The sequence below is a fragment of the Geotoga petraea genome (assembly GCF_900102615.1).
Taxonomy (GTDB): domain Bacteria; phylum Thermotogota; class Thermotogae; order Petrotogales; family Petrotogaceae; genus Geotoga; species Geotoga petraea.
Genome location: NZ_FMYV01000009.1, coordinates 1 through 57671, shown reverse-complemented (window position 1 = coordinate 57671; position 57671 = coordinate 1). Strand labels below are relative to the sequence as shown.

General features: G+C 30.0%; 59 protein-coding genes, 2 tRNA genes and 1 pseudogene. 33 read left to right on the top strand and 29 right to left on the bottom strand.

What is annotated here, in order from left to right:
* The first annotated feature begins 11 nt into the window (after positions 1–11).
* Complete coding sequence (locus tag BLS00_RS09450; RefSeq protein WP_091405337.1) at positions 12–1952, top strand: copper-translocating P-type ATPase; 1941 nt, start codon at positions 12–14, stop codon at positions 1950–1952.
* 50 nt (positions 1953–2002) lie between these two features.
* Here BLS00_RS09450 and BLS00_RS09445 read toward each other — a convergent pair whose 3' ends face one another.
* Both BLS00_RS09445 and BLS00_RS09440 read right to left on the bottom strand, forming a co-directional pair.
* Positions 2003–2587 carry a DUF2179 domain-containing protein gene (locus BLS00_RS09445; RefSeq protein WP_091405334.1) on the bottom strand — a complete coding sequence of 195 codons (585 nt, stop codon included), beginning with the start codon at positions 2585–2587 and terminating at the stop codon, positions 2003–2005.
* Positions 2588–2601: 14 nt separating this feature from the next.
* Entirely contained in the window at positions 2602–3033 is a 432-nt protein-coding gene (locus BLS00_RS09440) for a hypothetical protein (RefSeq protein ID WP_091405332.1), read from the bottom strand.
* Between the two features lie 202 nt (positions 3034–3235).
* On the opposite strand from BLS00_RS09440, the gene BLS00_RS09435 reads away from it, so the two are divergent.
* From BLS00_RS09435 to BLS00_RS09405, 8 genes are all read left to right on the top strand, one after another.
* Positions 3236–4285: a M24 family metallopeptidase gene (locus tag BLS00_RS09435; protein WP_135403168.1), complete on the top strand. Its 1050-nt coding sequence runs from the start codon at positions 3236–3238 to the stop codon at positions 4283–4285.
* Between the two features lie 229 nt (positions 4286–4514).
* Positions 4515–5462, top strand: coding sequence for a calcium/sodium antiporter (locus tag BLS00_RS09430; RefSeq protein WP_091405327.1), 948 nt, complete (start codon positions 4515–4517; stop codon positions 5460–5462).
* A 131-nt stretch (positions 5463–5593) separates the two neighbouring features.
* On the top strand, positions 5594–5710 hold the full coding sequence (locus BLS00_RS10650; RefSeq protein WP_176759896.1) for a FeoB-associated Cys-rich membrane protein: 117 nt from the start codon (positions 5594–5596) through the stop codon (positions 5708–5710).
* A 308-nt stretch (positions 5711–6018) separates the two neighbouring features.
* Entirely contained in the window at positions 6019–6708 is a 690-nt protein-coding gene (locus BLS00_RS09425) for a response regulator transcription factor (RefSeq protein WP_091405324.1), read from the top strand.
* Positions 6698–8047, top strand: a complete 1350-nt coding sequence (locus tag BLS00_RS09420) for a sensor histidine kinase (protein WP_091405322.1) — start codon at positions 6698–6700, stop codon at positions 8045–8047. The genes BLS00_RS09425 and BLS00_RS09420 overlap by 11 nt, the downstream gene beginning before the upstream one ends.
* 87 nt (positions 8048–8134) lie before the next feature.
* A complete protein-coding gene (locus BLS00_RS09415) occupies positions 8135–8389 on the top strand; it encodes an SHOCT domain-containing protein (RefSeq protein ID WP_091405321.1) in 255 nt (84 codons plus the stop codon).
* Positions 8390–8402: 13 nt separating this feature from the next.
* Positions 8403–8879 carry a hypothetical protein gene (locus tag BLS00_RS09410; RefSeq protein WP_091405318.1) on the top strand — a complete coding sequence of 159 codons (477 nt, stop codon included), beginning with the start codon at positions 8403–8405 and terminating at the stop codon, positions 8877–8879.
* Between the two features lie 112 nt (positions 8880–8991).
* A complete protein-coding gene (locus BLS00_RS09405) occupies positions 8992–10209 on the top strand; it encodes a M48 family metallopeptidase (RefSeq protein ID WP_091405315.1) in 1218 nt (405 codons plus the stop codon).
* Positions 10210–10501: 292 nt separating this feature from the next.
* Here the strand turns inward: BLS00_RS09405 and BLS00_RS09400 are convergent, their stop codons facing one another.
* From BLS00_RS09400 to BLS00_RS09375, 6 genes are read right to left on the bottom strand one after another with little or no spacing between them, the layout of a single operon-like run.
* Positions 10502–11842 (bottom strand): glycerate kinase type-2 family protein, encoded by a 1341-nt coding sequence (locus BLS00_RS09400; protein WP_091405312.1) that lies wholly within the window; start codon positions 11840–11842, stop codon positions 10502–10504.
* A complete protein-coding gene (locus tag BLS00_RS09395; protein WP_091405309.1) occupies positions 11839–13524 on the bottom strand; it encodes an alpha-amylase family glycosyl hydrolase in 1686 nt (561 codons plus the stop codon). Before BLS00_RS09395 ends, BLS00_RS09400 begins: the two co-directional genes overlap by 4 nt.
* Before the next feature lie 10 nt (positions 13525–13534).
* A complete protein-coding gene (locus BLS00_RS09390) occupies positions 13535–14341 on the bottom strand; it encodes a MurR/RpiR family transcriptional regulator (protein ID WP_091405308.1) in 807 nt (268 codons plus the stop codon).
* A gap of 23 nt (positions 14342–14364) precedes the next feature.
* The gene (locus BLS00_RS09385) at positions 14365–15336 is read right to left on the bottom strand and encodes a carbohydrate ABC transporter permease (protein WP_091405305.1); all 972 of its coding nucleotides are present in this window, start codon (positions 15334–15336) and stop codon (positions 14365–14367) included.
* Positions 15330–16211 (bottom strand): carbohydrate ABC transporter permease, encoded by an 882-nt coding sequence (locus tag BLS00_RS09380; RefSeq protein ID WP_091405302.1) that lies wholly within the window; start codon positions 16209–16211, stop codon positions 15330–15332. Before BLS00_RS09380 ends, BLS00_RS09385 begins: the two co-directional genes overlap by 7 nt.
* 60 nt (positions 16212–16271) lie before the next feature.
* The gene (locus BLS00_RS09375; protein ID WP_091405298.1) at positions 16272–17558 is read right to left on the bottom strand and encodes an ABC transporter substrate-binding protein; all 1287 of its coding nucleotides are present in this window, start codon (positions 17556–17558) and stop codon (positions 16272–16274) included.
* Positions 17559–17808: 250 nt separating this feature from the next.
* Between BLS00_RS09375 and BLS00_RS09370 the strand changes: the two genes are divergently transcribed.
* On the top strand, positions 17809–19125 hold the full coding sequence (locus BLS00_RS09370; RefSeq protein ID WP_091405295.1) for a glycosyltransferase family 4 protein: 1317 nt from the start codon (positions 17809–17811) through the stop codon (positions 19123–19125).
* Between the two features lie 63 nt (positions 19126–19188).
* Here the strand turns inward: BLS00_RS09370 and BLS00_RS09365 are convergent, their stop codons facing one another.
* Positions 19189–20325 carry a PAS domain-containing sensor histidine kinase gene (locus tag BLS00_RS09365; RefSeq protein WP_091405292.1) on the bottom strand — a complete coding sequence of 379 codons (1137 nt, stop codon included), beginning with the start codon at positions 20323–20325 and terminating at the stop codon, positions 19189–19191.
* A gap of 244 nt (positions 20326–20569) precedes the next feature.
* Between BLS00_RS09365 and BLS00_RS09360 the strand changes: the two genes are divergently transcribed.
* Entirely contained in the window at positions 20570–21025 is a 456-nt protein-coding gene (locus BLS00_RS09360; RefSeq protein ID WP_167849048.1) for a GNAT family N-acetyltransferase, read from the top strand.
* A 77-nt stretch (positions 21026–21102) separates the two neighbouring features.
* A complete protein-coding gene (locus tag BLS00_RS09355) occupies positions 21103–23847 on the top strand; it encodes a ligand-binding sensor domain-containing diguanylate cyclase (protein WP_091405287.1) in 2745 nt (914 codons plus the stop codon).
* A gap of 59 nt (positions 23848–23906) precedes the next feature.
* Here the strand turns inward: BLS00_RS09355 and BLS00_RS09350 are convergent, their stop codons facing one another.
* Positions 23907–25886 carry a methyl-accepting chemotaxis protein gene (locus tag BLS00_RS09350; protein WP_091405285.1) on the bottom strand — a complete coding sequence of 660 codons (1980 nt, stop codon included), beginning with the start codon at positions 25884–25886 and terminating at the stop codon, positions 23907–23909.
* A gap of 246 nt (positions 25887–26132) precedes the next feature.
* On the opposite strand from BLS00_RS09350, the gene BLS00_RS09345 reads away from it, so the two are divergent.
* On the top strand, positions 26133–27197 hold the full coding sequence (locus BLS00_RS09345) for a M24 family metallopeptidase (RefSeq protein ID WP_091405283.1): 1065 nt from the start codon (positions 26133–26135) through the stop codon (positions 27195–27197).
* Between the two features lie 11 nt (positions 27198–27208).
* Positions 27209–29230 (top strand): alpha/beta fold hydrolase, encoded by a 2022-nt coding sequence (locus BLS00_RS09340; protein WP_091405281.1) that lies wholly within the window; start codon positions 27209–27211, stop codon positions 29228–29230.
* 15 nt (positions 29231–29245) lie between these two features.
* Here BLS00_RS09340 and BLS00_RS09335 read toward each other — a convergent pair whose 3' ends face one another.
* Together BLS00_RS09335 and BLS00_RS09330 are read right to left on the bottom strand one after the other, a co-directional pair.
* Positions 29246–29578: a hypothetical protein gene (locus BLS00_RS09335; protein ID WP_091405278.1), complete on the bottom strand. Its 333-nt coding sequence runs from the start codon at positions 29576–29578 to the stop codon at positions 29246–29248.
* Positions 29579–29719: 141 nt separating this feature from the next.
* Positions 29720–30427, bottom strand: coding sequence for a tetratricopeptide repeat protein (locus tag BLS00_RS09330; protein WP_091405276.1), 708 nt, complete (start codon positions 30425–30427; stop codon positions 29720–29722).
* Positions 30428–30547: 120 nt separating this feature from the next.
* Here BLS00_RS09330 and iadA point away from each other — a divergent pair, with 120 nt between their 5' ends.
* The 5 genes from iadA (at position 30548) to BLS00_RS09305 (ending at position 36487) form a co-directional block, all read left to right on the top strand.
* Complete coding sequence (gene iadA / locus BLS00_RS09325) at positions 30548–31711, top strand: beta-aspartyl-peptidase (RefSeq protein ID WP_091405273.1); 1164 nt, start codon at positions 30548–30550, stop codon at positions 31709–31711.
* Positions 31712–32052: 341 nt separating this feature from the next.
* Positions 32053–32856 (top strand): mechanosensitive ion channel family protein, encoded by an 804-nt coding sequence (locus BLS00_RS09320; protein ID WP_091405271.1) that lies wholly within the window; start codon positions 32053–32055, stop codon positions 32854–32856.
* 115 nt (positions 32857–32971) lie between these two features.
* Positions 32972–33904, top strand: coding sequence for an AAA family ATPase (locus tag BLS00_RS09315; RefSeq protein WP_091405269.1), 933 nt, complete (start codon positions 32972–32974; stop codon positions 33902–33904).
* Positions 33904–35145 carry a DUF58 domain-containing protein gene (locus BLS00_RS09310; protein ID WP_091405265.1) on the top strand — a complete coding sequence of 414 codons (1242 nt, stop codon included), beginning with the start codon at positions 33904–33906 and terminating at the stop codon, positions 35143–35145. Before BLS00_RS09315 ends, BLS00_RS09310 begins: the two co-directional genes overlap by 1 nt.
* On the top strand, positions 35138–36487 hold the full coding sequence (locus BLS00_RS09305; protein ID WP_091405262.1) for a hypothetical protein: 1350 nt from the start codon (positions 35138–35140) through the stop codon (positions 36485–36487). Before BLS00_RS09310 ends, BLS00_RS09305 begins: the two co-directional genes overlap by 8 nt.
* An 11-nt stretch (positions 36488–36498) precedes the next feature.
* Here BLS00_RS09305 and BLS00_RS09300 read toward each other — a convergent pair whose 3' ends face one another.
* The gene (locus BLS00_RS09300) at positions 36499–37134 is read right to left on the bottom strand and encodes a class I SAM-dependent methyltransferase (RefSeq protein ID WP_091405258.1); all 636 of its coding nucleotides are present in this window, start codon (positions 37132–37134) and stop codon (positions 36499–36501) included.
* 136 nt (positions 37135–37270) lie between these two features.
* On the opposite strand from BLS00_RS09300, the gene BLS00_RS09295 reads away from it, so the two are divergent.
* Positions 37271–37345 (top strand) — tRNA-Asn (locus BLS00_RS09295).
* Positions 37346–37376: 31 nt separating this feature from the next.
* On the opposite strand, the gene BLS00_RS09290 is transcribed toward BLS00_RS09295, so the two are convergent.
* Both BLS00_RS09290 and BLS00_RS09285 read right to left on the bottom strand, forming a co-directional pair.
* A complete protein-coding gene (locus tag BLS00_RS09290; protein WP_091405255.1) occupies positions 37377–37607 on the bottom strand; it encodes a hypothetical protein in 231 nt (76 codons plus the stop codon).
* Between the two features lie 12 nt (positions 37608–37619).
* Positions 37620–38171, bottom strand: coding sequence for a rubrerythrin family protein (locus BLS00_RS09285; RefSeq protein ID WP_091405253.1), 552 nt, complete (start codon positions 38169–38171; stop codon positions 37620–37622).
* A gap of 187 nt (positions 38172–38358) precedes the next feature.
* Here BLS00_RS09285 and BLS00_RS09280 point away from each other — a divergent pair, with 187 nt between their 5' ends.
* Both BLS00_RS09280 and trhA read left to right on the top strand, forming a co-directional pair.
* Positions 38359–38874 carry a GNAT family N-acetyltransferase gene (locus BLS00_RS09280; RefSeq protein ID WP_091405250.1) on the top strand — a complete coding sequence of 172 codons (516 nt, stop codon included), beginning with the start codon at positions 38359–38361 and terminating at the stop codon, positions 38872–38874.
* Positions 38875–38906: 32 nt separating this feature from the next.
* Positions 38907–39566: a PAQR family membrane homeostasis protein TrhA gene (gene trhA, locus BLS00_RS09275; protein ID WP_091405246.1), complete on the top strand. Its 660-nt coding sequence runs from the start codon at positions 38907–38909 to the stop codon at positions 39564–39566.
* 23 nt (positions 39567–39589) lie between these two features.
* On the opposite strand, the gene BLS00_RS09270 is transcribed toward trhA, so the two are convergent.
* Positions 39590–39943, bottom strand: a complete 354-nt coding sequence (locus BLS00_RS09270; protein ID WP_091405245.1) for a YbaN family protein — start codon at positions 39941–39943, stop codon at positions 39590–39592.
* A 164-nt stretch (positions 39944–40107) separates the two neighbouring features.
* Here BLS00_RS09270 and BLS00_RS09265 point away from each other — a divergent pair, with 164 nt between their 5' ends.
* Positions 40108–41070 (top strand): calcium/sodium antiporter, encoded by a 963-nt coding sequence (locus tag BLS00_RS09265; RefSeq protein WP_091405242.1) that lies wholly within the window; start codon positions 40108–40110, stop codon positions 41068–41070.
* Between the two features lie 29 nt (positions 41071–41099).
* Here the strand turns inward: BLS00_RS09265 and BLS00_RS09260 are convergent, their stop codons facing one another.
* From BLS00_RS09260 to BLS00_RS09250, 3 genes are read right to left on the bottom strand one after another with little or no spacing between them, the layout of a single operon-like run.
* Complete coding sequence (locus tag BLS00_RS09260) at positions 41100–41450, bottom strand: DUF3147 family protein (protein WP_091405240.1); 351 nt, start codon at positions 41448–41450, stop codon at positions 41100–41102.
* A gap of 13 nt (positions 41451–41463) precedes the next feature.
* On the bottom strand, positions 41464–42975 hold the full coding sequence (locus BLS00_RS09255; RefSeq protein ID WP_091405237.1) for a sensor domain-containing diguanylate cyclase: 1512 nt from the start codon (positions 42973–42975) through the stop codon (positions 41464–41466).
* A gap of 46 nt (positions 42976–43021) precedes the next feature.
* Positions 43022–44302 (bottom strand): SLC13 family permease, encoded by a 1281-nt coding sequence (locus tag BLS00_RS09250; protein WP_091405234.1) that lies wholly within the window; start codon positions 44300–44302, stop codon positions 43022–43024.
* 452 nt (positions 44303–44754) lie between these two features.
* Here BLS00_RS09250 and ffh point away from each other — a divergent pair, with 452 nt between their 5' ends.
* From ffh to lepB, 8 genes are read left to right on the top strand one after another with little or no spacing between them, the layout of a single operon-like run.
* A complete protein-coding gene (ffh, locus tag BLS00_RS09245) occupies positions 44755–46080 on the top strand; it encodes a signal recognition particle protein (protein ID WP_091405232.1) in 1326 nt (441 codons plus the stop codon).
* Positions 46081–46118: 38 nt separating this feature from the next.
* Entirely contained in the window at positions 46119–46418 is a 300-nt protein-coding gene (rpsP, locus tag BLS00_RS09240; protein WP_091405229.1) for a 30S ribosomal protein S16, read from the top strand.
* Positions 46415–46645, top strand: coding sequence for a KH domain-containing protein (locus BLS00_RS09235; protein ID WP_091405226.1), 231 nt, complete (start codon positions 46415–46417; stop codon positions 46643–46645). The genes rpsP and BLS00_RS09235 overlap by 4 nt, the downstream gene beginning before the upstream one ends.
* 5 nt (positions 46646–46650) lie before the next feature.
* Positions 46651–47184, top strand: coding sequence for a ribosome maturation factor RimM (gene rimM, locus BLS00_RS09230; RefSeq protein ID WP_091405224.1), 534 nt, complete (start codon positions 46651–46653; stop codon positions 47182–47184).
* On the top strand, positions 47171–47920 hold the full coding sequence (gene trmD / locus BLS00_RS09225; protein ID WP_091405223.1) for a tRNA (guanosine(37)-N1)-methyltransferase TrmD: 750 nt from the start codon (positions 47171–47173) through the stop codon (positions 47918–47920). Before rimM ends, trmD begins: the two co-directional genes overlap by 14 nt.
* The gene (locus tag BLS00_RS09220) at positions 47910–48476 is read left to right on the top strand and encodes an RNA methyltransferase (RefSeq protein WP_091405221.1); all 567 of its coding nucleotides are present in this window, start codon (positions 47910–47912) and stop codon (positions 48474–48476) included. Before trmD ends, BLS00_RS09220 begins: the two co-directional genes overlap by 11 nt.
* Positions 48477–48501: 25 nt before the next feature.
* A complete protein-coding gene (rplS, locus tag BLS00_RS09215; RefSeq protein WP_091405220.1) occupies positions 48502–48849 on the top strand; it encodes a 50S ribosomal protein L19 in 348 nt (115 codons plus the stop codon).
* Between the two features lie 5 nt (positions 48850–48854).
* The gene (lepB, locus tag BLS00_RS09210; protein WP_091405185.1) at positions 48855–49826 is read left to right on the top strand and encodes a signal peptidase I; all 972 of its coding nucleotides are present in this window, start codon (positions 48855–48857) and stop codon (positions 49824–49826) included.
* Between the two features lie 29 nt (positions 49827–49855).
* Here lepB and BLS00_RS09205 read toward each other — a convergent pair.
* Positions 49856–49942 (bottom strand) — tRNA-Ser (locus BLS00_RS09205).
* Between the two features lie 45 nt (positions 49943–49987).
* Between BLS00_RS09205 and rsmG the strand changes: the two genes are divergently transcribed.
* Positions 49988–50710: a 16S rRNA (guanine(527)-N(7))-methyltransferase RsmG gene (gene rsmG, locus BLS00_RS09200; protein WP_167849049.1), complete on the top strand. Its 723-nt coding sequence runs from the start codon at positions 49988–49990 to the stop codon at positions 50708–50710.
* Position 50711: 1 nt separating this feature from the next.
* Positions 50712–51485, top strand: a complete 774-nt coding sequence (locus BLS00_RS09195; protein ID WP_091405180.1) for a lipoate--protein ligase family protein — start codon at positions 50712–50714, stop codon at positions 51483–51485.
* Between the two features lie 93 nt (positions 51486–51578).
* Here BLS00_RS09195 and BLS00_RS09190 read toward each other — a convergent pair whose 3' ends face one another.
* The 9 genes and pseudogenes from BLS00_RS09190 to BLS00_RS10920 form a co-directional block, all read right to left on the bottom strand.
* Positions 51579–52244 carry a DegV family protein gene (locus tag BLS00_RS09190; RefSeq protein WP_176759895.1) on the bottom strand — a complete coding sequence of 222 codons (666 nt, stop codon included), beginning with the start codon at positions 52242–52244 and terminating at the stop codon, positions 51579–51581.
* Positions 52228–52437 carry a DegV family protein gene (locus BLS00_RS10850; protein ID WP_176759894.1) on the bottom strand — a complete coding sequence of 70 codons (210 nt, stop codon included), beginning with the start codon at positions 52435–52437 and terminating at the stop codon, positions 52228–52230. The genes BLS00_RS09190 and BLS00_RS10850 overlap by 17 nt, the downstream gene beginning before the upstream one ends.
* A gap of 124 nt (positions 52438–52561) precedes the next feature.
* On the bottom strand, positions 52562–53128 hold the full coding sequence (pyrE, locus tag BLS00_RS09185) for an orotate phosphoribosyltransferase (protein WP_091405175.1): 567 nt from the start codon (positions 53126–53128) through the stop codon (positions 52562–52564).
* Positions 53129–53896, bottom strand: a complete 768-nt coding sequence (gene pyrF, locus BLS00_RS09180) for an orotidine-5'-phosphate decarboxylase (RefSeq protein WP_091405172.1) — start codon at positions 53894–53896, stop codon at positions 53129–53131.
* Positions 53886–54728, bottom strand: a complete 843-nt coding sequence (locus tag BLS00_RS09175) for a dihydroorotate dehydrogenase (RefSeq protein WP_091405169.1) — start codon at positions 54726–54728, stop codon at positions 53886–53888. Before BLS00_RS09175 ends, pyrF begins: the two co-directional genes overlap by 11 nt.
* Positions 54725–55414, bottom strand: a complete 690-nt coding sequence (locus BLS00_RS09170; protein WP_091405166.1) for an iron-sulfur cluster-binding protein — start codon at positions 55412–55414, stop codon at positions 54725–54727. Before BLS00_RS09170 ends, BLS00_RS09175 begins: the two co-directional genes overlap by 4 nt.
* Positions 55411–56691, bottom strand: a complete 1281-nt coding sequence (locus BLS00_RS09165) for a dihydroorotase (protein ID WP_091405164.1) — start codon at positions 56689–56691, stop codon at positions 55411–55413. Before BLS00_RS09165 ends, BLS00_RS09170 begins: the two co-directional genes overlap by 4 nt.
* Positions 56688–57320, bottom strand: a complete 633-nt coding sequence (locus BLS00_RS09160) for an aspartate/ornithine carbamoyltransferase family protein (protein WP_176759893.1) — start codon at positions 57318–57320, stop codon at positions 56688–56690. Before BLS00_RS09160 ends, BLS00_RS09165 begins: the two co-directional genes overlap by 4 nt.
* Positions 57321–57540: 220 nt before the next feature.
* Positions 57541–57671: pseudogene (locus BLS00_RS10920) on the bottom strand (IS256 family transposase); the annotation flags it as partial.

The window sequence follows — 57671 nt, the reverse complement described above, 5'->3', positions numbered from 1 at the left end:
GAGGTATGAATATGGATCACGAAAAGATGATTAGAGATTTTAAGATACGATTTTTCATTTCAACAATAATCACAATTCCAGTTGTGATATTAGCTCCATTTTTTCAAGACCTATTTGGTTACTCAATTAGCTTCAATTTTGATTATTTAGTTATATTTTCATTATCTGCTTTTATTTACTTTTATGGAGGATGGCCTTTTCTAAAAGGTTCTTTCTACGAATTGTCAGATAAAAAACCAGGTATGATGACTTTGATTGCAGTGGCTATTACGGTAGCATTTGTATATAGTTCAGCTGTGTCATTTGGACTCCCTGGAAAAACATTTTATTGGGAATTGGTAACACTAATAGATATAATGCTTGTAGGTCATTGGATAGAGATGAGATCAGTGCAAGGAGCTTCAAAAGCTCTCGAAAAACTGATGAAACTCATTCCATCTGATGCCCACTTAATTACGGAAGAAGGAACTAAAGAAGTAAAAACTACAGAATTAAAAAAAGATGATAAAATACTCGTTAAACCAGGAGAAAAAATACCTTCAGATGGAATTATCTATGAAGGAGAAACGAATATAAACGAATCTATGATTACTGGTGAATCAAAACCTGTTTATAAAAGCAAAGATGATGAGGTTATTGGTGGTTCAATAAATACTGATGGTTCATTAAAAGTAAAAATTTCTAAAACAGGGGAAGATACCTACCTCTCTCAAGTTATTGAGATGGTTAAAAAATCTCAAAACTCTAAATCAAAAGCCCAAAATTTTGCAGATAAAGCCGCCTTTTGGCTTACAATAATAGCTTTAACGACAGGTTTCATAACTTTAATTACCTGGCTTTTAATTGGAAAAGATTTTGTATTTTCTCTTGAGAGAATGGTTACCGTCATGATCATTACATGTCCGCATGCTCTTGGATTAGCAGTTCCTTTAGTAATAGCAAACTCAACGTCTCTTGCAGCAAAAAACGGTGTAATAATAAGGAAAAGAACACAATATGAAGAAGCAAGAAAAATCAATGCAATAGTTTTTGATAAAACAGGGACATTGACAGAAGGTGTTTTTGAAGTTAGCAAAATAATTCCTTTTGAAAATTTTTCTAATGAAGAAATAATTAAAATATCATCATCTATTGAAAGTGAATCTGAACATCCTATAGCACAAGCAGTGGTTAATTTCGCAAAAGAAAATAATATAGACTCTTATAAAATAAAAAATTTTAAAGCCATTCCTGGTAAAGGAACAAAAGCAAAAATAGATAACACAGATTACAAATTAGTAAGTCAAAAATATGTAGACGATAATAACATGAAATATGACGATAATAAATTAAAAGATATTTTTGAAAAAGGGATGACTTCTATATTCGTAATAAAAGATGAAAATGTAATAGGAGTTATAGGCCTTGAAGATAAAATAAGAGAAACCTCTAAAGAAACTATACTAAGTTTAAAAAACAAAGGTATTAAAACATACATGTTAACAGGAGATAATGAAAAAGTCGCTAAAAATGTGGCTGATCAGTTAGATTTAGATGGATACTTTTCAGAAGTTTTACCGGATCAAAAATCAGAGAAGATCAAAGAGTTGAAAAAAGATTACAAAGTAGCTATGGTCGGAGATGGAATAAACGATGCTCCAGCATTAACAGAAGCTGATTTAGGAATAGCTATTGGTGCAGGAACCGACGTTGCAATGGAAAGTGCCGATTTGATTTTATCTAAAAGTGATCCAAAATCAATTTTAAAAATATTTGATTTATCAAATTTAACCCATAAAAAGATGGTTCAAAACCTCTTCTGGGCTACTGGATATAATGCAATAGCGATCCCATTGGCAGCGGGGGTATTATATGGAGTAGGAGTTATTTTGAGCCCAGCTGTTGGGGCTGCATTAATGAGTCTTAGTACAGTTATAGTGGCTATAAATGCAAAAATGATGAAATTGAATTAATATGAACTATCACTAAAAAAGGACAAGAATAAAATTCTTGTCCTTTAAATTTATTTAGCCTTTCTTATCGGAAATACTGATCTTATCATAACTCTTCTCTCTTCTTTGTGAAAATAACCTTCTCTAACGTTTTTAACATCTTCATAGGATATAAAAGCTTTTGGTACATATTTGTTTGCTAATTCTTCATATAGTCTTATCTTCTTTCTGGATATTATACTGTAAACAATATAAGCAGTTCCGTCTTTACCTTCAGCTGGAACTAAAGTTACTCCAAACCCATTTTCTCTCAAAGCACTAATAAAATCAGTTGGATCTTTTTTTATAATAAGCCTCAAGGCCATTTGTCCTATAGCCAACTTATCTTCTATCATTATCCCTATATAACTACCAGCGGAAAATCCTGCTGCATAGGCTATTATATAAACAACGTTATCTACTTTATTTATTACCTGTGCTGCAACCAAAAGCCATATGATAACTTCAAAAAAACCCAATATTGCCGCTTGACCTTTTCTACCTTTAGAAACAAGAATTATTCTTGTTGTCCCAAGCGAAACGTCTAAAATCCTTGCTCCAAAGATTATTAATGGCATAATCACCCATTTAAACATCTCAGAATCAAAAAACTCCATCTTAATACCCCCAATTAATCATCTGTAAATTCTAAACCTTTTATATCAAATGAAAAAACAAGGTGGTTGAATATCCCTTTATAATATATAACTTCTAAATTGTAATCACCTTCTGTCAATTCAAATGAAATTTTTCCTTTGTATTCATTTATAAATCTATCGTTGTACAACATTTCTTCATTATCTTTCATTAATTTCACTTCTGTTTCTTTACTTAATATTCCGCTCGATACTGATATTTCAACTACTGCTTCACCATCTAAACTAAATTCATATTCTTTTTTAACTTCACCCCAAAAATTTGGCCCTAATGCAATGTTTAATTCCGCTTTTTCACCATATATTTTCCTACTATTTAATCTAAAACTTATATTATTATAAAACCCATATATTACAATAAATCCTATAAATATTAACAATATTATCCATAATAATTTCTTTTTCATACATTCTCCTTTTTTAATATTATTCTTTATATTTTTTATGCAATTTTTCAAGTTATTCATAACATTTTATACTTTTTCTTTTTTTATAAGTCAATATCATTTTAGCATAAAAAAATATCCATTATATTATGTTATAATAGAAAATAATATATTATAAAGAAAGGATGGGATTTAATTGAAAATTGGAATTATACAAAAGTTTATGAAAGATAACGATTTAGAGGCTATGTTACTTTTCAACACAGAAGGCTCAACACCCAGTATTTTCTACTTAACAGGATTCTCTGGAAATGACGGAGCACTTATAATAACTCCAAACTGTGCAAAAATTTTGGTAGATTCAAGATATACTGAAGAAGTGAAAGAAATACTTACAGATGAATTAACACTGGTTAAAACTGGGACAAGAACTATTTATGAAACTATAGAAGAAGAACTAAATTCTTTAAAAATCCAAAATATTGGAATAGAATACTCAAAGATTTACCATAGAGATTATGATAAAATTTTTAAAAACAAAAATTGGAATATTGTAAATATCGATGAACAACTTGAAAGCATGAGAAATATTAAGACCGTTGAAGAGATAGAAACCATGAAAAAGGCCATAAAGATATCTGAAGATGCCTTTGTTGAAATGCTCAATTACGTAAAACCTGGTATAACTGAAAAATATCTCGCTGCTGTATTGGAATTTGAAATGAAAAAAAGAGGTGCTGAAAAACCAGGATTCGACACAATAGTTGGATCTGGTTTTAGAGGAGCTCTTCCTCATGGCATAGCATCAGAAAAGAAGCTGGAAGAAGGAGATATGATAGTAATAGATTTTGGGGCCAGGTACAAAGGTTATAATGCTGATTTAACTAGAACAATTGGAGTAAAATCGATAACAGACGAAGTAAGAAATGTTTATAGCACTGTGTTGAATGCCAACAAAGAAGCAATAAAAGCTGTGAAAGCAGGAGAAAGCGGTTTTGATATAGATAAAATAGCAAGAGAAATTATAAAAGAAGCTGGTTATGGAGAATATTTTGGTCATGGTCTTGGACACGGTTTGGGAATAGAAGTTCACGAAAACATAAGTGTTTCACCGAGATCAAAACACACTTTAAAAGCCGGAAATGTAGTTACTATAGAACCAGGTATATATTTGGACGGCAAATTTGGAGTTAGAATTGAAGACGACATATTAGTACTTAAAAATGGCTATGAAAATCTCAATAGCTTGAGTAAGGATCTAATTATAGTGTAATAAAAATCCCCCCTGAAAACAGGGGGGTCCAAATCCCTTGGGGGAATTTGGGGGGATGGGTTAAAAAATTAAGCTATAAATAAAACTGTATACTTTCATAATTATTATATCACTTGATATATTAATTTAACGAAATTATTTTTTAATATTTGGTAAATAAGTATAATTTTTTTATCTAATCAGTAATAATAGCTATTAAAAACTTAAAATGCAAAATTTGGGGTGAAAAATGGAATATATTTTTTTAGCATTAGGATTCATTTTATTGGTAAAAGGATCTGATTTTCTTGTTGACGGAGCATCCAATATTGCACGTCATTTTGGAATATCTCAATTGATAGTTGGCCTTACCATAGTTGCCTTTGGAACATCTACCCCTGAACTAATAGTAAATTTGATTTCTAGTTCTACGAGTAATACTGATTTAGCTATATCCAATGTACTGGGGAGCAACCTATTCAACACTTTGATAATTCTGGGGATTACTTCATTAATTGCTCCTATTGGAGTTCAAAAATCAACAGTAAAAAAAGAAATTCCAATGAATTTTTTGGTTACTTTAGTTTTATTGGTCCTTGTAAACGACTTGATCTTGAATCAAGGAAATAACTTATTGTCTTTGAGCGATGGGCTAATTCTTTTATTGTTTTTTGTAATTTTCTTTTACTACGTTTTTGAAAATGCAAAAGATCAAAATTTAGAAAACAATAAAAGCAAAGATCAAAATAACAGTTTAAAAATAAAAGATTTTATATTTGTGGTGCTTGGTATTTTTATGCTTTATTTGGGTGGAGATTGGATTGTTAGCAACGCAGTAAAAATTTCTGAAAGCTTTGGAATCTCCCAAAAAATAATAGGTTTAACTATTTTGGCAACTGGAACATCTTTACCAGAACTCGTCACTTCTATAACTGCAGTGAGAAAAGGAAATAACGATATTGCCGTTGGAAATGTAGTGGGATCCAATATTTTTAATATTTTATTAGTTCTTTCTGCTTCAACTACGATTACCCCTATACCTTTTAATCCTGGAGACAACATAACAATTTTGGTTCTTTTAATATCCACAGTTTTACTTTGGTTATTCTTAAGAAAAGACCACAAACTGACAAAAGGTGAAGGTTTGATATTATTGTTAATCTACATATCTTACATGAGCTATGAATTCATAACATAAAAGGAGCGATAAGCTCCTTTTATTTTTTACTTTTATACACAAAGTTAATACTATTTTTATATTTTCATAATTTTTTGTAGTTAGAATTTAACTACCCCTATATAGGGGGATAAATTAAAAGAGGTGAAATAATGGATATTTTTATAAGCGTTTTAATATTAGGAATAGCTGGATACTTAGTATATAGATTTTTGTTCAAGAAGAAAGGGAAATCTTGTTGTTCAACTAATTTAGAAGAAACAGAGTAAATTGTACTCTGTTTCTTTTTTATTATAACTACAGTTTTGTCTTAAGCTATCAAATGTTATCTCGGTAACAAAAACCCCCATTTCAATACTCTTTTCAATTGAGTATTTTCAAGACAACTTTTTTATTTTTTTAGAATACAAAAAATTCTTAATTATTTAAATCTACTTCCAACAGTTATGGGTATGGTAGCTTTTATAAATATTAGTGCCTTTTTGCTAATTTTAATATGATTTTTATATTAGAAAAATATTTAAGAGTTAGTATATTAATACCCCCCTCTGCCATAGGGTTAACTGGAGGAAAATTTATGAGTTATAAAATTTTATTGGTTGAAGATGACAAAAAAATCTCTGAAATTATAGATAAATATTTAAAAAAGAATGATTTTGAAACTAACGTCGCTTTTAATGGGATTGATGCTCTTGAAAAATTTAGTAATAACGACTATCATCTGATTATTTTGGACATAATGATGCCCGGAATAAGTGGGTTTGAAGTTCTTTCTGAAATAAGAACTATTTCTGATGTTCCCGTTGTTATAGTAACAGCCAAAAAAGATGAAATAGATAGATTAACTGGATTCAATAAAGGTGCTGATGATTATATTGTTAAACCCTTTAGTCCAAAGGAATTAGTAAAAAGAGTAGAAGCTATTATAAAAAGAGCTTATAAACCTATCAAACAAAAAAAATTACTTATTTATGATGATTTGAAGTTGGATTTAGTTAGTCAAAAATTATATAAAGGCGGAGAAAATATAGAGATCTCTTCAAAAGAATTCAAAATTTTAAGGACCTTTTTTGAAAATGTGGACATACCTCTCTCCAGAGAAAAAATAATAAAGAATTCTTTTGGGATTGAATATGATGGATTTGACAGAAATATAGATTCTTATATCAAAAATATTAGAAAAAAAATTGAAACTAACACCAGAAGCCCAAAATATATAAAAACAAAATATGGGTTTGGTTATATAATGGGAAGTGATGAAAATTAGCCTTAGAAAAATATTATTATTAAGCATTTTAGCAATAGTGCTAATTTCTATAGTAATTAATAGTTTCATCTTTGGTGGTTTTGTCAACAACTATTTCAAAAGTTATGTTATTGAAGAATACAATAACAAAATAGAAATGATAAAAAATATTACTACTGATTATTTAGAAAACAATGAAATAACAAAAAATCAGGTGATTTTACAATTAGAAAATTTTATAGAAGACCCAATTTCAGAAATAGCTATTTACGATGAAGAGGGAAATTATATACTTGGAACTGGAAATGTAATGTTAAATATGCACAACCAAATGATGAATATGAGAAATACAAACACGAATTTAAAAACTGATATATACGATTTAGAAGAGAATGAAAGTCTTTATGGATATTTAGAAATCAAAAGAAACATGAATATAGAAAACACTGAGAACATTAATTATTTTTACGATTCTTTGATATCTGGTTCTTTAATTTCAATTTCATTAGTTTCTGTTTTAACAATAATAATAAGTATATTTTTTAGTAAAATAATTAGCTTTGATTTCAAAAAAACTGTGGAACTTGCCAACAAAATAGACCATGATGAAGATATAAATTTTAAAGAATCGAAAATTTTGGAAATAAGAGAAATTCAAAATACTTTAAAGAACATTTCTACAAAATTAAAACTAAAAAAATCTCTCAAAAAAGAAGAATTAGACAAACTAACACACGAAATAAAAACTCCTATTATGATTCTTAAATCTAATTTAGAAGGTAAAAAGGATGATATTATTGATTTCGATGAAGATAGGTTAAACAGCCTTCTTGAAGAAACAGAAAAATTATCCCATATAACAGAAAATATAAAAGAAATTTATGATTATGAAAATGGAAATGAAACCGTACTTTTTTCCGAATTTGATTTGAATGAAGAAATTAGAAAAATATATAGTGGAATGAAATATCAGTTCGAGAAAAATGGTATGAAATTAGAGTACATCGATAAAAAACACTTGAATATAAAATCGGATAAATCGTTAATAAATCAATCTATCTACAATATATTATCCAATGCTTACAAATATTCAAGTTCAAAAAAAGTATCAATTAAAATTGAAGAAACAAATTCAAAAGTAAGAATATATATTGAAGATAATGGAAAAGGAATTAATGAAAAATATATACAAAATATATTTGATGCGTATTATAGAGTTCCAACAGAAAAAACAAACGGCTCAGGATTAGGCCTTTTTATCACTAAAAATAATGTTGAAAAACTAAATGGCACAATAAAAGTAGAATCGAAAATAAATGAAGGAACAAAATTTATTATAGAATTACCAAAAAATATATAAAATCATAATTCTTACATAATTGAAAATTATAATATAGATGTAGATTGATTTAATCAAAAAACACACGTTTATAGGAGGTGTTGAAATATGATGCATGGATATTTTTGGAATGGAATGTGGTCAGGAGGTGGAATTTTTATGGGAATCTTTTGGATTCTAATAATAGTTATAGTACTATACTTTGTTTTTAGGAATAATAATAATAACCTTACAAACAATGGGCAAAATTATCAAAAGAGAAATTCCGTTGACGAAGCATTAAGAATTTTAAACGAAAAATATGTTAACGGAGAAATTAGCGAAGAAGAATACAAAAATAAAAAAAACAATATTTTAAATTAGGAGATGAGATTATATGAGAAAAAGTGTTTTACTTATATTAACCGTTTTATTTGGAGTTAGCTTGGTTTTTTCATTTGGCTACAGCTCTTGGGCTAATTGGAACGATACTTCAAATTCTTTGGATGAAAACTTAAAAACTTACAACTTAACTATTACTGAAATAGATACCTCAAGACCTTTGGCAATGGCTGAAGATAGTTCAGGAAAAGAATATGTAGTAAATTTTGGACTTTTATTAAACAAATACAGTACTATCCCTGTTAAAACTGGACAGACAATTCAAATCAATGGGCAAATAGAACAAAACTTTTTTTCAACGGATGTAATATTCGCTGTGGAAGCCTCCATTAATGACGAATCATATTTCATCGATTATAATGACTCAAATTATTACGGTAATTATGGTAATTGTGGTTTTGGACCTGGTTATAACAGAAATAGAGGTTTTGGAGGATATAACGGATACGGACACGGAATGATGAATTGGTAATTTATATATAAAACATATAGATTAAAAACAGGATGTGATAACATCCTGTTTTTTTTATTTGATATAAATAAGTTATAATATGATTTGACAAAACTAAATAAGGGGTGAAAAAATGTTTTTATATATTTTTCTTGGAATTTACCTATTTTCAGAATTTTTTGATATTTTTCTTTCAAGGCTTAATCTTAATTACTCAACGTCTCCTTTGAGAGAAATTCCAGATGAAATGAAAGGCGAGATAACTTGGGATGAATTTGAAAGATCAAAAGAGTATACTGCAGACAAAAATTTGATTAGTTTTGCATCTCACATTTTAACAGTCATAGCAAATATTTTATTTATTCTCTTTATCTTTCCTTATGTTGAAAATTTTGCTGTTAATTTAACTGATAATATTATTTACCAATCTTTTTTGTTTTTTGGATTTTTTGGAGTAGTTAATTATATAATCTCCTTACCTTTTAATTATATCAACACCTTCAAAATAGAGCAAAAATTTGGATTTAACAAATCAACAATGAAAACTTTTATAATAGACAATATAAAGAGTATTGTTTTGTCTGTTGTTTTAGGTGCAGGCATGATATATCTAATCATGGAAGGAATTCTAACTTTTGAAAATTGGTGGATAATCGTATCTTTAATAATCATAGGTGTGCAATTTATAGCAAGTTGGTTATACCCAAAATTTATAATGCCTCTGTTCAATAAATTTACTCCTTTAGAAAACGAAAACTTAAAAAACAAATTAGTTAATATTGCAAAAGATGCGGGCTTCGATGTTTCAAAAATTTATGTGATGGATGCTTCAAAAAGGACTGGACATTCAAATGCTTTCTTCTCAGGGTTTGGTAAAACAAAAAAAATCGTTCTGTTTGACACCCTCTTGGAAAATCATGACGAAGATGAAATAGAAGCGATTTTTGCTCATGAAGCTGGTCACTACAAACTTAACCATATAATAAAAGACTTGTTTTTCTCTATTTTTTTGATGGTTTCAATAGTTCTGATAGTATTTTTTCTCACTGAGTCAAACTTTTTAACAGAAACATTTGGAGTTGAAATGATTTATACAAAACTAACATATTCGTTTATTTTTGTAGGAAGTATTTTTAATTTTGTAGGTTATATCTTGAGTGCAATGAGTAGAAAACACGAATTTGAAGCTGATAATTATTCTAAAAAATATAAAGATCCACAACATTTGATTAGAGCGTTAAAAAAATTATCAAAATCAAATTTGTCCAATTTGAATCCACATCCTTTATATGCAAAACTCAATTATTCTCATCCAACTTTAATTGAAAGAATTAGAAATTTAAAAAGATAAATCGAAAATCAAATAATTTTATCTTCATGTGCCCATAAAACAGCAAAATATTACATTTATTGTTTTTATGTTAACTGTTTAATTAATTTTTGGGTCGATATATTTAAGATATTTTAAATGAATCATCATATAAAAAATACAACAAGCCCCAATATTTAGTATATAATAGTGATGATTGAAGTTTAATTAAAGCATAATTTTTTCAAAACAGAGCGTAATGTGGGGTTTACTATTGAATATATATACTTTAAGTTATCCCGACCTATTTATTTAGGTCGGGTATTTTCTTTATTTATTCAATTATAGTTATTCTCAAATCGTTTAAGTTTGACTCTTTTGGCCCTGTTATAACAAGATCGTTTATCTTTTTAAATATTTCTTCTGTATTTTTAGAGTTTACAACCTTATTGTATTCATAATTTCTTCTTATCTTTTCGTAAGTTTTAAAATCTCCAATAGCTCCTGCAGAATCGCAAGGGCCGTCTGTTCCATCAGTATCAATAGCTATTTGAGTTATTCCTTTTTGAGTTTTGATCCTATCTACAAAACCAAGTACAAATTCTTTGTTAGGACCACCTATCCCATGAGAATCTTCTACATTTACAGTGGTTTCACCACCTGATATAAGAATACAAGGTTTTCTAAAAGGCCTATCGTATTTTTTGATCTCTAAAGCTATGGAACCTGTAAATTTCCCTGCTTCAAAACTATCTCCATATAAATCTGTTGATAAAATATGTGTTTTTATTCCCTTTTTATTCAATATATTGTATGCTCTTATAACAGCTTCTTCAACTTTCGAAATAAAAAAATTTTTAACTTTGTATTTTTTGAACTCTTCAATTTTCAAAGTTTCTTTCTCTTTTATTTCCAAATTTTTATACATAAAATCAACCAATTTTTTTGGTAACATATTTTTTAGATTCTTTTCTTCAATTATTTTGGTCGCATCGTAAAAAGTCGATTCATCATAATTTGTTGGACCAGAGGCTATTGTGGATAAATTGTTGTTTTCAACATCAGAAATTATTAAGTTAAAAATTTGACAGTTTTTGTTTTTTAATACTTTTAACAACTTCCCGCCTTTAACCCCGGAAATATGCTTTCTAATTACATTAATATTTTTGATATCCAACCCTGACTTTAAAAGGATTTTGTTTGTTATTTTTAAATCTTCTAAGGATATATCATCTTCAGCCTTTTCAAATAAAGCAGAACCCCCTCCTGATATCAAAAATATTACAGTGGAGTTTTTTTCAACCATTTTTAGTTTTTCAATTAATTTATCAGAATTTTGAAAAGTTCTTTCATCTGGATAAGGATGAGCTCCGGAAAGTATTTCTATGTTTTTCAGATTTTTTTCATAACCATCCTTTGTTATTATTAATCCTTCTAAATGAATATCAAAAAGCTTTTCTATTTTTTCCGCCATTGCAGCTGAAGATTTCCCAAAACCAAAAACATATGTTTTGTCAGATACTTTGAATTTATTTTCCCCCAAAGTTAAAATACCTTCAGAATATTTTATCTTATCTTTCATAATATTTTCAAGGGAGATCGATTCTAATATTTCTTCTGTGTAATCTATCATCATTTCTCTTTGTTTTGTGGATTTATCTATATTTTCTATCATATTTTCACCCAGGTATAGCCGTATGGCTCAATAGAAATTTTATTTTTTATTTCTTTACCTTTGATAATTTCAGTAGCTGAATTATCATTCGATATTTCGTTGAGATTTATAGTTACTTCTTCTTTTGAAAGATTTGCTATTGCCACAATTGTTTCCTCTTCACAAAATCTTTTGATGGCAAAAACTTGATCACAAATTGATAAGATTTCTTGACCTGATTTTGGAGAAAAAGCTTTGTGGTTTTTTCTAATTTCAAGTAAATGCTTCATAGAGTAAAAAATTTGGTTTCTAAATGATCCTTTTTTTTCAATCTCTTTTTTTAAGTTTTCATAGTTTAATTTTTCTCTATTAATTGCTCTGTTATAGCCTAATTCTTTTACACCTTGTGCCCAATTTCTCGATCCTATCAAGCTGTGTATATATATCCCAGGTATTCCCCTTAGAGAAAATGCTATAAAATAAGCCCCCAAAAATTTGTTTATGTTTTCTTTTATTGAATCTCTTTCATCGTATAGAGCATCAAAATAATTAATGTTCATTTCATAAGGTGACTGAGTACCATCTGAATTAGTTTTGTAAGAAACTTTCCCATTGTTTTTTTCAACTTTTTTTATGAGATTATCGATTTCTACATCACTTAATATGCCTTTAACTGGCATCAACCCAATTCCATCATGAGAAGCCAAAAAATTGAAAAATGTAGTTTTATCAGAAGGATATTCTAATCCAGATGCCCATTTAGAAATATGCTTAGATGAATTAATTTGATAAGCATTTAACACTAATGGAGGAAGAGAAAAATTATAGACCATCTGCGCTTCATCTTCACCATTTCCAAAATAACTCACATTCTCTTTATGTGGAACGTTTGTCTCTGTAATTATTATTACTTGTCCTTTTATTGAATCAAATATATCTTTGAAAAGTTTGATTATTTCATGAGTTTGTTTTAGATGAATACAACTCGTCCCAACTTCTTTCCAAATATATCCAATGGCATCTAACCTCAATAAAGAGGCACCATTTTTAACGTAAAAAAGTAGCACGTTTATTATATCCAACAAAAGTTCTGGATTCTTATAGTTCAAATCTATCTGGTCTTCAGAAAAAGTTGTCCAAACATACTTTTCTCCTTCTGGAGTATCAAATTTAGTCAAAAGAGGTAGTGCTCTGGGCCTTGTCACACTCGAAAGATCTGTGTTTTTATCAACTGTTATGAAATAATCATCATATTTTGGGTCATTTCTTAGAAAGCCTTTAAACCAATCACTCTGCGATGAAATATGATTTACAACCGCATCAAACATCAAGTAATAGTGTTTCGAAAAATTTTTAATATCTTCCCAAGTTCCAAGGTCTGGATTCACTTTTTTGTAATCAACAACAGAAAACCCATCATCAGAAGAATAAGGGAAAAACGGCAATATATGAACTGTGTTTATACTGTCTCCCACGAACTCTTCCATAAACTTTTCAAGAACATTCAAAGAATGGCTTTCGTCTTTAATTGAATCACCATATGTAATCAAAATAGATTTGTTTTCATTTAATTCATAACTGTTAGTATTTTCTATAGAGTCATTGAATTTATTTACCTTCTCTTTTATTTTTTTTAGCAAATATTCTGAGCTTTCAGGATATAGTTTTTTCAATCTTTTTTCGACGCTTATCTCTTTTTTCATTTAGATCACCTCAGAACCTCTTTGTATTTGTTATCTTGTATAGTTTTTCAAAATGTTTTTCTGGATTTATCTTTTGTATTAAAACTCTATATATAATGTCCATAACAAACATCTCGGCTATTCTGTTATAAGTGTATTCATTTTCGTCAGGATGATTCGCAGCTGTGTATATTTTTAGTTCAGATATTTTACTTAAAGGAGATTCAACTCCAGAAGTTATAGAAACGGTGAAAGCTCCTGCTTCTTTTGCAACTTCAGTTGATTTATATACGTCTCTAATCATACCTGAATGGCTAATGGATATGACAACACAATGTTTGTCAGCTGCCGCTCCTGCCATAACTTGCATATGAGGATCTGAATATGCTTCAGAACTTATACCAAGAGCTGCCAATTTCAAACTCATATCCAGTGCAACTGAATAAGACCTTCCAACTGCATAAAATAAAACTTTCCTTGCATTCTTAATCTTTTCTGCAACCAGATTTATCTTTTCTTTGTCTATGTTTTGATAAGTATATTCAAGCATATTCACAGTCTTGTTATAAACTGCCGCATAAATATCATCTATGCTTTCATCTTCTATACTTGGTTGGCTTAGCTGCTTTACAAGAGACATTTTAAAATCTTGGTAACCTGTAAAACCTATCTTTTTTATAAGCCTATAAACTGTCGTTTCACTTACTTCTGACCAATTAGCGAGCTCTGTTATAGAGTAATGTATAACATCCCCTGGTCTTTCAATTATATAATTTGCAGCTTTTTTCTCTGAATTTGTTAACGAATTGTATATTCCTTTTATTTTTTGTATCACCATACTAAATCACCTACCAAATTTGGCTATTCTTTAACCCCTCCAGCTGTTAGTCCTCCTGTTAGGTATTTTTGCATCAACATAAATAAACCAACTACTGGTATAGAAGTTAAGACTGAGGCAGCCATCATCTTAGCCCATATAGCATGTTCTGAATAAAAAATTTCATTTAAACCGATTGGAAGTGTGTGAAATTGGGGATATGCTCTGACAAAAATAGATGCAAACAAGTATTCATTCCAAGCGATCATAAATGCATATATAAAAACTGTGATAATAGCTGGTAAAGATAATGGTATTATAATTCTCCATATAACACCAAATCTACTACTCCCATCTATTATAGCAGCTTCTTCTATAGTTTCTGGAATAGTTCTAAAATAATTTCCAAGCATATACAAAGAAACCGGCAATGTTTGAACAATATAAATAATGAATAACGAAACCATTCCTTTTGGTCCAGAGCCTGTTAGTCCAATGTTTACAAAAATCTGGTACAAAGGAACTGCTAATATGGTTCCACCAAATAGATATACTAACAACACCCCTCTTTGAACTAATCCCCTTCCTGGAAACCATACCCTTGAAAAAGCGTATGCACCTAAAATAGATATAATTAGGCTAAACAAGGCACTTAATCCAGCAATTAGTAAACTGTTTCTAAAAAACCTTATAAATGGAAAAGATTCTTTTTTCCTTTCAGCGGCAATATTACCCAGTATTTCTTCTTGCTTTTCAGCAGGCAAATTTTTCACTAATTCCTGTAATTGCCTTTGTTCATCTGAGAGTTCTTCTCTTATAGATTCTTTAAACCCTAACAACTGTAAATATGTATCAAAAGTGGGATTTTCTGGAATCAACCCTTTTTCAAAAGCATCTGTATCATTTCTAAAAGAAACAGAAACCATGTAGGCAAATGGATAAGCTACAAAAACCACTAATACTATTATCAATGACCAAAACCCTATTGTTCTGAATATTGATTTTTTTCTTACCATTTTAACACCTTCCTCACGTAAAAGGCTATCAAACCAAACATAAATATGAAAAGAATAGTTGCTATAGATGCAGCTACACCCTGTTCAGGTACACCCGTAAAAGCTTTTTCGTATATATACACTGGTAATGTCCCAGCAAATTTTGACATAAGGTAGACTTCGTCGAATTTATAAAAATTCCAAATTCCCCTTAGCAAAGCAACGGAACCAATTACAAAATACAATTCTGGTAATGTTATATTCCAGAATTTTTGCCAACCATTTGCTCCATCAATTTCTGCAGCTTCATAATAATCATCTGGAATTGATTGAAGTCTTGAAAGCATCATTAAATAAATAAATGGAAAGTTCCTCCATATATTGAAAAAAGAAACTACCAAGAAAGCATTATTTGGGTTATTGATAACATCTGTTCCTGGATCCATTATATTTAAACTCGCTAACAATTGTACCAATGGGCCATCTATAGGTAAAAATACATATTTCCAAGCAAAAACTATTGCTATTAAAGGTGTAACATAAGGTAACAAAAGCAGTCCTCTAACAATCCCCCTACCTGGGAATTCTTTATTCATAAGGATTGCAACACCTACTCCCAAAATTATGCTCCCAACAACAGTTATAACTGTGAAAGCTATAGTTTTCCAAAAAGAAACCCAAAAAGTTGAATCAGTTAACACGTTAATATAGTTTTGTACCCCCAAAAAAGTGTTTCCCTCATTTGGCGAAATTGATACATCAAAAAAACTCAAATATATATTGTAAAAAACTGGATATAAAATTAATAAGGCTATAATTATAACTGTTGGTGCAATAAGTTTCATCCCAAATTTAGCTTCTCTTTGTCTCATAGGAGATAGCTCTGAAAATTTCATATATACTCCTCCTCAATAAAACGGGGAGAATTTCTTCTCCCCAATATTTCAAATTAGATATTATTTGCCTAATATTCTTTCTGCTTCTTGTTGTGCCCATTGAGCTGTTCTTTGTGGTGTCCAATCATTTGCAAACATATAATTGATTGCTTTACCTATAACAAAGTTAGCTGACAATTGACTCATTTCATCGATTATTTCACCATCCAAGAATTCAAATCTTTCAACTTCATCAAGAGCTGCTACTATTCCAGTGATTTGATCTTTATCATATTTAGAAAGTATAGGATTATCTAAAAATTTATCCGATTCAGCAATCGATGATCTTGTTGGATTCATTCCACCAGGAGCCATATGTAGATAATAAATGTAATTATCCTCTGTCATCAAGAATTTTATCCATTCTTCAGCTACATCTTTATTCTTAGAAGTATCCAAAACACTTACAGCAACAATTTCTCCAAAAGATGATGGTTTAATATTGTACATTCTATTTCCAAAACCTGTATTCTTAACTAATTCAGGGTTAAAATCATCTACTCTTCCTCTTTGAACTTCTTCTACTGCTATGTCATCCATTACATATGTCGAATAAAATATCATTGCAACTTCATCAGATAGATATCCCTTTAAAGCATCCATAACACTTGTAAATCCTGGTTTTGCATATTTCCCCAATTCCTTATAGAATCTAAAGGCTTCGATCATCTCTTGTGAATCAAACATAATATTTCCTTCAGTGTCTATTGGTCTTGCACCGTTTGACAAAGCTATTTCTGAAAAAACTTGTTCCGTATAAGCATCTGCTGCCTTAGGAAGAACCAATCCATAAACTCCTTCAGCAGGATTGTTTAAAGCTTTAACGGCTGTCAAAAGGTTGTACCAACTTGTTGGTTCGCCTAATTGTCTTGGCTCTAGCCAATCTTTTCTATACCAAATTCCTTGAACCCACGCTGAAAATGGAACTGCGTAATGATTACCTTCTCCGTTTGACAATAACCTTGCTGCCCCATTATAGACATCACCAAAATCTTCTATTATTTTTGTGTTTCTTTCTACATCCATAAATCCTTGACTTCCTAAAAGAATCATTGGTGAAATTCCACCTTCTATAACGTCTGGTAATGTGTTAGATTTTTGAGCTATTGGAATTTGTCTCAATATCTCATTTTCTTCGATAGGTACTATTTCTATTGTATGACCAGTTTGAGCGTTAAAAATTTGTGCTAATGCTTTGATTCTTTGTTGACGATCAGACTCCACCTGTGTTGTCCAAAATGTGATTGTTTCAGACATAACTAATAATCCTACCAAAAGAACTGTCAATAAAACCAATAATTTCTTCATGTATATCCCTCCTAAATTAAGATATGTTTATTTTTTTCATAAATTATAAAATTACTGAAAGTTTTCTTCAAAATTATAAGATAAAAAATATATTTTCTCAAACAGCTTTATATGATTTTATGAGTTTTTATAGGTAATTATAAACAATTATTTACTGAATATTCATTGATGCTTAAAAAAATAAATTTTAGAAAATTTATTTTTTTATATATAATTGTATTGAAAATTTTCCTTTTGGGGGTGGCTTTGTATGAAAATAGGATTAATGCATTTCAGAGTTGGTGAAACAGACGGTGTTTCTTTAGAAATGTTTAAGTGGAAAGCAGTTTTAGAAAAAATGGGTCATGAAGTTTTCTTAATCGGCGGAGAAACAGGAAATTTGAAAGCTTTGAAAGTTCCTTCAATATCTTATAGAAATAAAATAAATATTGAAATTAAGAATCATGCTTACATATCTCTGGATGATTGGGGAGTGGAAGATTTAATTCGAAAAAACGAGGCTTATTATAGCACCATACTAAGAGAATTACTAAAGTTACCAGAAATGGATGTAATTTTTGTAAACAATATTTTTTCTTTAGGCCACAACCTGTCTGCCGCTAAAGCTGTCTATGAATTTGCGAAAATAAAAAAAATAAAACTAATCGGGCATCATCATGACTTTTATTGGGAAAGGGATTTTTATTCTAATCCAACTACAGATTATGTTGCTTATTATTTGGAAAACTTTTTTCCTCCTAAAGATATTAATCATGTAGTTATAAACTCTATAGCCAGGGATTCACTTCAAAACTATAAGGGAATCAACTCAACAATTGTTCCAAATGTTTTTGATTTTTCTAACGATTTGTGGAAAAGAGATTCCTATAATTCTAAAATAATTGATAAATTTAATTTAAAAGAAAATGACCTTATTTTTTTACAGGCAACGAGAATTGTACAAAGGAAAGCTATAGAATTAGCCATTGATACTCTTTCAAAAGTTGTCGAAGAAATCCACTTATATAATAGAAACGTAATTTACAATGGAAAAAAGATCGATGAGAACAGCAAGATATACTTAGTTTTACCAGGGCTCAATGAAGAAGAAGCATACACAGAAAAACTTGTTAAATATGCAAATAAAAAAAATGTTGACATGATTTTGGCAGAAGAAATGTGTGAAGATGAAAGAAATGAAAGTGAGGGAATTTTTTCTCTTTGGGATTTTTATGCCATTTCCGATTTTGTCACTTATCCAAGTGTTAAAGAAGGGTTTGGAAATCAATTTTTAGAAGCTGTTTTTGCAAAAAAACCCATACTTGTTTTTAATTATCCTGTATACGATGTTGATATAGAGCCTTTAGGGTTTAAAACTATCAGCTTGGGAAACAAGACAGAAAAAAAAGAAGATTTCTACATGATACCAGATGATATAATCACATCTGCATCTAAAGAAATCCTCGAAGTATTGTTCAACAGAGAGAAAGCTTATGATTACATTGAAACAAATTTCAAATTGGCAAAAAAACATTTTTCTTACAACTCTTTGGAAGAGAAATTACGTGAAATACTCAAATCTATCTAACGGTTGTTTAGAAAATTTTTATATCCAATACATTTATTTTTTTATCATCTATGTACAGCACTTTTATATTGAATCTCCCTTTTCGTCCTTTTTAAGAGGTTCGCTATATATTTTAAAAGGCAGTTTAACAACTACTTTTGTTCCTTTGCCTTTTTCACTTTCAATTTTTATTTCACCGTTCATTAACTCAACAAGTTTTTTTACTATAAAAAGACCTAATCCTGTTCCCCCAAATTGATCTTTTGTTGATAAGTCTCCTTGGGAAAAAGCTTCAAATATCTTTTCTAAATTGCTTTCATTTATACCTATTCCCGTATCTAAAATAGTTATTTTTAGGTTAGCAATATTACCTTTTAAGCTTTCTAATGAAAACAACATACTAACTTTTCCATTTTTTGTAAATTTGAATGAGTTTGACAGTAAGTTATCCAAAATCTGCCTTAATTTTATTGGGTCTCCAAAAAGATTATCAGGAATATTTTTATCATAATCTACTTCGAAATCAATATTTTTTGAATATAAATTTGACTTATAAGATAAATAAAGCGAATTATAGATTTTGAGAGGAGAGAATTTTATGGAATCTAAATCCATTTTGTTTGCCTCGATCTTTGATAAATCCATAAGCTCATCCAACAAATTTAATATATGATAAGACGATTCTCTCATAGTTTTTAAAAGTTCTTCGTCTTCTTTTGACTGAGTAGACTCCCTCAAAAGATCTATAATTCCAATCATTCCATTTAAAGGGTTCTTTATCTCATGGGAAATGTTTCCTAAAAACTTACTTTTTGCTTCGTTTGCTTTCCTCGCTTCTTCAGCAGCTTTGGTTAACTGTTTTTCTAATTTCTTTGACTTAGTAATATCTGTTAACAAACTTATCACACCAATTAAATCACCTTTTTCGTCGTAATAAGGTGCTCCTGATATAAGCACGGGAATTTCTTTATCTGTTTTTGAGGTCAGTATAGCTTCGTATGGTTCTTTTTCACCTTTTAATCTTTTATTAAATTTTTCTTTTAAATTGGCTCCATGTATTTTTGATGCTACAGAAAATAGATTAATTTTATCTAATTCTTTAGGAGAATATTCAACCATTTCCAAGAATTTTTTATTGTAAAATTTAAAATTACCATTTAAGTCAAGTATCACTAAACCTTGACCCAAATGGTCTGTTATTTGTTTTGATAATTCGTTCATAAATCTTCAGCTCCTAAATATTTTGTTCTTTAAATAATATTATACAACAAAATCTCCTGAATTAATTAAACAAGCGATATATTAATAAGATTTTACCTATTTGAATAGCTTTATAATAACAAAAAATAAATATATGAGTGATTAAAATATATTAAATATTGTTATTAAAATGATATAATTAATAATGTTAACTATTAAGCTTTTTATAAAAAATGTAGAAAGCATATTAGTTGGAGGGGTTTTAATGGGTGAATATATTTACAAACGATACGAAGAAAAATATATAGATAAAGTTGCAAAAACTTTTATAGATGTTTTTTCTCAAGATCCTTGGAATGATAGATGGCCTTCTTTAGATAAAGCCAAAGAATATTTAAAAGGCTATATCGGAGCACCTTATTTTAGGGGCTTTTTGGTTATGAATAAAAAAGAACATATAATAGCTTTCTCACTCGGTGATATAAGAAAATGGTGGTCTGGAGATGAGTATATGGTTCACGAATATGGCGTCAGCCCTTCTTTTCAAGGTGAAGGGTTTGGTGTAGCGTTCATGGATTATATTCAAAATGAGTTGATAAATGAAGGCGTAAAGGGAATTATTTTAAACACTGGGAAGGGAACCCCAGCTGAATATTTTTATAAAAAACAGGGTTTTGAAGAAAATGAAGATAACATTTTTTTGTATAAAATTCTGAAATAGTCGTAATGTGTTTGATATGGCTATTTTTTTAAAAAATGTTATAATTTATTAACAGTATTTCGCTTAAGGAGTAGTTTATGAAAAAAATTATTTTTTTATTTTTTATTTTCCTCACTACATTTTTATTTTCAAATAATATTTATATAAATAATTACCCATTTGAAGATGAATTTGCTCAAATTGGTAGTATCAAACAAATTCTACAAGATCAAAATGACTTTATTTGGTTTATAGATGAGTACAACCTTTATAAATACAACGGTGAGGATGTAGTAAAAAAATTTGAAAACAAAGATAAAATTAAATTAAACTATTTTTTTCAAGACTTTTCGAGTAATTTTTGGCTTGCTACTAATTTTGGATTACTTCATTATAACGAAAGATATGAGTCTTACAGTTTGTACCCTTTGAAAAACAACGAGATATACAATATAACACAAAATAAAGAGAACACACTTCTTTTATCAACTCAAAAAGGGTTGATAACTTTCGACAAAACGTCACAAAGTTATCAATCAGTTAGCGAAAAATTAGAATCTTACTCAATAAACAAAATGGGAATTATCGATTCTATTTACTTTTTGGCGACTGATAAAGGCCTTTTGGAATATAACCCTTCTGATGATTCTTACTTAAAATTTATGGGTGGTCAAGAAATTAAAAACCTTATTTTCACTTATGACACGTTGTGGTTTTACACTGATGATTCTTTGTTTTCAATGAATTTATCCACTAAAAATATTGTTAAGCAAGAAGAGGATATAGAAATCAACGATTTTTTGATTTATGAAGACTTTTTATGGATAGCTCATAGCAATGGTCTGAAAAGAGCAAAACTATATGACTTTGAATTAGAAGAATTTGATATTGGTTTTCCCGTTAACTATTTATTCAAAGATAACGGTGATTTTCTCTGGTTCTCAAATGATAAATACAATTTATCCAGAATAAATGTGAACTCAAGATTTGAAACATTTCTTTTTGATAATTCTTCTTTTGAATCGATGGTTGTGGATGAAGATGGTTTTATCTGGATTGCAAATGGTAAAGATTTAAAAGTTTACAATTCTTTCGCAGAAACGTGGGAAGATATCTTTATTGGTTTAGATAAAGATATTCTTTCAATCAAAAATAACAATGATAAGATTTTATTATTGACAGACAAAGAAATCTATATTTTTAATAAGAAAGATTATTCTACTACAAAAGTACTAAAAACGGAAAAGGTTATAACTGATGTCTTTATAGACACAAACCAAAACTATTTTATAACTTTAAATGATGGTTTATACAAGCTGGAAAATGAGCTCCTACTTATAAAAAATGTAGATAATATAATATCTTTAATAGGTCATGAAAATAAAATTTGGGGAATGACCACTGAAGATGAGCTTATAGAATATGATATCAAAAATGAATTATTTGAAATTGTTAATGATACCCCAATTTCCTTTTTTAACGACTTAGCGTATTCTAACAAAATTGTTTACATATCTGACGATTACGGTATTACATCTTACAACACAGAAACAAAAGAATTTAGTACAATTATTAGCGATTTCCCTGTATCAGAAGTTCAAGCAGATAGATATGGAAATATTTGGTTTTCAACAAAACATTCTATTTATCGTTTTTTCCCTTTGGAAAAGAGATATATAGAGTATGATTTTGATGAAGGAGTATATATAAACAACTTTTCAAAAGACTCATATATTACAAAAACAAATGAAGCTTTTTTCTTAACCGAAAATTCTTTAACTAGTTTCTATATAGAAGATATCAACCCAAATGTTTTATTTCATCCTTTGGTAATAGAAAAAATTGAATCTAACGGCACTATTTATAAATACAATGAAGATGAAAAATACAATTTTAAAAAAGGCAATGTTGAGATTTCTTTTGATTATGCTGATTATAAAAACGATGTTTTAGTAAGATATAGATTTGAAAGTGATGGAGAATGGAACTATATAGATGAAAAATCAATAAAATTACCCAACATACAGCAAGGGGATTATAATTTAAAAATACAAACTATAGACAAAACAAAAAAGTGGGTAGGAGGAGAAAAAAATATAAAATTTTCAATTTCATATAACATTTTTACCACAAATTATGCCATCTTTTTTTATATAATACTATCTCTGCTTTTCATCTTGTCTTTAGTTTATTTTCTTATGATAAGAATTAGGGGAAAATTTGAAAACAAAACCAAACAACTAATTAGGCAACATATTGAAGAATCTCAAGAGAATAGCAATTATCTCGAAAAATTAAACAAAAAAATAGAAAAATTATCTTTTTACGACCCTCTTACAGGGATTCAAAACTTAAGGTTATTCGAAGAAATTATCGAAAGAGAATGGAACTTGGCAAAGAGAAAAAAATATCCATTATCTATTATAATAATTGACATTGATAATTTTAAAAATTACAACGATGAATATGGCCATTTAAAGGGAGACGAAGTTATAGTAAAAGTATCTAATGCATTGAAGAGTTGTTTGAGAAGATCAACTGATCATATTTTTAGGTATGCTGGAGAAAAATTTGCTGCTGTTTTGCCAGATACTGATAAGCCTGGTGCAAATGTTGTTGCTAACAATATGAAAAGTTCTATTGAAAAATTAAAAATTGAGCACAAAAAATCAGAAGTAGCAAACCATATAACTGTTTCCATTGGAACTTCAACGGAAATCCCTACAAACATAATGGAAATCGATGCTTTTATTAATGAAGCCGAAGAAGCTCTTTTAAAAGCAAAAAATATTGGGAAAAATAGAATCATCCAACATAATGATTTAAACAAAAACGACTCATAATGCTAAATATTAATCAAAGAGGCCTTCAAAATGAAGGCCTCTTTGATTGGTAAATTTTATCAAATTTTAAATTTATTGATCTGTTGTGTAAGATTCTCCGAAAGAGCAGATAGTTCTTCTGAATTAGCACTTGTTTGTTGTGCTCCTTCAGCTTGATTGTTTATTGACTCAGTAGCTTGAGATATTTGTTCACTTATGTCTGAAACTGTTTTTGCTACTTTATCCATAGCTGCACTCATTTCTTCAGCTGAAGCACTCTGTTCTTGAGAAGTTGCTGTCATGTTTTCTATTCCGCTGTTTATTTCATCTATTTGTTTTAATATTGTTTCAAATTCTTCTGCTATTTCATCCATTTCCTTGTTTATTTCGTTCATATAAGTAACCGTATCTGAAGATGAAGTGGAAACATCTTGCGTGCTCTTTTTGATCTCTTGTAGTATCTTTGCTATTTCTTCTGTTGCTCCGCCACTTTCTTCTGCCAATTTTCTTATTTCATCTGCTACTACTGCAAATCCTTTTCCAGCTTCTCCTGCCCTCGCTGCTTCTATTGCAGCATTAAGTGCCAATAAGTTGGTTTGCTCTGTAATTGAGTTTATTGTTTCTACAATTTGACCAACATTTTCCGCTTTTTTGGCCAAAGTTTCGACCTGTTCTTCTGTAGCTTTTGATTTCTGATTTGCATCATCTATTTTAGCGTTTATATTTCTTATTTTTGTCGCACCATTGTTTGCGGCATTATTTGTATTTTCTGCAGAATGAGATAAACTTTGTGCAGCTTTAGATAACGATTGTGCACTTGCTGCTACCTCTTCTACTCCACTTGTAACCTCTTGCACTGAAGCTGACGCATCTTCAGCATTCCTTTCTATAGTCTCAACTTGTGAATTCAATTCTTCTGAAGTTGCTGAAGCTTCTTCTGCTACACTTGCTAAATCAGCAGATGATGAATTTATCTGATCTGATGCTTCTACTATCGCAGATATAGTATGTCTTAGATTATCTCCCATCTCATTAAGTTCATCAGCCATTATTCCTATCTCATCGTTGCTATTAGAAAAAAATTTTGTGGTAAGATCTCCTTTTCCAAATTTGGTTATGTTTTTACTTAAATTCTCTATTGGATTAGTGATAGATCTCCTCATAAAAATAATTCCAATTAGCAGTGCCACAACTATAACTATAATTGAAAAAATTATTAAAGTGGTTATAATGGAAAATGGTTCTTGTAACACTTCTTCTTCATCAACTACAGAATAAACATACCACCCTGTGCTATTCATTGTTGAAAAATAAGCTATTTTATCGACTCCATTATATGTATATGTTATTTTCCCTGAATTACCTTCTCTTTGAGTAAAAAATTCTTCGTTTGATACATCCAATCCTATGTTTTCACTATTTGGATGAACAAGTGTTATACCCTTTTTGTTGACAATGAAAGAATAGTTTGATTTATATTCAGTTTCTTGTGAAACTACTTTTACTAAAGCCTGCATAGATAAATCTAACCCCAAAACACCAACAACTTGACCGCTTGAAACTATTGCTTTTGACATAGTTATTAGGGTATCTCCAATCGAAGCGTCAGAATATGGGTCGGTAATAAAGATTTCCCCTCTGTTTTTAACCGCTCCTGAATACCAAGGTCTTGCAGTAGGGTCATAATCACTTGGTAAATTTTGGTCTGGTTTTATCAACATTGTTTTATCTCTCAAACCAATATAAGCCGCTCTAACTTGATCATAAGACTCATAGATATTTTGAAAGTTAATCAACATCCACTGTCTTTCATCAAACTCATTTGAATAAGCACCCTGAACGTTGGCATCTTCAGAAATATAATTTATCATACTTTCAAGAGTTTCCAAATAATTATCAAAAAAATCTTTAGAGCTCACATTTCTTGTTTGTAGTAAGACATCTACATCTTCAACCTTTTGGTTATAAAATGAATAAGCGTTGTATATTGTTAGTAGAACTAAAGGTATTGCGGAAATTACTACTATCAAGAGTACCATTTTCCCTCTCAACGATTTCATAAAAATCCCTCCATATTTTGTAGTCGATAAGAATCATCACCTTAACTAATTATAGCATAAATAAAAAGTTAAAGTTTGATACAAATATGTGAATTTAAAACCTTTATTTTTTTAATATGAGGGCTTATATGTTATATGATACAAACATTAATATTAAAGGTTTTTTGATAATTTGTGCTATTATTTAATTGAAGGATTTTTCTTATAATTATTTAATAAAACTGTGTGAGAATAGGAGTGTGAAATATGAACAAACAAATTGAAAAATTAATTGAAAAAATGAGAAAAGATGAAATATCGCAATATATTGTTGGTTCCACAGAAGATATTTTCTATTTGACAGGTGAATGGATAGAATCAGGGGAAAGATTGTTAGCTCTTTTGATTGATACCAACACACAACCAATACTATTAGTTAATAAATTATTCCCCATTGAAACTGAGAATTTAAATATAGTTTATTATTCAGATTCAGACGATCCCGTAAAAATACTCTCAGAATTTATACAAAAAAACAAGAATATTGCTATCGATAAAAATTGGCCTTCCCATTTTCTCATAAAGTTAATGAATATGAAAAGTATAATTCCTGTAGATAAATCAATATTTATTGATGAATTGAGAATGATCAAAACTCCAGATGAGATCAAAAAGATGAGAGAAAGTTCTAAACTTAACGACCAAGCTATTGAAGAGGTTATTGATCTTATACCAGAAATGCTGCCAGAAAAATATGTCGCAAGAGCGGCAGAAAACATAATCAACAAAATAGGTTTTTCTGGAGTCAGCTTTTCCCCGTTAGTAGCATTTGGGGGAAGCTGTGGAGAACCTCATCACGAAAGCAATATCACAAAATTAAAAAATGGAGATTCTGTGATAATAGACATAGGGGGCATAAAAGACCGATATTGTTCAGATATGACAAGAACTGTTTTTTATGGTGAACCAGGAGATACCGCAAGAAGAGTGTATGACATAGTTTTACAGGCTAATTTAAAAGCAATAGAAAGTGTAAAACCTGGAGTTAAATTTTCTGAGATAGATTTAGCTGCAAGAAAATATATAGAAAAAAAGGGTTATGGAGATTTTTTTACTCATAGAACAGGCCACTCTATTGGCATAAACGCTCACGAATGGCCTTTTGTAAGTGAAAACAACAATATGGTTGTTCAACCAGGAATGATTTTTTCAATAGAGCCTGGTATATATATACCAAATCAATTTGGTGTAAGAATTGAAGATTTGGTATTAGTCACTGAAACAGGAGTGGAAGTTCTAAACAATTACACAAAAGAAATGCAAATATTATAAGAGGTGAAAACATGGAAAAACTATACATAGCTTTAGTTACTGCAATAACTGTTGGGTTAGGTGTATTTTTTTTCATGCCCGAAAAAGATTTCAATAAGGAGTTCAACATTCCCGAGCCTTCAAACATAAAACTCAGTTTTATTGAAAAAAACAAGGCTAATTTAAGCTGGAAAAACAACTTTATAGGAAAGAACGTCATTGTTTTTTTAGATGATGTTGAAGGAAACAGGATTGCCTCTTTTATTTTAGAACCAAATGTGAATAACATAGATATTGAGTTAAAAGAAGGAATAGACTATAAAGCTTATATTAGGGCAATATCTAGCCAAGGAAGTTATGCAGATAGTAAAAATATTTATATAAAATTCTTTAACTCTCAAGCTGATGAAGCGATTTTTCGTGGTGAGGATGTTGAGTTAAAAATATACAAAAAATCTTTTATTGAAGGATTTAACACTCTGATTTATTCTATTGAAGATGGGGAAAATTCATTTATAGATATTTCATATTTTAGGCCGGAAAATTTGACGATTTTAAAAAGTGTAACTTCACAATCCACGTCTAACATAAAAGATGTTATTTTTCCGTTTGGTATAAAACATACTGGAAAAGAGGCTTTTGACTTTCCTAAATATATGAAAGTGTTCTACGAAAATAAAATATACAGAGATTTTGCAATAAGAAGAAATGAAAAATACTACCCAGTGATATCTAAAGAATTGACAAGAGATGAGTACGAAAACATATACCCCACTTTTTTTGAAATTTTTTCAGAAAATTTTTTGAACATTCCAGTAATACAAAATATGAAGGTAAAACTATTCTACAAAGATTATAAAAAAGTACCTTCTTATGCAGAACTTTGGAAACAAAAACCTTATCAAAAGAACATGACTTTCAAGCAAGATCTTTTCGTAATAGACGATTATATCACCAGAAATGAGGTATCGTATAGAATGCCGGAAAAATTGATGAACAATGCGTCTGGTGTTGAGCTAAAAGATAAGGCAGTAATATTCATTCACGGCCTCCAATTTGTGAGATTAGATCAGGATTATAATAATAATGGAGATTTTCCATGGAGATATAACAGAAGGTTCGATTACTTCAATAGTTGGTTCGAATATATATATAAAAATCCAGAAAAATTCGAGAATTTTGATTATTATGAGTTTATTTACGATACACATTCTATGACAGCAGAAGAATTTGGAGAACAATTAAACAAAATAATGGATGAAAATGGTTTTTTTGATGAAAATGGTTATAAGGAAATATATTTGATCGGCCATTCAATGGGTGGATTAGTAGCGAGATATGCTGCTAACGTTCAATATAGGCCAAATATAGAAAAAATAATAACTATTAATGCAGTAAACAAGGGATCTCCTTTCCAAAATTTACCTCAACTATTTTATTCAGAATTGATTTCGAACTACACTTTCAGTTTGGATATAGTTGAACCTTTGTACAGTATTTTGACCAAAACTATAAATAGTATAATAGATAAAAAACCTTTAGATATAAGTACTGAAATAGAAACAATTATGAGAAAAAACCCTCTTTTGTTCCCAGTTTTATTTTCTGAATACGGCATTTTAGACACTTTTCAAGGTGGTATGTCTATAAACTATGTAAACCAAGAGTATCTATCTGCTTTAGAGAATAAACTGTATTCGAATATTCCTTTTAACGACTCGATCTTTAAAATAAATGATAAAATCAAAAAACTGAACGATGAAGACATGTATTTAGAAAAAACAATTATTTTCCTTTCTCAAATAAACCAATATACATCAAAACCTCATTTTAACTTCACTTATTCTGTTTTGAAAGCATTCTCAGAGGTTGCTGGAATTGAAGATGAAGACATGATTAACAATGATGGGGCTGTAACATTGGATAGCCAAATGCTCGAAGGTTATGAAGGACCAACCATAGATAAAACTTTTTATGAAAATACTGTTCACGAAGATATTTTAAAAAACAAAAATTTAATAAAACGAGTTTTTGAAGAGTATATATTAAAATAATGCCTTTTACAGGCATTATTTTTTTTCTTCAATTGCTCCAATATAAGTTAAAGGATCTTCTTCAAAAGTTGTTATTCCCCAAACTATTTTTTCATTTTTCCTTCCCATTGAATATGTATAATATAAATCAACTTTCATATTTTCTAAGTCAAGACTTTTAAAATTTTCTGTTAAAAAAACTTCAGAATACCAATCTTCAGGTTCATCAGATACTAAATCCTCAGCTATAATAACTTTGTAAGAGCCAAATCCATTTTCCAAAATATCATGAACTCTTTTCAATTTTTTCAAGCTATACTTTTTTTCATTTACCTCGACTTCTATTTCCGCTTTTTTATCGTAATACATTTCTATACCTCCGTTGATGATTTATAAAATAAAAAATAGGGACCCATATATAAGGCCCCATTAATATATTACATGAATTACTATAATGGATTTTTACGCAAACAAAATTATAGATTACGATATTTTAAATAATAAGAAAAATCATCTGAGCTCTTCTAAATGTTTTTCAGCTTCCATTTTTGCTTCTTCTCCTTGAGCTACGAAATTAGGATGAACAGGTCTTTCTAATACTTCTTCAAACATTTCGATTGCCTCTTCATCTTTTCCCCATTCTTTGTATAAAATCCCTAACTCATAATATGAGTTAATATATGTTGGTTCTGCTTCTATAGCCTGTTTTAAATATTGCTCGGATTTTTTATTATTTCCTGCCGGCCAAGGAGTGTCTCTATATCTCATTCCCATAGCAACCAAAGCCTTAAAATTATTTGGATCCAACTCTATTGCGGTAGAGATATAATCATCAAAGTCCCCAAGCATAAACAAACTGGATACGATTCCTTTGTATTGAGCAAGTCTGCCTATAGCAGCACCGGCCACATAATTTGTATATGTGGTACTTTCAATTTCAACAGCAGCTTCACCTTTTTCAACTGCTTTTTCGTACATATCTTCTCTTATTGCATCATCTGTGTATCCCCAGTTGGCAATTTCAGTCATGGCTTCTGCATTTAATGCCATAATACTGGCATCATTTGTGTTATTTTCTGTTAAATCGATAACAACTTCCATCTTTTCAACATTTCTTTCTGAATTTGCTCTAACGAATTGTGTTCTTAACTCATCAAAACCAACGGAAAAAACCATTAATGAACTAATAACAAACAAAACAATCATTAATTTTTTCATTTTCAAGCCTCCTTTATCTGTCTACTCTATTATATCATTTTTATTAAGCTAAAAAAATATGTTAATAAATCAATTCCAATTTTATAAATTTATGTTAAAATAAAATCGAGGTGATAAAAAATGATACTGATAAAAAACATCCAAGTATATTCCCCAAAATTTTTAGGGAAGAAAGACATATTGATTGCGGGAAATAAGTTCATTGCTATTGACGAAGATATTAATATTGATTATGACACAAAAATTATAGATGGAAGAAATTTAATTGCTATTCCTGGGTTAATTGATTCACATGTTCATATCACCGGGGGTGGGGGAGAAGGTGGTTTTAATACCAGAACTCCTGAATTGAACGAGATAGATATGATAAAAGGTGGAATTACAACTGTTATTGGTACTTTGGGAACCGATGGAATTTCCAGAACTATGGAAGATCTAATAGCAAAAGCTAAATCAGTTAAAGATAATGGGTTCTCCTGCTGGGTATATACCGGAAACTATCATGTTCCAACTATAACGCTAACTGATTCTATCGAGAAAGACATTATGTTTATCGAGGAAATCATTGGAGTTGGAGAGCTTGCAATTTCTGACCACAGATCTTCATATCCAAGTTTTTATGAACTTAAAATTCTTGCAACAAAAGCCAGAGTAGCAGGTATGTTATCTGGTAAATCTGGAAAAGTAAACGTCCATGTTGGAGGGGGGAAAGACCTTTTAAAGCCAATTTTAGAAGTAATTAAAAGAACCGATATTCCTATAAAACAATTTATTCCCACTCACATGTCAAGAAACGAAAAAATTCTTGATTCAGCAATTGAGTTTGCTTCTTTAGGGGGGTTGATAGACATCACAGCATCTTCGACAAAAGAAATAATAGATGCTGGAGAAAAAAAATGTTCTAAAGCAGTTAAATATCTACTTGAAAACAAAGTACCAATAGATAATATTTCTATCACTTCTGATGGACAAGGGAGTTTACCTGTTTTTGATAAAGAAGGAAACAATATAGGTTTAAAAGTTGGGAAAGTAAAGTCTGTATATGAAGAGATAAAAGATATGGTTAAAAGTGAAAATATTGATTTATCAACGGCTTTAAAAACTGCTACGAGTAATCCTGCAGACAATTTAAAACTCAAAAACAAAGGGAAAATACATAAAGATTTTGATGCGGATATTATTTTGTTGGATAAAAAAGACTTATCTATCAATTATTATGTCGCAAACGGCCGTATAATGATGGAGAACAAAGATATTTTATATAACCCAAAAGTTATTGTATAAAATTCCATTTCTTAGAATAAAGAGAATTTTTTATTATATTCAACCTTATTTATCACAAAACACCGTAAATCATTGAGAATGTTGGATTGATTTTATTTTATTATGTGGTAAAATAAAAATGAAAATGAGATATGATTCAGTTTACACTGTAACATAACCGTTTTCCTCCCATGAGCTATATTTCTTCCAAAACTGAAAGTTCATAAGCACCTCCTGGGGTTCTGGTAGACTCCTTTAGGATAAAAAAGAAGGCTTTAGCCTTCTTTTTTTATTTGTTAAAATGTTTTTTTACTTATATGTTATAATATGTTATAAATATTTTTTAATAGGAGGGATTACTTGTGGAAAATTATGTAGATGTTGCAATTGATTGGGGAATAAGAATTGGATTAAGTATACTTATTTTTGTAATCGCAAAAATTGTTGGAAATATCATATATAACACCATAATAAGGTTATCAGAAAAAACCAAAAAAATTAAATTTCAATATAAAAAAACGATGAAAACATTGATAAATTTAGCAATGTATATAATTGCTGCTTTCATCATTATTTCTGTATTATTCAAAAATTTAGGCCCTATGGTTGCTGGCTTAGGAGTTAGTGGTATTGTAATAGGTTTAGCTGTTAAAGAGCCTTTAGGAAATTTGATAGATGGGATATTAATAATGATGAACAAATTGGTAGTCGAGGGAGAAGCTGTAGAAATAAATAATTATTCTGGATCTATAATAGAAATAAATCTAAACCATTTAAAACTAAAAACTTGGGATGGCCAAATGATAGACATACCAAATACGGTCGTATGGAATTCAAGTATAATTCACTACTGGCCAGAAGACATAAGAAGAAATGAAATATCAGTTGGAATAAGTTATGATGATGACATACCAAAAGCAATGGAATTACTAAATGAAATTATAAACAATTTTGAAATGAAATATATAGACGACGACCATCAACCTGCAGTATTATTTCAGAAATATGGAAGTTCTTCAATAGATTTTATTGTTAGATACTGGGTAAAAAGGCCTGATTTCTTCTCTTCTAAAAACGAATTAGCGAAGATAATCAAAAAAGAATTTGATGAAAAAGGTCTTACAATACCATTTACACAAATAGACTTACACATGATGAATCAATAAAAATTTTTAGAAAATAATTCGAGTTTTAACTGCTCCCCATTTGGGGAGCTTTTTTATGTAAAGTATGCTAAAATGTTATAGAAATCTTATAATTGTTAGTACTTGGAGGTGCTTTATGGAATCGTCAAAACTCACAAAAAAAATAATTGAAAACGTCTCAAAAGTTATAAAAGGGAAAAACGAAAAAATTGAAATGATAACGGCAGTCTTTTTGGCAGAAGGCCACATTCTTTTAGAAGATTTACCTGGAACTGGAAAAACCATGTTATCAAGGGCTTTTGCAAAAACTCTAAACTTAGATTTTAAAAGAATACAGTTCACTCCAGATTTAATGCCTTCTGATTTAACTGGTTTGAATATTTACAACAGAGAAAAAAACGATTTTGAACTAAAAAAAGGTCCAGTTTTCACTGATATTCTTTTGGGAGACGAAATCAACAGGGCAACACCAAGAACTCAGTCAGCTTTGTTAGAAGCTCTCGCTGAAAATCAAGTTTCTATAGATGGGACTACACATAGGTTGAGTGATGATTTTTTCATAATATCAACTCAAAACCCTATTGAATACGAAGGAACATTTCCTTTACCCGAAGCCCAAATGGACAGATTCATGGTGAGAATGTCCATTGGTTATCCAGAAACATCTGAAGAGATAAATATGCTCAATTCTCAACAAAAAAGCCATCCTATAAACAGTATTAGCTCCGTTGCAAATGATGAAGAAATAGATAAATCAAAAGATGAAATAAAAGATATAACCGTTTCTGAAGAAGTGAAAAATTATATAATAAGAGTTATAAACAAAACAAGAAATCATAAAGATATCAGAGTTGGTGCAAGTCCAAGAGGTTCGTTAGCCCTTATGAAACTATCTAAAAGCTTTGCGGCTATAAAAAATAGAGACTTTGTTATACCAGATGATATAAAAGAAATCGCTGAATATGTACTAAGCCATAGAATTATATTGAATCCCGAAGCAAAGATTAAGGGTGTTGAACAAATTGAAGTTATAAGGAGAATAATCGATGAAGTTCAAGTGGTGGTTTAATGACAAAAAATAACAACACACTTTTGGCATTAACAGCTTTTTCAATAGCGCTAAACATTATAGTTTTCAACTATTTTTCAATAGCTTTATTTATTTTTTCGATCTTTCTTTGGTGGGATTATTCAAAAAAATATAAAGCTATTAAGAATTTAAAAATTGAAATTATACCAGAATACAAAAGTGCTTTTAAAAAAGAAGGTTTTTATCTCGCTGTAAAAATTAAAAATGTTGAAAAAACAAAAATCAACGTAAAAATTAGTCCAGCTTCAAAAGTAATGTCTGTTACTCCAAAAAAAGTAGATCTGGAGTTGGAGCCTGAGGAAGAAAAAGAATATAGATTCAGAATGTATTTCAACACATCTGGTGAACATCATTATGGTAATACTTTCATAACGCTCTTAAACAATTATTTTTTATATGAAATAAACAGAGAAGTAGAAAACAATCAGAGCATAAAAATTCTGCACGATTATTCAAAAGTGGAATTCGATAAAGAAGAGATAAAAAGGCTACTCCCAGAAAGAAAATCTAAATACAACATATTGGAAGACACGACTTATATAGATAAAATAGATGAATATAACGGAGAACCGATGAATAGAATTCATTGGAAAGCAACAGCCAAGATGGATAAACTTATGGTTAAAAAATTCAACTATACCTCTACTGGAAAAATTTATATGTTCACAGATTTGAACATTTCAAAAAAGTCACCAATAAACAATTTGATTTGGAAAGATTTGAGAAATATTTACGAAAATTATGCAATAAAAGCTTCTTTAGGGCTTATAAAACTATTCTGTGAAAGAAAAGAATCTTTAAACGTCACCATAAACGCAAAAAAAATCAAGAAATTAAAAGGAAACAACTTGGAGATGTATTTCAACGAGTTTTCTGATGTGCAAGGAGAAATGAGCTCCGAAAACGATCTCGATTCTCTAATGTTAGAAGAGATCCCTTATATGACTGTTGAAGATACTGTTATAATCATTTCACAATTTTTAGACGAAAACAGTCTACCAGAAATTATAAAAGTAAAGAGTTCTTCCGCAAAAGTTATTGTATTTCTCATCCCACAAGGGTTTAAAGAAGTTTGGGAAAGCGACGCAGATGTTTACACAACATTCAGAAAAGAGATGAAGGATTTAGAAAAATCAGCGAGAATTCTGGAAGAGAACAATATAATTGTGAGGTTGGTATCTTTTAATGATACTCTAATAGAGGTGTTCCAAAGTGTCTAATAAAATAGAAAAAATAGTGTTAAATTGGATATTTCCTTTATTAATAATTCTTAGCTTTTTTGATTACAGCAATTTCAATTACTATTTTTTGGGTATGTCGCTTGTAATATATGTGTGGAAGAATTTTCCCTTGAACATAGTATTGAATTTATCATATTTAATAATAACTCTTTTAACCAGTATTCCATCTCTATCGGCTATTAACATGCTAATAATAATTATTTTATTGCAAATATCAAAAAATTCTTCACCAATGCGGATAATATCTTATATAACAGCGATGGCAATTTATTATAATTTCATGATGAACATAAATTTCATCATTAGTATAATCACTTTAGCAGGGATTTTGATTTTCAGCTATGTAAAAGAGAAGAAAAAAATATTTTTATACTTGTTAATACCAGTTTTACTACTAAGCTTTTTTAATGAAAATTTTATAATATTCAACAGTTTAGAAAAACAAAATCTTACTCAGGAAGAAGTTGTAGAGGAAAAATTTTTACCCGAAAGCAATAAAAACAATGTACAAGAGAACAAAAATATTCCAGAAGAAACTAATAGCTCAAAAAACAATATCTCTATTTCAAATCAAGGAGAATATCAATCATCACAAGAACCTCAAGATTTGATGATTTATCAGAGTTTGATACTTTTGGTAGCTTTGTTCACACTGCTTTGGATATTCTTTTACCACAAAATGTATGAAAACAGAAAAGCTTTAATTTATTCCGCTATATCCATTTTCTTTGTGATTCTTTCTATATTCACTATATTGGCGTTTGATTTTAACGATTTAAAACCTTATAGCCCTGACGATGGTACGGGACTAACCCAAGAAAAAATAGAAAGCAACTTAATATACAGGACAATATTAAAAGCACAGGATAACATCGATAATATCGATGATTACGCTAATCTAAGTTTTGAAGAAAAAACATCTGCTTTAAAGATTATCGAAAATATAATCAGATACTATCTTTTAACTACCTTAGTTGTATTATCTGTTATTGTCTTTTTTATAATAAGGTCTAAAAGAGCTAAACCTAAAGACCAAAAAACAAAGAAAGAAATAGAAAAAGAAAAAAAAGAAGTTTACAATAAAGAAGGAATATATTTAATTGACAAAGGATATAAATTTATAAGAAATAATTTTTATTCTGAGTATTCTTTTCTTACACCTTATGAATTGTTAGAAACAGTCCCTGTAAGTTCTGAGTTTAAAGAATTGACTGATTTATTTGTACAAAAAGAGTATGGAACAAAGGAAATAGATTATTCTGACAAACAAATTAAAAAATTAATAGATAAAATCATAATTCAAATGGAAGACCTATATTAAAAAAACCAGACTTAGTCTGGTTTTTTTAATAAAACATGTTTTGTTGAATTGTTAAAAAGAATTTCTAAATTAAATTCATCGGCAATATATTTAAAAGTATTTGTGTTATAAAAAAATACGTGAGTTGGATCGTCTTTGTAAAACCAGTTTTTGAAAACATCTTTTCCATCATGAAAATAGGTCATAACAGCTAAATATCCACCTTTTTTTATTTTTTTCAAAATCTTTTTTATGTTCTCTTTTGGATTGTGAAAATGTTCAAAAACCTCGGTACATGTTACCAAATCGTATTTTTTGGATTCGTCAATTTCAGGGTAAAAAACTGGGTCATAATAATCCACCTCAAAACCGTCTTTTTTTAGTAACTCGGCTAAAACAGGTCCAGGGCCACAGCCATAATCCAATACTGTGTTTATATCATCAGAAAATTTTCTAACAGTATCGTCCAAGAATCTTTGGAACATTTTTACATACCCTTTGTTTTCTATAGTATTGTTGTGTGTTGAATATCTTTGCTTTTCTTCTTCAACATCGAGATAATCTTCTTTGTCAACATATATCCCATCACAATTATCGCAATGATAAAAACTTCGGTTTTTATGGTTTAAAAATTTATCGTTTTTTGAATCACATAGCGGACATTTCATATTCTGATTCTCCTTTTAAAATTTTTTCTTCTTTTATATAATACCACTAATGCAATTATTACGTGGTGGATATATGAAAATTTAAAAAACTTGATTTTATTGGGGATTCGTGTTATAATCTATTTCAGGTATATATTCCGGCTTAGCTCAGCGGTAGAGCGGGTGGCTGTTAACCACTAGGTCGGGAGTTCAAATCTCTCAGCCGGAGCCAAAAAAAAGAGTCTGCTTTGCAGACTCTTTTTTTATATTTCTTTTTTCGTTTTTGCTTTTCTTTCATTTCCACGTTTAAAATTACCAGTTATTTTTGACAAAATAACCTGTTCTTCATCTTCATTCGCCAGTTCTAATTTCTCTATTAGAGATTTTGATTTTTTCCCATTTATGACCTTTACTTGCTTATCGTTGTAAAAGATCATAACCTTCCCTTCTTTTCCTAATTTATAGCTAAAAGGATAATCACTTAAACCACTCATTTCTCTCTCTCCTTATAAAAATATTTTTTCAAAATATCCTTTTGGATGTCCACAAGCTGGGCATAATTCTGGAGGTGTTTCCCCTTCTATTATATAACCACACTTTAAACATTTCCAAAAAATTTTCTCTTTATTTTTAAACATTTTATTTTCTTCTATCTGTGATAAAATCTTTTTCAACTGTGTTAACTTATATTCATGAGATTTTTTTATTGCTAAAAACTTAGCTGATGCTTTATTTTGATTTTCTTTATTCGCAACTTCTATAAAATCATCGTAAAGATATTCTATCTTCTCAATCTCGTTTATTAAGCTTTCAATATTCTCAACTGTACTATTTATTGGAATATGATCGTAATCAAAATCAACAGATATCTCTTTTGATTCAATTAGTCTCAAGAAGTTCTTTGCGTGTGATCTTTCATACAAAGCAAATTCTTCAAAAAGTTTTTGAACTGTTATCAAGCCTTCTTTTTTAGCTTGTGATGAAAAATAATCATAAAGATTTTGATTTTTCGACGAAAATAAAAATGCTTTAACAAGATTTTTTTGAGTAATGTTCATTTTATCGCCCCCATAATATTATATATTATTTTTCTATTTTTTTTCATTTTAAAAAATACCTCTCTAAAAATCCCACGATTATATTCTAATTATAATTAATGAATAATAAGCAAGCTTAAAAACCTTCCTTAATTTTGATTATTTTGTTATAATTTACTTTATATAAAAGAAAACGTGGAGGTCATAAATGAACTTAGTAGAGAACAAAAAAGTAAAACTAATATGTTTAGATTTTAAAGAGTGGAAAATGCTGCTAAAAAGTCCTGAGAAATTAGAAATAAAATATAATTTATCTCAAAGTAGAAATCAAGAATCAAAAATAATCCAAGAAGTTATGTTAGATATATTAGATAAAATCAATATGGGTTTAATGAACTACAAAGATCACACAACTTGTGCAATAGTTTATAACCCAGAGAATAGAATAGTGGGTACTATAAGTTTGAAAGGTAAAATGAATCAAAAAATTTTTTCTGATTATTATGAAATTGGTTATGGGATCAACAAAAATTATTGGAACTTGGGAATAATGACTAACGCTATTAATTTATTTCTAAAAATAATAAGAGAGAATTTGAATATAACTAAACTTATTGCCGAGACAGATATAGAAAATATTGGTTCACAAAAAGTATTAAGGAAGAATGATTTTAAAAAAGTTCAAGCAAAGAGAAATTCATTGTTCTTTATTTTAGAAAAATAATCAGAGTTTAAAATATATACGGAGGTGATCTGATGGCTGATAAAGAAAACATAGAAAAATATACAAAAAATGAAGAAATAGCAAACACCATAATTCATGGTATAGGCATATTATTGGCTATTGCTTCATTGGTTTTAATGGTAGTTTTTGCAGCTTTAAAAGGTACTGCCTGGCATGTTGTCGGGGCCACAGTTTTTGGTATTTCTTTAATAATTATGTATACCTTTTCTACTTTGTATCATGGTGTTAAAAATAGGCGAGCAAAAGACATTTTAGAAATTTGCGATCATTCTGCAATTTACTTTTTAATTGCTGGAACGTATACTCCTTTTACTTTGGTTACCTTAAGAGGTACTATGGGTTGGACACTATTTGGAATTACGTGGGGATTAGCCATTGTAGGAGTCATTTTCAAAATATTTTTTGTAAAAAAATTCATGTTTATTTCTACGCTTATATACATAGGAATGGGCTGGTTAGTTGTTATAGGATGGAATCAATTGGTTGAAAACCTACCTTTTTGGGGAATTTTTTGGTTAGTGCTCGGAGGAATTTTATACACTTTTGGAACTATTTTCTATGTTTGGAGAAAGATGAAATATCATCATGCATTGTGGCATGTATTTGTTTTAGCAGGAAGTATTTCACATGTTTTTTCAGTGCTTTTTTACGTTATTCCAATATTTAAATGATTTAAGAGCCCATTTGGGCTCTTTTACAATGTTTTTAACTTTAAAATATGAATAGTTACTATCGAAGCAATTATATATAGCATTATTCTACCTACCCATAACGGAATAAAAAATGATGAAAAAATTATAGACGTCCAAAGTAAACTCAAAGCCCATATTTTTATTCCTTTTCGAATTCCTTTTTCTTCTATATAATCTTTGACATATTTCCCAAAAACTCTATGATTCATCAACCAATAGTAGAAATGATCAGAACTCCTTAAAAAAAGCCATGCTGCTAACAACAAGAAAGGTGTTGTAGGTAAAATTGGTAAAAAAACACCTATTGCACCTAACCCTACCGAAATAAAACCTATCGCTATCATCAGATATTTCATAAAATCATCCTTTACACAATTATATAAAAAATTATATCAAAAAAAGGATGATTGACATAAACTTTTTCAATCTTTTTGAATTTTATATAAATTTTTCTACAAAATAATAAACAGTTAAATATGGTAATATATAATTAGTATAATAAATAGAGAGGATGATTTAATTGATACTGTCTTTAGTTTTTATAACAATAGGATTAGTTCTTTTGGCAAAAGGGGCAGACTATTTAATTGAAGGGGCCGTAGGACTTTCAAAAAGAGTAGGAGTTAGTGAGTTATTTACGGGCTTAACTTTAGTAGCTTTCGGTACATCGGCACCAGAGCTTTTTGTTGGTGTTTCTGCGACAATTCAAGGTTCTGGAATTGCAATGGGAAATGTCCTTGGTTCAAACGTTTCTAACGTAGCTTTGATCCTTGGATTAGCAATTTTAATAAAACCCGCACCAATCAATAAATCTACAATTAGTTATGAGATACCTTTTTTAATTCTCATATCAACAGTTATAACAGCCATGCTTTTTGAAAATCCAGCCATAACAATATGGGATGGAATTATTTTACTCACTTTTATGGTTATTTTCATAGCTTACCTCTACACAATGGCAAAAAGTGACAAAAAAATCAGAGAACAAATCCTTTCGGAAATAGACGAAGTGGAAGAAACAGATCATATGTCATGGGGTAAGATAGCATTTTTATCATTATTAGGTATTGGAATGCTCGCTGGTGGCGGAGAATTAACAGTAAGATACTCTATCGAATTTGCAAGAATATTAGGCATGTCAGAAGCGTTAATTTCCGTTACCATAGTTGCTTTTGGAACTTCACTCCCCGAATTGGTAACTGCAATTACAGCATCAAGGAAAAACACAAACGATATCTTGGTTGGAAATATTATAGGTTCTAACGTGTTCAACATATTAACGATTCTTGGTATTTCTTCTCTATTCGGAACAATATCTCCAGACAGGTCGTTAAGCTTTGACGCCATCTTTGGTGTGATTATAGTAGTTGGATTGTTAATTGGAATTTTATTAAATAAAAAAAGAAATGCAGGAAGACTTTTGGGGGCAATTTTAGTTTCATCATACATATTTTATATTGGGTATAATATATTTTTAGGTTAAAAAAATGTCACTCCTTATGGAGTGACATTTTATATTTGTATGTTGAATTTTGACAATAATCTTGCAAATATGAAGTAAAAAACTATTGTAGCAGAAGAAGATAAAACCATAGAAAGGAAAAAATTTAAATTGAATTTTGTTAAAAAAATTGGCAACAAAATAAAAAATAACAGCGAAGGTATGACAAACCAAAAAATATTCCATGAAAGATTTGCAATTTTTGAAATATCGTGGGTATCGTTGTACAGCCAAATAATTGCTATAATAGACGTTAAAGGCAAAGAAGCTATTAAAGCCCCAAAGGCTGTGAATCTTTTCGAAGCTTCTGATATGGCAAATATCAATAATGCCGAAATAACAATTTTAATAAAATACCTCAAGAAAAACCCTCCATTATTCAGTGTATATTTTATTCTTACCTTCTGTTTTAGATTTATAAAGTAGTTCGTCGGCATGTTTAATCAAATCTTCTTTGTTATCGTAGAACGATAAACCTCCACTAACGGTAATTTTTATATCTTTTGGCCATATTGTTCTTTCAATATTTTCTCTGATATTCTCTGAAAGCTTTTGTATAATTTCTTTGTCCTTACCTCTAAAGATAACAAGAAATTCCTCTCCTCCATATCTTAATGCAGTATCTTCATTCCTTACATTTGAATATATCATATAACCAATTTTTTTCAAAACAAAATCACCAAAATTATGCCCAAACTTATCATTAGCTACCTTAAAGTCGTCTATATCAAGCATTAATATAGAATAATCTTCGTTGTTTTTCTTTAGATCTTCCAGTTGTCTGGATAAATATCTTCTATTGTACAAGTTGGTTAAAGGATCAATTATCGTTTCTTGGTTTAAGGAATTAATCTTTCCTATCACGTCTGAAAAATTGGCATAGAGATCTTCAATTTCTTTTGTCTTTCTCCCTTTCATGTCCAAATTGTAATTCCCTTTTTTTAAGTTTAAAAGAGAATAAGATATGTTGTTAAAATGGTAAAAAATATTGTTGGTTATTATATGTTGAATTATCAAAAAAAGCATTATTGCAAAAACCACCAAATACATTATTTCAGATCTCACTGGTTCTATTATCCCTTCGAGGGTTTTGTCGGGGATTTTCACAACAACTTTCCAACCTGTTTTTTCTATGGTATTAAAAGCATAATAAATTCCATTCTCAACAGAGAAAACCCCAGAATCTTTTTTGTAAATGTTTTCTATTAAATTTTGATTATTGAGTTTTGTCCATACTCTGGAATATTGAGGATGAGCTATTATTTCCCCATTTTTATCCAAAATAAAAACTTCAGCGCCCTCACCTACGTTTATTTTGTCTAACATATTGGAAAGATTTTCTAAAGTAAGATCTATTGCTCCTATGCCGATAACATCACCTTTACTATCTCGATATAGTCTAGCAGCAGTTACAACAAGAGACTTAGTTACCGCTTCTTCATAAGGCTGTGTCCAAGATATTTCAAAAGGATTTGAATAAGCGTTGATATACCAAGGTCGCTCTGTAATTTCATAACCAGGTGGTTCGATCCATCTTGGAACAACGTATAATCTATCGTATTTGGTAGCAAAATACACATACCAAGCATCATCATTTATCTTTCTATAAGTTTCCCATTTGCTTATCAAATCAGAGTACTCAAATACGTTATAAAAATCATTAATAGTGATATCCTCAAACAGATAGTTAAAATCTTTTTCAGTGTTATATATATACTCTTCAATATATAATTCACTGATATTGTTCACTATTTTTTGAGATTCCATCTTCATTTTTTCGTCTGCTGTTCTTATAACCCCATGATAATAAAAATAAATCATAAGCATAAAAGGTATCAAAAGCAAAAATACGTTTAACCTTATCTTATTCTTAAGCGATATATTCATATAATCTCCCCATAATAATGGTATCAATAAGATTATACACTAAATTTTAAGAGAAAAAATAATAAAATGTAATCAAATACCCCGACCCTAAAATCATAGGTACCAAGACAAATTTATAAGTCATTTTTATATATTGAGTAAATCCGTAGCTTGAGCCAGTTTGTTTTTCTATTAATGATAGCCCCACTATATTCTGAACAGCTCCCAAAGGTGTCAAGTTAGTACCCAAATTAGCTCCTATTGCGAAAGCAAACCAAAGCTCATAAGGTGCACCATTTGAAATCAACAACGATATAACAGGAGCCATTATAAGAGCTCCAGGAACAGCACTTAAAAATGGAGTTATCAAAGCTCCAAGCCACATAAATACAAGCATCAATATCAAAGGGTTGTCATTTAACGGCATAAAAACATTTGAAATCAGTTCAATTACTCCTATCTTTTCCAAGGAATAAGTAAGAATAAACAAGCCTGCATAAAAAAACATAGTATTCCAATCTATTTTTTTAGCCATCTTCTCAAAATCCCTGTTGGAAAGAAGCATCAATAACAAAGCTCCACTCATAGCTATCAAAGCAAGATCTATATTTATGACCGTATGTAACATGAACCCTATCAAAACTATCAAAAATATAACCACAGATTTGATCATAAGATTTTTATCTTGAATTGCTTTATATGGATCCATTTTCATCAAACCTTGCAACCTTTTATTTAATAATTTTATATCAAACTTATTTTGACTCTTAAACATAAAAAATGATGAAACGAAAGATATCATAGATATTGGAAGCATAGTCAACAAGAACCTGTTGAAGTCTAAATTACCTATGGATCCCAGTACAATGTTCAAAGGGCTACCAATTAAAGTACTCATTCCACCGATATTATCTACAATTATTGTAAAAATCATCAAAGGGGCAGGATTTATTTTAACCGTGTCTGCAATTAAAAATATTATTGGAGCAATCAGAAGTATAGTTACCAAATTGTCTAAAAAAGCTGAAAAAAATATTACTACTATCATCAACAAAAACATAACCATCCAAAATCTCGCCTTGCTTATTTTGATCACATTTATAGCTATAAAAGTGAAAAAACCTGTTTCCTTCATTATTTCTACAATGATCATCATACCAAGTAATATACCTAAAGTTTCAAAGCTAACAATTTCTCCAGCGTTTTCAAAGGTTAACCCCGCTACAGGCTTTAATATAAAAAGTATTGTTGCAAGAAAAAAAGTCATTATGGCCTTGTTTACTTTTTTTGAAAAAATAATAAAGTAATAGGCTAAAACTGTCACTGCCAAAACTATCAATGCATCCATTTTGTAGCCCCCAATCAAAATTTCTAATATATATAATAACGCTTTTTCAAAATTCCTTAGTTAAAATATTATTAAAAATTTCGAGAATTATTAATTTTAGTGGATAGATTCTGTTTATTCTTGATAAATGTCACTTAAGTCTCTCTTAGTTAAATTTAGTCGATTTATTTGCATAGAGTTATAAACCTTGCTTTGTTAATTGATTGCATGTAAATGGGTTAATCTCAGTAAATTTTCTGTTAATTGATTTGTTAACAAAACTTTTAAAACCTTTTATATTTAAATATTGTGATATTTTTCTCTTTATTTTTTGGGTTATTTCGTTAACCTATCGGTAACTGTATTGGTACATTAATGTATCTATAAACACAAATATTTTTCCTTGTATTTACTTAAATTAATTCATTTTATAGTATACTTTTTAGGGATTATTTCACGAGAGGTGAAAACATATGTTTGAAAATATTCAGAAAAAGTTGTCTTTAGCAGTAAAGAATTTAGCCGGTAAAGGTAAAATAACAGAAAAAAATATACAAGATGCCGTAAGGCAGGTAAAAATGTCTTTGCTTGAGGCAGATGTGAATTATAAGGTAGTGAAAGATTTTATTTCAAAAGTTAAAGAACAGGCCTTGGGTAAAGCCGTTTTAGAAAGTCTATCTCCAGATCAAGAGTTTATAAGAGTTGTTAAAAACAATCTTGTTGAACTTATGGGTGGAGAAAAACCAGAAAAAATTATTGTGTCAAGAAATCCTGGATTTATTATGATGGCTGGGTTACAAGGCAGTGGTAAAACTACAACATCCGCTAAACTTGCGAACATGTATCAAAAAGATGGTAAGAAGCCTCTTTTAATAGCCGCAGATACATACAGGCCTGCAGCTATTGACCAGTTGGAACAACTCGGTGAACAAATCGGCGTTCCTGTTTTTACTGGTGATAGAAAAAATGCCGTAAAGATAGTAAAAGAAGGGAAAAAATACGCTGAAAAATTATTGCACGATATAGTAATAGTAGATACAGCTGGAAGGCTTCACATTGATGAAAAGATGATGGATGAACTCGACCAGATCAAAGAATTAATAAACCCCGAAGAAATTCTTATGGTAGTAGATGCAATGATGGGTCAAGATGCGGTAAATTCTGCAAAAGAATTCAACAGCAGATTAGAACTTACTGGTCTTATTGTTACCAAATTAGATGGTGACTCTCGTGGAGGAGTTATTATTTCTACAAGGCAGGTAACACAAAAACCAATTAAAATGGTTGGTGTTGGAGAGAAGATCGAAGACATTGAACCTTTTTATGCAGACAGATACGCTAGCAGAATCCTTGGTATGGGAGATGTTCTATCTTTAATTGAAAAAGCTGAGAAAGACATTGACCAAAAGCAAGCTGAAGAAGACGCCAAAAAAATGATGGAAGGTAAGTTTGATTTAGATGATTTCCTAAAACAAATAAAACAAATTAGAAAGATGGGGCCTTTAGGAAAAATTCTTGAAATGGTTCCAGGGATGCCGAAAGAAAATGTTGACCTTTCAAAAGGCGAGTCAGAAATGAACAAAATGGAAGCGATAATAAGCTCAATGACTTTGAAAGAAAGAAGACATCCAAGAATTTTGAATTATTCCAGAAAACAGAGGATTTCCAAAGGTAGTGGTACTACCTTACAAGATATAAATAGGCTTTTAAAACAATACGAACAACTTAAAAAAGCTATGAAACAGTTTAACAAAATGGGTAAGAAAAAGTTTTTAGGTAAAATGCCATTTAAAATGTAATTAGTTATTATAAAAAAATCAGGAGGTGTACATTTAGTATGGTAAAAATAAGATTAAACAGAATGGGTAGAAGACATCAACCTTTTTACAGAATTGTGGTGGTGGATTCAAGAGTTAAAAGAAGTGGTAAATACATCGAATCATTAGGCTATTACAACCCTATAGATGACAACGATCCTTACAAGTTGGATACAGAAAAAGCTTTAGAGTGGTTATTAAAAGGTGCTCAACCAACAAAAACCGCAAAAAATATTTTATCAAAAGCCGGAGTAATGGAAAAATTCGATAAAACAAAATATGAAGCAAGAAAGGCCAGAAAAGAGGAAAATAATCAATGAAAGAATTGCTTGAAAGCATTCTAAAAAAAATCGTTAAGCACCCCAGCGATGTTGCAATAGCAGAATTCGAAGAAGATGGAAATGTTATTTTTGAAATTGTTGTTCATTCTGACGACGTAGGTCAAATAATCGGCAAAGACGGAAGAACTATCAAATCTATCAATACTATTTTAAATGCTGCAAAAGGGGAGAATGACAAAAAGTTTGTTCTTAAAGTTATAAGGTGATTTAGATGAAAAGATTAGAAAATCTGTTAGATGACAAAATTTCCATAGGAAGAATAATAAATAATCATGGATTAGACGGGCTTGTAAAATTTATGCCATTTACCAATATTGGTGAAATGGTTTTCGGATTAGATGAAATAACCCTTTATAATCCAGAAAACAAAGAATTCTTTATGTCAAGAGTTGAAGAAGTAAAACCTTTAAACAGATTTTTTGTATTAAAGTTGAGTGGTTTAAAATCTATTGAAGATGCCAAGAAAATGATGGGATTTCAAATCTACGTTCCATATGAAGATTTACCAGAGCTTGGTGAAGACGAATACTACATGTTCCAATTGATGAATTCTAAAGTTTATTATGAAGATGGAGAATATATAGGTGTTGTTGAAGATGTCATGGAAACTGGTTCAAATGATGTTATACAAATAAAGGGCGAAGAAGAAGTTTTAATTCCGCTGATAAAAGATTATATAGTTAATTTAGACTTAGATAATAAAAAAATTGTTACAAAAAGAATTGAGTATTATGAAGAAGATTGACATAGTTTCTATTTTTCCAGAATTTGTTGAACAATATTTTTCCTTTGGTGTGATAGAAAAAGCTCTTAAAAAAAACGTTGTTGAAATAAAAAGTGTTGATTTGAGAAACTATACTCATGACAAACACAAGGTAACCGACAAACCAGGTTATGGTGGAAACTCAGGAATGGTTATGATACCACAACCTTTTTACGAATATTATGATGAATACAAAAAAAGGGAAAACAAAAAACCTTTTGTGATAATGCCATCACCTCAAGGGATTAAGTTTGACAATGAAGTATCTAAATCACTTTCCAAAAAGGACAATTTAATTTTCTTTTGTGGAAGGTACGAGGGAATAGACAAAAGAGTTTATGATCTTGTAGATTTAGAGGTGTCTGTTGGAGACTTTGTTCTAACGGGTGGAGAACTTCCAACTCTTTTAATTGTAGATTCTCTGTTGAGATTTGTTCCAGATGTAGTTGGGAACAAAGAAAGCGTAAAAAAAGATTCTTTTTACAATGGGCTGTTAGATTATGACCATTACACTCGACCAGCAGAATTTAGAAACAAAGAGGTTCCAGAAGTTTTATTAAGTGGAGATCACAAAAAAATAAAGCGATTTCAAGAAAAGCAATCTTTAATAAACACAGCCATAAAAAGGCCAGATCTCTTTTTAAAAAAAGAATTCAATGAGCATGAAAAAAAAATAATTCTTGAAATAATACAGGAGATGCAAAATAATGCTGAATAAATTATATGTTGGTTTAGTTCACTATCCTGTGCTGGGGAGAGAAGGTCAAATTATTTCGACTGCTGTTACAAATTTTGATGTACACGATATTTCAAGAACATGTAGAACTTACAATATAAAAAAATTCTTTTTAATTTCAAATTTACCAGCACAAAGAAAGATAGTAAACAAGGTTATAGACTACTGGAGAGATGGTTTTGGCAGCGGATATAACCCAAACAGAAAAGATGCTCTTTCAGTATTTGAACTAAAATCATACATGGAAGATGCCATAGAAGAAATTGAAAAAATTGAAGGACAAAAACCATTGATAGTTTTCACTTCGGCAAAACCACGCGATAAAGAGATATCTTTTGAAGAAATGAGTGAAGAAATAGAAAAAAGGCAAGAACCAATTCTCATACTATACGGAACGGGATGGGGAATGCCTGAAGAAATAAGAAAAATTTGTGATTACGATTTAGCACCAATTAGAGGAAAATTTGATTTCAACCATCTATCTGTAAGAGCTGCTGTTGCAATTTCTTTGGATAGATTAATAGGAGAAAAAATATAATATAAAATATAGGAGGGATAACAAAATGGATTCCTTAATAAGATCAGTAGAAAGTAATTTTATGAGAGACGATATGCCTGAATTCAGACCAGGTGACACACTAAGAGTTTGGGTGAAAGTTATCGAAGCAGGAAGAGAAAGACAACAAGCATACGAAGGTATTGTTATCAAAATAAGAGGTGGAGGTATGGGAAAAACTTTCACTGTTAGAAAAATTGGAGCAGACAGAATCGGAGTAGAAAGAGTATTTCCGTTCAATTCACCACAAATTACAAAAGTTGAAGTAGTTAGAAAAGGTAAAGTAAGAAGAGCTAAATTATATTACTTAAGAAATGTGAGAGGTAAAATAAGAATTAAACAAAGAAGGGACTGAGCCCTTTGAAAAAAGAAGTCAAGGATAAAATAAAATATGAAACCTTGGATTGGATTAAAGCTATTATATATGCCGTAATATTTGGTACAATTATAAGACTCTTTGTATTTGAGACAATGATGGTTCCAACTCCTTCTATGGTCCCAGCCATAAAGGAACAGGACCGTATGTTTGTTGAAAAAATCACTTACTCTTTTGAAGAACCTGATACTGGCGATATTGTTGTTTTTTGGACTCCGTTCATAGACAACTTGAACACTGGTAGACTCAGGTTCTTTGATAGATTTATGGATTTTTTTTCTTCAGATCAGTTTGATGGTCATGTGAAATATGTTAAAAGGCTTGTTGGAAAGCCTGGAGATATTATCACTCTGAAAAACGTTCCTGATTCTTTCTGGGATGGTATAGAAAAAAATGGAGCAGATGATTTGCCTTATTGGGTAAAAAACCTTGTAAATTACTATGAAGAAGTAAAATACATTCCAACCAGAATAAAAGAACAGGTAATGCAAGTTCAGATAAATGGTGAAACGCCAGAAGAATTCAAAAATATTTATTACACAAAAGACGCTGTCTTTGATGATGATGATTTTTGGAAATATATGGCTTATCCTGATAAATACTCAAGAGAAATATATAATTCTGATATGAGCATGGTTTATAAAGGAAATTTTCAGAACGAAACAATTATTCAAAATGTTGATCTAGCATTGAATTTTTTCAAAAGTTATAACAATGCTTTTGCTTATTCTCAAACGTATGAAGAATTATATTCAGATATAGATTTGGACGAATATGTCTATACAGAAAATGGGCAAGTTCATATAAAAGTTCCAGAAGGATTTTACTATTTTATGGGTGACAACTCAATGGAAAGTTTAGATTCAAGATTTTTTGGATTTGTACCAAAAGAAAATATAATAGGAGCTTTATTTTTAAGAATTTATCCTTTTGATAGATTTGGAAAAATAAATTAAAAAACCGCCTTTTCAGGCGGTTTTTACTATGGCGGAGACGGTGGGACTCGAACCCACACGGGGCAGAACCCCATCGGTTTTCAAGACCGACGCCTTGCCAATTAGACTACGTCTCCAGCTCAAAGCCATAAAGATTTTATCATAAAAGGAGTATGTTGTCAATGAATATTGAGGATTCTTTTGTAAAAGTTATGGAAAAATATTCACTTCAATTTGAAAATGAGGTTAAAAATAAGCTAATAAAGTATATTGATATGCTTTTGAACTACCCTGTAAACTTAACTGCTATTAAAAACTACGAAGATGCATTTGAAAACCATCTTGTAGATGTTATTTTACCCTTAAAAAAACTTGATTTGCTAAAAAATATTAATCACCTGGTAGATGTTGGGAGTGGTGGTGGAATCCCTGGAGTTGTTTGGTCTATTCTTTATCCAGAGATAAAAATTAACCTCGTTGAGAGTGTAGGTAAAAAAGCAAAAGCTCTTGAATACTTCAAAAGTGAATTAAAATTAAAAAGTATATTTGTCCATAACAAAAGAATAGAAGAATTTGGACAGAAAAACAGAAACAAATTCGACATAGCAACATGTAGAGCTCTTGCGAGAACTGATATAGCGCTTGAATACACCATTCCACTTATAAACAAAGAAGGAAGAGTATTACTTTTCAAAGGGAAAAACTATGAAGACGAAAAACCTTATGAAAAAAGAGCGCTTGAAATTCTCAATTCTTCTATACAAAATATTTATGATTATACATACTCAACAGAAAAAGAAGAAAAACAAAGGGTAATCATAGTGTATAATAAAAAAGAAAATAATATAAAAGATTTCCCAAGAAGTAATGGTGTCCCTTCAAAAAAACCTCTAGGAGAGATGTAAATTGATAAGACTCATATTAGATAGCTACCACATGGGAGAATGGAACATGGCTAACGATTTAGCTATTGCTGAAGAAATTGGAAATAGTAACTCTCCAACTACTATTAAAGTTTATGGATGGTCCATACCCACTTTATCTTTGGGGAAACACCAGAAAGAATCATCAATAGACAAAGAATTTTTGAAAACTCACAAATTTGGGCTGGTAAGAAGGCCAACTGGTGGAAGAGCTGTATTTCACAACAAAGAAATAACCTATCTTTTTGCAATTTCTTCAAAAGATAAGAGGCTGCCAAAAAACGTGATTCAAAGTTATATGAAGATTTCTGATGGATTAACAATGACTTTAAAATCTCTTGGAGTCAATTGCGATGTTCAAAAAAATAAAAAAAAGGCTATAAGCAGGGATATTTGTTACGACTCGCCATCTTTGTATGAAGTCACAATAAATGGTAAAAAACTTATAGGTTCAGCTCAATACAGAAATGAAAAATTCGTACTCCAACATGGTTCAATACCAAATAAATTCGATTATAGAAACTATGTTGATTCGTTTAAAATTAAAAACAAAAAACAGATGATTTCTCATTTAGAAAACAATGTAACCGACATTCAGGAATATTTGGGAAGAAGCATATCTTATGAAGAATTTGCTGATGAAGTAAAAAATAGTTTTTCTAAAGTATTTGATGAAGAAGTTGAATATGGAGAAATAACTGAAAAAGAAATAAAATTGACCAAAAAATACTTAGAAAATTTTAAAATAGAATTATAAAAAGTTATTACAGTTCAAAAGTAAATTTTGCAAACCAAGACTTGAACTAAAAGCAAAGCCCTGAGTATTAAACTCAGGGCTTGTTTATTTATCTTATTTTTTTATTACAGCCATTCCAATTAACCCATTACCTGTATGAACAATCATTGTAGGACTTATTTTCCCTTCAAAGAAATGAAGTGATTTGTTCATCAAATCGCCTAGATTCTTTTTTAGTCCTTCGACAAGTTTCAATGTTTCAGGTTCATCTCCTGAATGGTATACCGCCAACGAGTGAACTTCATCGCCATTAACAAATTCCATAGCTTTATCGAACATGGATTTGATTGCTTTTTTCATACCTCTAGATTTAGAAACTGTTTCATAAATACCGTCAAAATTACAAGTTATAACTGGTTTTATGTTCAATATTTCTCCAATTGTACCAGAAACTTTTCCTATTCTTCCTCCAGCTTTCAAAAATTTCAAAGTTGGTATTGAAAACAATACTTTAGATTTTTCAACCTTTGATATCTCTTCTACAATCTCATCAAATGATTTTCCTTCATTAATCATATCTATTGTTTTTACAACCATTAGCCCAGCACCAATAGAAATATTTTTTGAATCAATAGTTTTTATTTTTACATCATGCTTTTTTTCTATATCTTTTGCGACATTGTTGAAAATATTGAAAGTTCCTGAAAGACCAGATGAAATATTTATACTTATTATTTCATCGCATCCTTTTTCAACAAGTCTTTCAAAAAGCAGCTTCAATGTCTGGAAACTTTGGCAAAGATGTTTTTGGAAAGTCATGCTCCATAAAAGCAAAAAGCTTTTCTTCTGAAAGTTCATCGTCTTTATATGAGTCTTCTCCCAAAAATACCCTAAGAGTAACATTCTCAATCCTATCAAATTTTAAATATTCCTCTGGAGTATTTGTTGCAGAATCTGTAATTATTCCTATCATAGTAATTCCCCTCCGTTCAATATTATCTGATTATCAATAAACTTTTATTAGTGCTTATACGTTTAACAGATGTTTTAATTGTATCAGTATAATAATAAAGGAATCTTAATAGAAAATGAAGATGTTAAATATTTCTACTACCAGGTTTTGTTATGTCTACACCATTTTTACACATTGGACATTCTTCTGGTTTATAAATTTGTGGATTTATACTTAGCAAATATTTTACCCCTACATCTTTGATTTCTTCTATATTTCCCCTATTAACTATACACCCTAACGAATAAATTATACCATGATTTTTCTCTACAAGCTCAATCACTTCTTTAGTAGATTTCCCGGTGGTAATAACATCTTCTATTATAGCAACTTTTGCGTTTTTTTCAATATTAAAATTTCTTTTTATAATCATATCTCCATTTTCATCTCTTTCTGTGAAAATAAAATCAACTCCCAGAGCTTTTGCAACTTCGTGTCCTATTATAACTCCCCCCATTGCAGGAGATACTACTAATTCTATATCATTTGGTAATTTTTTTGCTATTTCTTTCCCCAATGTTTCAGCATTCTTTGGGTTTTTCAACACACTCGCACATTGAACATATTTATCTGAATGGTTACCAGAAGAAAGCTTGAAGTGTCCTTCCAATATTGCACCTGATTCTTTTAGCATATCTAATATATTTTGCATTTAGAGACCTCCGTTTATATTATTTTTCAATTCAATTACCGATTTTTTAGGATCTTCTGAGAAAATTACTCCCCTTGAAGAGTTTATAACAAACTCTTTGTCTTTTACTTGTTCTAAAACCTTTTTTAAGTCCCCACCTTGTGCGCCAATTCCAGGTATAAGATAAATCATATTTTCGTTAATTTTATTTATTTCTTTGAACTTGTCATTTGTTGCACCAACGACTATTCCAACTTGATTTTCAAATTCTTTATTCAAAACTTGGCTGAAATTAGTTAGATCAATATATAAATCATTTTTCATTATAAAATCACTTGCAGATGGGTTAGAAGTTAATACAAGAATAAAAACATGAACCTTTTTCTCAAGATATGGTGTGATAGAATCTCTCCCCATCAAAGGATTAAGAGTCACTGAATCAGCTTGTAATTTATCCACAAAATAATCTGCATAAGCTTTTGCAGTGTTTAAAATATCCGACCTTTTAACATCCAAGATTATAGGTATCTCTGTATTTTCTTTTATGTAATTAACTGTATCTTCCATAGCCTTCATTCCTTCAACTCCAGCCTTTTCATAAAAAGCAGAATTAAGCTTGTAACAACAAACATGTTTGTTTGTTTTTTCAACTATATCTTTGTTAAAGTCATAAATTCTTTTATATAAATCTTTTTCTTCATTACTTATTTTTTTATAATCAGAGTCCAGTCCAACACAAACATGAGAATTATTTTTTTCTTTTATTTTCAAATATTTTTTATAAAACATATTTTTCCTCCCACTCATTTTTTAAACTTATAGGTAATTCGGGGTCCATCATAACAGCTGTTCCGATTCCAAAATAATCTGCTCCAGCGTATTTAAACTCCAAAACATCATCAGAATCAAATATACCCCCGTTCCCAATTATGCTTGCTTCTGGATAATTTTGTTTTACTGTATAAACCATTGCAAGTGCGAAAGGTTTTATTACGCTCCCGCTTACACCGCCTATCCCTCTTTTTAGTAAAGGTTTCCCCGTTTCAAGATCAAATCTCATACCTTTTAAAGTGTTAATGAGAGTGAAATTCTTTACGTCTTCATTTATAGCTATCTCAACTAACTTGAGTATTCTATCAGAATAACCAAGCTTTATTATAATAGGCTTTTCGGTAGATTCTTTTGATATTTTTATACATTTTTTGTATAAGTCGAAGTTTTGTGTTATCGTTGCTCCACCTTTATTAACATTAGGACATGAAAAATTCAACTCATAAGCATCTATATTAAAATCATCTATTTTTTTTATCATCATTTGAAAATCTTCTGGAGAATATCCTGCAATAGAGATGATCTTTTTAGTCTTGTATTTTTCTATTTCAGGTAATTCTTTTTCTACAAATTCATCTATACCAGGATTTTGAAGCCCTATGGAGTTTATAAATCCATTTTCTATATTCACTATTCTTGGTACAGGGTTACCCTCTTTTGGTTCTGGTGTTATTGTTTTTGTAGTTATAGCACCCATTTCGTTTAAATCTATTATTTTAGATAGTTCTTGGAAATTTCCAGAAGGACCTGAACTTAGGATAAATGGATTTTTTATATCTTCAAAAATCATAAAATCACCTCAGATAATTTAAAGAGTGGCCCATCTTTACAAACCATCTTTATCCCATTTATTGTTTTAACGGGGCATCCTTTACACATACCAATTCCACACCCCATATTTTCTTCCAAAGAAACATAAGAATTTTTATCCATAGTTTTTAATGCTTTGAACATTCCCTTTGGTCCACAACTTATGATATTTTCAAAATCATTTTCTTTTAACCAATCTATTGGCGTCTTTTTTTCTATATTTTCAAAAATCAATTTATACTCTGGAACAACGTTCTCAACAAAGCTGTTTTTAAAACCAATCTTTATATTTTCTACCATATTTGGATAGTTTTTTTCAAAATGGAGCAAGGGTGCAGCTCCGCAGCCGCCCCCTAACAAAACATATTTTTTATTTTTATCTATCTTTTCTATAAACCCATGTCCGTATGGACCTCTCAGATAAATATTTTCATGTATATTTTTTTGAGATAATTTTTTTGTGAAATCACCGATTATTTTTATGATAAATTCTATTTCTTTTCCATCCTGACTCATTATTGAAAAAGGTTTTGCCATATTTTTATCCATATCATTTTTGAGCATCAAAAATTGACCTGGTTCTATATGGATATTTTCATTCATTTCAACTTTCAAATACATATATTCATTTTTAATTTGTTTTTCTAATATTTTTCCTTTGATCATTTGATCAACTCTTTTTCCTGGTACTTAATTTCCCCATTTACAAATACCTTCTCAACAACCCCAGGCATAAAAGTATTTAAAAAAGGTGTATTTTTACCTTTTGATTTTAGAGTACTTTCTGTTATTTCCCATTCTCTATCTACATCAACTATAACTATATCTGCATTGTATCCTTCTTTTATATCCCCTATATTTTCAAGTCTGAATATATTAGCTGGGTTGTAAGTAACTTTTTCTATCAAATCTTTCAACTCTATTTTTTGTTCTTTTGAAAGCTTTATTATTCCAGACAAAAGAGTCTCTACTCCGCTAATACCAGTTGGAGCTGTTTCAAACTCAACTTCTTTTTCGTATTTTGCATATGGAGCATGATCTGATACGATCATGTTTATTGTGTTATCTCTTATAGCTTCTATTAATGCTTTTTGAGATTTTTTATCTGGTAACGGTGGGTTTATCTTTGTATCAGTAGAATAATTCTCACAAGCTTCTTCGTTTAGTAAAAGGTGGTTGTGAGTAACTTCTGAAGTTACTTTTAAGTCTTGCATCTTTGCATATTTTAACAAGTCCACTGTTTGAGAAGTTGATACGTGGGCAATGTGTACATGTGCTCCAGTGTATTTTGAAATTTCTATATCTCTTGCAACCATAATGGATTCCGCTATTTCTGGTATTCCATAAACTCCTATTTTGCAAGAAGCCTCCCCTTCTCTCATGTTCCCTTTAGCAAGCTCTGGAACTTCAGCGTGGTTAATCAAAGGCTTCTTTGTCATCAAAGAATATTGAGCCGCTCTGTACATTATGTTTGGGTCATAAACTGGTGCTCCATCGTCTGAAAAAGCTATTGCACCTTTATCGGTCATCCCCTGCATACCAGCAAGTTCTTTCCCTTCTCTTCCTTTTGTGATAGCTCCAATAGGTAATATATTTATGAGATCAAGTTCTTTTGATTTATTTTGTATATATTCAATCATTATAGAATTGTCTATTGCAGGTTTTGTATTAGGCATCATTCCAACCGTTGTAACCCCACCATGTAACGCAGCCAAAGAACCTGTTTCCAAAGTTTCTCTGTGGTCGAACCCTGGTTGCCTGAAATGGACATGCATGTCTATCAACCCTGGAACCAAAGTCTTATTATCTGCATAGATAATTTCATCTGCATCAACATCTATATATTTATCTATCTTTAAAATTTTGTTGCCTTCTATCAAAACATCGTAAATTCCATTTGTGCTGTGAGAAACTATATTTGCATTCTTAATAAGTTTAATCACAAAGAATCACCACCTAACAAATGTTTTATAAGTGCGATTCTTGTAATTACTCCATTTTGTACTTGATCTAATATTTTTGAATAAGGTTTATCTGCAATGTCTCCAGAAAGCTCTACCCCTCTGTTAATTGGTCCTGGGTGCATGAGAATTGCATCTTTATTTGCAAGAGTTTCAAACATATCTTCTTTAATTCCAAAATATTTGTTATATTCTTTTAGTGAAGGGAACAATCCTTGAGATTGTCTTTCAAGCTGCATTCTTAAACCCATCACAACATCTGCATCTTTAATGGCTTCTTTAAGGTCATGAGTATATTTAATCGGTAAAGTCCTTATCTCTCTTGGTGAAAGTGTTGTTGGAGAGCATATAGCCACATCAGCTCCAAGCATATTCAAGAGTTTGATGTTCGATCTAACAACTCTTGAGTGATAAAAGTCTCCAATAATAGATACCTTTAAACCTTTAAAACTATTAAAATTTTCATACATTGTGAATGCGTCAAGTATTGCTTGTGTAGGGTGGGCATGTAATCCGTCACCAGCATTTATTATACTTGCATCTGAGTATTTTCTTATAAATGCGGGTGTACCTGGTTCTTTATGTCTAACTACGAAGAGATCGATTTTCATCGATTTCATTGTAAGAGTCTGTAAAATAAATTGTGTAAAAACACCAAATTGGTAGTAAAAAACAAATGAAAAATGACAAAAAACGTCCCAACAAAAAATTAAAACAAGAAACTACTAAAATTATAACTCTAAAACTCATAAAAAATACACAAAGCAAAATGATAGTATATTAACAGTGAAAACTGCTTAGAATAAGTATTATTAAGTTTTTAGATTAGGATTAGAAGATATAGTCTTTAAGTCTATCTTCGAAAACAATGGACAGTTCAGCTATAATGAGGTTCCAATTATTGTATCTGGCTGTCCATTTTTTTGTGGCTTTTTGAGTAGCAAGATACAGCATTTTCATTA

Excerpts from the sequence above, each read along its gene's own strand:
- BLS00_RS09330 (WP_091405276.1), bottom strand. The coding sequence starts at position 30,427 with ATGAAAAAATTAATGATTGTTTTGTTTGTTATTAGTTCATTAATGGTT.
- BLS00_RS10850 (WP_176759894.1), bottom strand. The coding sequence starts at position 52,437 with ATGATAGGAATAATTACAGATTCTGCAACAAATACTCCAGAGGAATAT.
- BLS00_RS09380 (WP_091405302.1), bottom strand. The coding sequence starts at position 16,211 with ATGAAATTTTCAGAGCTATCTCCTATGAGACAAAGAGAAGCTAAATTT.
- BLS00_RS09290 (WP_091405255.1), bottom strand. The coding sequence starts at position 37,607 with ATGAGTGGTTTAAGTGATTATCCTTTTAGCTATAAATTAGGAAAAGAA.
- BLS00_RS09440 (WP_091405332.1), bottom strand. The coding sequence starts at position 3,033 with ATGAAAAAGAAATTATTATGGATAATATTGTTAATATTTATAGGATTT.
- BLS00_RS09285 (WP_091405253.1), bottom strand. The coding sequence starts at position 38,171 with ATGAACATTACTCAAAAAAATCTTGTTAAAGCATTTTTATTTTCGTCG.
- BLS00_RS09235 (WP_091405226.1), top strand. The coding sequence starts at position 46,415 with ATGAAAGAATTGCTTGAAAGCATTCTAAAAAAAATCGTTAAGCACCCC.
- BLS00_RS09370 (WP_091405295.1), top strand. The coding sequence starts at position 17,809 with ATGAAAATAGGATTAATGCATTTCAGAGTTGGTGAAACAGACGGTGTT.
- BLS00_RS09220 (WP_091405221.1), top strand. The coding sequence starts at position 47,910 with ATGCTGAATAAATTATATGTTGGTTTAGTTCACTATCCTGTGCTGGGG.
- BLS00_RS09170 (WP_091405166.1), bottom strand. The coding sequence starts at position 55,414 with ATGATCAAAGGAAAAATATTAGAAAAACAAATTAAAAATGAATATATG.
- BLS00_RS09375 (WP_091405298.1), bottom strand. The coding sequence starts at position 17,558 with ATGAAGAAATTATTGGTTTTATTGACAGTTCTTTTGGTAGGATTATTA.
- BLS00_RS09445 (WP_091405334.1), bottom strand. The coding sequence starts at position 2,587 with ATGGAGTTTTTTGATTCTGAGATGTTTAAATGGGTGATTATGCCATTA.
- BLS00_RS09340 (WP_091405281.1), top strand. The coding sequence starts at position 27,209 with ATGGAAAAACTATACATAGCTTTAGTTACTGCAATAACTGTTGGGTTA.
- BLS00_RS09415 (WP_091405321.1), top strand. The coding sequence starts at position 8,135 with ATGATGCATGGATATTTTTGGAATGGAATGTGGTCAGGAGGTGGAATT.
- BLS00_RS09405 (WP_091405315.1), top strand. The coding sequence starts at position 8,992 with ATGTTTTTATATATTTTTCTTGGAATTTACCTATTTTCAGAATTTTTT.
- BLS00_RS09360 (WP_167849048.1), top strand. The coding sequence starts at position 20,570 with ATGGGTGAATATATTTACAAACGATACGAAGAAAAATATATAGATAAA.
- BLS00_RS09345 (WP_091405283.1), top strand. The coding sequence starts at position 26,133 with ATGAACAAACAAATTGAAAAATTAATTGAAAAAATGAGAAAAGATGAA.
- BLS00_RS09420 (WP_091405322.1), top strand. The coding sequence starts at position 6,698 with ATGAAAATTAGCCTTAGAAAAATATTATTATTAAGCATTTTAGCAATA.
- rimM (WP_091405224.1), top strand. The coding sequence starts at position 46,651 with ATGAAAAGATTAGAAAATCTGTTAGATGACAAAATTTCCATAGGAAGA.
- BLS00_RS09365 (WP_091405292.1), bottom strand. The coding sequence starts at position 20,325 with ATGAACGAATTATCAAAACAAATAACAGACCATTTGGGTCAAGGTTTA.
- BLS00_RS09280 (WP_091405250.1), top strand. The coding sequence starts at position 38,359 with ATGAACTTAGTAGAGAACAAAAAAGTAAAACTAATATGTTTAGATTTT.
- BLS00_RS10650 (WP_176759896.1), top strand. The coding sequence starts at position 5,594 with ATGGATATTTTTATAAGCGTTTTAATATTAGGAATAGCTGGATACTTA.
- iadA (WP_091405273.1), top strand. The coding sequence starts at position 30,548 with ATGATACTGATAAAAAACATCCAAGTATATTCCCCAAAATTTTTAGGG.
- BLS00_RS09270 (WP_091405245.1), bottom strand. The coding sequence starts at position 39,943 with ATGAAATATCTGATGATAGCGATAGGTTTTATTTCGGTAGGGTTAGGT.
- rsmG (WP_167849049.1), top strand. The coding sequence starts at position 49,988 with ATGAATATTGAGGATTCTTTTGTAAAAGTTATGGAAAAATATTCACTT.
- BLS00_RS09400 (WP_091405312.1), bottom strand. The coding sequence starts at position 11,842 with ATGATAGAAAATATAGATAAATCCACAAAACAAAGAGAAATGATGATA.
- BLS00_RS09175 (WP_091405169.1), bottom strand. The coding sequence starts at position 54,728 with ATGATTTTTGAAGATATAAAAAATCCATTTATCCTAAGTTCAGGTCCT.
- BLS00_RS09250 (WP_091405234.1), bottom strand. The coding sequence starts at position 44,302 with ATGGATGCATTGATAGTTTTGGCAGTGACAGTTTTAGCCTATTACTTT.
- BLS00_RS09430 (WP_091405327.1), top strand. The coding sequence starts at position 4,515 with ATGGAATATATTTTTTTAGCATTAGGATTCATTTTATTGGTAAAAGGA.
- pyrF (WP_091405172.1), bottom strand. The coding sequence starts at position 53,896 with ATGTTTTATAAAAAATATTTGAAAATAAAAGAAAAAAATAATTCTCAT.
- BLS00_RS09435 (WP_135403168.1), top strand. The coding sequence starts at position 3,236 with ATGAAAGATAACGATTTAGAGGCTATGTTACTTTTCAACACAGAAGGC.
- BLS00_RS09385 (WP_091405305.1), bottom strand. The coding sequence starts at position 15,336 with ATGGTAAGAAAAAAATCAATATTCAGAACAATAGGGTTTTGGTCATTG.
- ffh (WP_091405232.1), top strand. The coding sequence starts at position 44,755 with ATGTTTGAAAATATTCAGAAAAAGTTGTCTTTAGCAGTAAAGAATTTA.
- pyrE (WP_091405175.1), bottom strand. The coding sequence starts at position 53,128 with ATGCAAAATATATTAGATATGCTAAAAGAATCAGGTGCAATATTGGAA.
- BLS00_RS09395 (WP_091405309.1), bottom strand. The coding sequence starts at position 13,524 with ATGAAAAAAGAGATAAGCGTCGAAAAAAGATTGAAAAAACTATATCCT.
- BLS00_RS09410 (WP_091405318.1), top strand. The coding sequence starts at position 8,403 with ATGAGAAAAAGTGTTTTACTTATATTAACCGTTTTATTTGGAGTTAGC.
- BLS00_RS09160 (WP_176759893.1), bottom strand. The coding sequence starts at position 57,320 with ATGAAAATCGATCTCTTCGTAGTTAGACATAAAGAACCAGGTACACCC.
- BLS00_RS09450 (WP_091405337.1), top strand. The coding sequence starts at position 12 with ATGGATCACGAAAAGATGATTAGAGATTTTAAGATACGATTTTTCATT.
- BLS00_RS09335 (WP_091405278.1), bottom strand. The coding sequence starts at position 29,578 with ATGTATTACGATAAAAAAGCGGAAATAGAAGTCGAGGTAAATGAAAAA.
- BLS00_RS09350 (WP_091405285.1), bottom strand. The coding sequence starts at position 25,886 with ATGAAATCGTTGAGAGGGAAAATGGTACTCTTGATAGTAGTAATTTCC.
- BLS00_RS09310 (WP_091405265.1), top strand. The coding sequence starts at position 33,904 with ATGACAAAAAATAACAACACACTTTTGGCATTAACAGCTTTTTCAATA.
- trhA (WP_091405246.1), top strand. The coding sequence starts at position 38,907 with ATGGCTGATAAAGAAAACATAGAAAAATATACAAAAAATGAAGAAATA.
- rpsP (WP_091405229.1), top strand. The coding sequence starts at position 46,119 with ATGGTAAAAATAAGATTAAACAGAATGGGTAGAAGACATCAACCTTTT.
- BLS00_RS09390 (WP_091405308.1), bottom strand. The coding sequence starts at position 14,341 with ATGGTGATACAAAAAATAAAAGGAATATACAATTCGTTAACAAATTCA.
- BLS00_RS09355 (WP_091405287.1), top strand. The coding sequence starts at position 21,103 with ATGAAAAAAATTATTTTTTTATTTTTTATTTTCCTCACTACATTTTTA.
- rplS (WP_091405220.1), top strand. The coding sequence starts at position 48,502 with ATGGATTCCTTAATAAGATCAGTAGAAAGTAATTTTATGAGAGACGAT.
- BLS00_RS09255 (WP_091405237.1), bottom strand. The coding sequence starts at position 42,975 with ATGAATATATCGCTTAAGAATAAGATAAGGTTAAACGTATTTTTGCTT.
- BLS00_RS09425 (WP_091405324.1), top strand. The coding sequence starts at position 6,019 with ATGAGTTATAAAATTTTATTGGTTGAAGATGACAAAAAAATCTCTGAA.
- BLS00_RS09300 (WP_091405258.1), bottom strand. The coding sequence starts at position 37,134 with ATGAAATGTCCGCTATGTGATTCAAAAAACGATAAATTTTTAAACCAT.
- BLS00_RS09315 (WP_091405269.1), top strand. The coding sequence starts at position 32,972 with ATGGAATCGTCAAAACTCACAAAAAAAATAATTGAAAACGTCTCAAAA.
- trmD (WP_091405223.1), top strand. The coding sequence starts at position 47,171 with ATGAAGAAGATTGACATAGTTTCTATTTTTCCAGAATTTGTTGAACAA.